Annotated in this window: 55 protein-coding genes (1 of these 55 running past the window's edge); 15 read left to right on the top strand and 40 right to left on the bottom strand. The window is 33.0% G+C overall.

The annotated features are described in order from the left end of the window. Nucleotides 1-383 precede the first annotated feature (383 nt). Both BSF42_RS20020 and BSF42_RS20025 read right to left on the bottom strand, forming a co-directional pair. On the bottom strand, nucleotides 384-1619 hold the full coding sequence (locus tag BSF42_RS20020) for an ABC transporter permease (protein ID WP_095954871.1): 1236 nt from the start codon (nucleotides 1617-1619) through the stop codon (nucleotides 384-386). A gap of 102 nt (nucleotides 1620-1721) precedes the next feature. Further along, nucleotides 1722-2216, bottom strand: coding sequence for a YkgJ family cysteine cluster protein (locus tag BSF42_RS20025; protein WP_095954958.1), 495 nt, complete (start codon nucleotides 2214-2216; stop codon nucleotides 1722-1724). 71 nt (nucleotides 2217-2287) lie between these two features. Between BSF42_RS20025 and BSF42_RS20030 the strand changes: the two genes are divergently transcribed. Together BSF42_RS20030 and BSF42_RS20035 are read left to right on the top strand one after the other, a co-directional pair. Beyond that, nucleotides 2288-2995 (top strand): bifunctional 2-polyprenyl-6-hydroxyphenol methylase/3-demethylubiquinol 3-O-methyltransferase UbiG, encoded by a 708-nt coding sequence (locus BSF42_RS20030; protein WP_095954872.1) that lies wholly within the window; start codon nucleotides 2288-2290, stop codon nucleotides 2993-2995. Between the two features lie 20 nt (nucleotides 2996-3015). Beyond that, the gene (locus tag BSF42_RS20035; RefSeq protein WP_095954873.1) at nucleotides 3016-3561 is read left to right on the top strand and encodes a YfiT family bacillithiol transferase; all 546 of its coding nucleotides are present in this window, start codon (nucleotides 3016-3018) and stop codon (nucleotides 3559-3561) included. Between the two features lie 75 nt (nucleotides 3562-3636). Here BSF42_RS20035 and BSF42_RS20040 read toward each other — a convergent pair whose 3' ends face one another. The 8 genes from BSF42_RS20040 to BSF42_RS20075 all read right to left on the bottom strand — a co-directional run bounded on the left by BSF42_RS20040 (nucleotide 3637) and on the right by BSF42_RS20075 (nucleotide 10109). Further along, on the bottom strand, nucleotides 3637-4269 hold the full coding sequence (locus BSF42_RS20040; protein WP_095954874.1) for a 7-carboxy-7-deazaguanine synthase QueE: 633 nt from the start codon (nucleotides 4267-4269) through the stop codon (nucleotides 3637-3639). Between the two features lie 100 nt (nucleotides 4270-4369). After that, nucleotides 4370-6037, bottom strand: a complete 1668-nt coding sequence (locus BSF42_RS20045; protein WP_095954875.1) for a tetratricopeptide repeat protein — start codon at nucleotides 6035-6037, stop codon at nucleotides 4370-4372. Nucleotides 6038-6069: 32 nt separating this feature from the next. Then, on the bottom strand, nucleotides 6070-6978 hold the full coding sequence (locus tag BSF42_RS20050) for a PstS family phosphate ABC transporter substrate-binding protein (RefSeq protein ID WP_095954876.1): 909 nt from the start codon (nucleotides 6976-6978) through the stop codon (nucleotides 6070-6072). Between the two features lie 5 nt (nucleotides 6979-6983). After that, nucleotides 6984-7211: a hypothetical protein gene (locus tag BSF42_RS22725; RefSeq protein WP_095954877.1), complete on the bottom strand. Its 228-nt coding sequence runs from the start codon at nucleotides 7209-7211 to the stop codon at nucleotides 6984-6986. Further along, entirely contained in the window at nucleotides 7211-8014 is an 804-nt protein-coding gene (locus BSF42_RS20060; RefSeq protein ID WP_095954878.1) for an energy transducer TonB, read from the bottom strand. The genes BSF42_RS22725 and BSF42_RS20060 overlap by 1 nt, the downstream gene beginning before the upstream one ends. A 33-nt stretch (nucleotides 8015-8047) precedes the next feature. Beyond that, the gene (locus tag BSF42_RS20065; protein WP_095954879.1) at nucleotides 8048-8611 is read right to left on the bottom strand and encodes a biopolymer transporter ExbD; all 564 of its coding nucleotides are present in this window, start codon (nucleotides 8609-8611) and stop codon (nucleotides 8048-8050) included. Between the two features lie 19 nt (nucleotides 8612-8630). Next, nucleotides 8631-9242: a biopolymer transporter ExbD gene (locus tag BSF42_RS20070; RefSeq protein ID WP_095954880.1), complete on the bottom strand. Its 612-nt coding sequence runs from the start codon at nucleotides 9240-9242 to the stop codon at nucleotides 8631-8633. Between the two features lie 42 nt (nucleotides 9243-9284). Beyond that, on the bottom strand, nucleotides 9285-10109 hold the full coding sequence (locus BSF42_RS20075; RefSeq protein ID WP_095954881.1) for a MotA/TolQ/ExbB proton channel family protein: 825 nt from the start codon (nucleotides 10107-10109) through the stop codon (nucleotides 9285-9287). 381 nt (nucleotides 10110-10490) lie between these two features. Here BSF42_RS20075 and BSF42_RS20080 point away from each other — a divergent pair, with 381 nt between their 5' ends. Next, a complete protein-coding gene (locus BSF42_RS20080; RefSeq protein WP_095954882.1) occupies nucleotides 10491-12008 on the top strand; it encodes a helicase HerA-like domain-containing protein in 1518 nt (505 codons plus the stop codon). Nucleotides 12009-12083: 75 nt separating this feature from the next. Here BSF42_RS20080 and BSF42_RS20085 read toward each other — a convergent pair whose 3' ends face one another. Further along, nucleotides 12084-13424 (bottom strand): NAD(P)/FAD-dependent oxidoreductase, encoded by a 1341-nt coding sequence (locus tag BSF42_RS20085; RefSeq protein WP_095954883.1) that lies wholly within the window; start codon nucleotides 13422-13424, stop codon nucleotides 12084-12086. 437 nt (nucleotides 13425-13861) lie between these two features. Between BSF42_RS20085 and BSF42_RS20090 the strand changes: the two genes are divergently transcribed. From BSF42_RS20090 to BSF42_RS20110, 5 genes are all read left to right on the top strand, one after another. Next, on the top strand, nucleotides 13862-14467 hold the full coding sequence (locus BSF42_RS20090) for a GNAT family N-acetyltransferase (RefSeq protein ID WP_095954959.1): 606 nt from the start codon (nucleotides 13862-13864) through the stop codon (nucleotides 14465-14467). 85 nt (nucleotides 14468-14552) lie between these two features. Continuing rightward, nucleotides 14553-15386 carry an alpha/beta fold hydrolase gene (locus tag BSF42_RS20095; protein ID WP_095954884.1) on the top strand — a complete coding sequence of 278 codons (834 nt, stop codon included), beginning with the start codon at nucleotides 14553-14555 and terminating at the stop codon, nucleotides 15384-15386. A 10-nt stretch (nucleotides 15387-15396) separates the two neighbouring features. After that, nucleotides 15397-15948 carry a nuclear transport factor 2 family protein gene (locus tag BSF42_RS20100; protein WP_095954885.1) on the top strand — a complete coding sequence of 184 codons (552 nt, stop codon included), beginning with the start codon at nucleotides 15397-15399 and terminating at the stop codon, nucleotides 15946-15948. A gap of 246 nt (nucleotides 15949-16194) precedes the next feature. After that, entirely contained in the window at nucleotides 16195-17655 is a 1461-nt protein-coding gene (locus BSF42_RS20105) for a serine hydrolase (protein ID WP_095954886.1), read from the top strand. A 153-nt stretch (nucleotides 17656-17808) separates the two neighbouring features. Then, on the top strand, nucleotides 17809-18258 hold the full coding sequence (locus BSF42_RS20110) for a hypothetical protein (RefSeq protein ID WP_095954887.1): 450 nt from the start codon (nucleotides 17809-17811) through the stop codon (nucleotides 18256-18258). A 127-nt stretch (nucleotides 18259-18385) separates the two neighbouring features. Here the strand turns inward: BSF42_RS20110 and BSF42_RS20115 are convergent, their stop codons facing one another. Both BSF42_RS20115 and BSF42_RS20120 read right to left on the bottom strand, forming a co-directional pair. Continuing rightward, on the bottom strand, nucleotides 18386-20083 hold the full coding sequence (locus tag BSF42_RS20115) for an RDD family protein (protein WP_095954888.1): 1698 nt from the start codon (nucleotides 20081-20083) through the stop codon (nucleotides 18386-18388). A gap of 66 nt (nucleotides 20084-20149) precedes the next feature. Then, a complete protein-coding gene (locus BSF42_RS20120; RefSeq protein WP_095954889.1) occupies nucleotides 20150-22540 on the bottom strand; it encodes a penicillin acylase family protein in 2391 nt (796 codons plus the stop codon). 116 nt (nucleotides 22541-22656) lie between these two features. Between BSF42_RS20120 and BSF42_RS20125 the strand changes: the two genes are divergently transcribed. Beyond that, nucleotides 22657-24213: a hypothetical protein gene (locus BSF42_RS20125; RefSeq protein WP_095954890.1), complete on the top strand. Its 1557-nt coding sequence runs from the start codon at nucleotides 22657-22659 to the stop codon at nucleotides 24211-24213. A gap of 172 nt (nucleotides 24214-24385) precedes the next feature. Continuing rightward, entirely contained in the window at nucleotides 24386-26197 is a 1812-nt protein-coding gene (locus tag BSF42_RS20130) for a hypothetical protein (protein WP_095954891.1), read from the top strand. Nucleotides 26198-26256: 59 nt separating this feature from the next. Here BSF42_RS20130 and BSF42_RS20135 read toward each other — a convergent pair whose 3' ends face one another. From BSF42_RS20135 to BSF42_RS20225, 21 genes are all read right to left on the bottom strand, one after another. Next, on the bottom strand, nucleotides 26257-26697 hold the full coding sequence (locus BSF42_RS20135) for a YMGG-like glycine zipper-containing protein (RefSeq protein WP_095954892.1): 441 nt from the start codon (nucleotides 26695-26697) through the stop codon (nucleotides 26257-26259). A 319-nt stretch (nucleotides 26698-27016) separates the two neighbouring features. Beyond that, on the bottom strand, nucleotides 27017-28294 hold the full coding sequence (kynU, locus tag BSF42_RS20140) for a kynureninase (protein WP_095954893.1): 1278 nt from the start codon (nucleotides 28292-28294) through the stop codon (nucleotides 27017-27019). Nucleotides 28295-28610: 316 nt separating this feature from the next. Next, on the bottom strand, nucleotides 28611-29660 hold the full coding sequence (gene queA, locus BSF42_RS20145) for a tRNA preQ1(34) S-adenosylmethionine ribosyltransferase-isomerase QueA (RefSeq protein WP_095954894.1): 1050 nt from the start codon (nucleotides 29658-29660) through the stop codon (nucleotides 28611-28613). Between the two features lie 382 nt (nucleotides 29661-30042). Continuing rightward, on the bottom strand, nucleotides 30043-31272 hold the full coding sequence (aroA, locus tag BSF42_RS20150; RefSeq protein WP_095954895.1) for a 3-phosphoshikimate 1-carboxyvinyltransferase: 1230 nt from the start codon (nucleotides 31270-31272) through the stop codon (nucleotides 30043-30045). A 98-nt stretch (nucleotides 31273-31370) separates the two neighbouring features. Continuing rightward, on the bottom strand, nucleotides 31371-31697 hold the full coding sequence (locus BSF42_RS20155) for a nucleotide pyrophosphohydrolase (protein WP_012022600.1): 327 nt from the start codon (nucleotides 31695-31697) through the stop codon (nucleotides 31371-31373). A gap of 44 nt (nucleotides 31698-31741) precedes the next feature. Beyond that, complete coding sequence (locus tag BSF42_RS20160; protein WP_095954896.1) at nucleotides 31742-33712, bottom strand: DUF3857 domain-containing protein; 1971 nt, start codon at nucleotides 33710-33712, stop codon at nucleotides 31742-31744. Nucleotides 33713-33906: 194 nt separating this feature from the next. Further along, nucleotides 33907-35925, bottom strand: a complete 2019-nt coding sequence (locus BSF42_RS20165; RefSeq protein ID WP_095954897.1) for a DUF3857 domain-containing protein — start codon at nucleotides 35923-35925, stop codon at nucleotides 33907-33909. Nucleotides 35926-35948: 23 nt separating this feature from the next. Continuing rightward, nucleotides 35949-37856, bottom strand: a complete 1908-nt coding sequence (locus BSF42_RS20170; RefSeq protein WP_095954898.1) for a DUF3857 domain-containing protein — start codon at nucleotides 37854-37856, stop codon at nucleotides 35949-35951. A gap of 64 nt (nucleotides 37857-37920) precedes the next feature. After that, a complete protein-coding gene (dtd, locus tag BSF42_RS20175; RefSeq protein ID WP_095954899.1) occupies nucleotides 37921-38373 on the bottom strand; it encodes a D-aminoacyl-tRNA deacylase in 453 nt (150 codons plus the stop codon). Between the two features lie 34 nt (nucleotides 38374-38407). Then, nucleotides 38408-38770, bottom strand: coding sequence for a four helix bundle protein (locus BSF42_RS20180; protein ID WP_095954900.1), 363 nt, complete (start codon nucleotides 38768-38770; stop codon nucleotides 38408-38410). A gap of 30 nt (nucleotides 38771-38800) precedes the next feature. Further along, entirely contained in the window at nucleotides 38801-39778 is a 978-nt protein-coding gene (rsgA, locus tag BSF42_RS20185; RefSeq protein ID WP_095954901.1) for a ribosome small subunit-dependent GTPase A, read from the bottom strand. A 315-nt stretch (nucleotides 39779-40093) separates the two neighbouring features. Beyond that, nucleotides 40094-41176: a bifunctional 3-deoxy-7-phosphoheptulonate synthase/chorismate mutase type II gene (locus BSF42_RS20190; RefSeq protein WP_089480157.1), complete on the bottom strand. Its 1083-nt coding sequence runs from the start codon at nucleotides 41174-41176 to the stop codon at nucleotides 40094-40096. A gap of 12 nt (nucleotides 41177-41188) precedes the next feature. Then, nucleotides 41189-42049, bottom strand: coding sequence for a prephenate dehydrogenase (locus BSF42_RS20195; RefSeq protein ID WP_095954902.1), 861 nt, complete (start codon nucleotides 42047-42049; stop codon nucleotides 41189-41191). A 104-nt stretch (nucleotides 42050-42153) separates the two neighbouring features. Next, a complete protein-coding gene (locus BSF42_RS20200; RefSeq protein ID WP_095954903.1) occupies nucleotides 42154-43299 on the bottom strand; it encodes a pyridoxal phosphate-dependent aminotransferase in 1146 nt (381 codons plus the stop codon). 155 nt (nucleotides 43300-43454) lie between these two features. Next, on the bottom strand, nucleotides 43455-44282 hold the full coding sequence (locus BSF42_RS20205) for a prephenate dehydratase (RefSeq protein ID WP_095954904.1): 828 nt from the start codon (nucleotides 44280-44282) through the stop codon (nucleotides 43455-43457). A 508-nt stretch (nucleotides 44283-44790) separates the two neighbouring features. After that, nucleotides 44791-44952 (bottom strand): hypothetical protein, encoded by a 162-nt coding sequence (locus BSF42_RS22555; protein ID WP_172426728.1) that lies wholly within the window; start codon nucleotides 44950-44952, stop codon nucleotides 44791-44793. Beyond that, on the bottom strand, nucleotides 44952-45158 hold the full coding sequence (locus BSF42_RS20210; protein WP_095954905.1) for an addiction module protein: 207 nt from the start codon (nucleotides 45156-45158) through the stop codon (nucleotides 44952-44954). The genes BSF42_RS22555 and BSF42_RS20210 overlap by 1 nt, the downstream gene beginning before the upstream one ends. Before the next feature lie 96 nt (nucleotides 45159-45254). Further along, nucleotides 45255-45398, bottom strand: coding sequence for a hypothetical protein (locus tag BSF42_RS22560; protein ID WP_172426730.1), 144 nt, complete (start codon nucleotides 45396-45398; stop codon nucleotides 45255-45257). A 341-nt stretch (nucleotides 45399-45739) separates the two neighbouring features. Beyond that, complete coding sequence (locus tag BSF42_RS20215) at nucleotides 45740-48133, bottom strand: ribonucleoside-diphosphate reductase subunit alpha (protein ID WP_095954906.1); 2394 nt, start codon at nucleotides 48131-48133, stop codon at nucleotides 45740-45742. A gap of 264 nt (nucleotides 48134-48397) precedes the next feature. Further along, nucleotides 48398-49375, bottom strand: coding sequence for a ribonucleotide-diphosphate reductase subunit beta (locus BSF42_RS20220; RefSeq protein ID WP_095954907.1), 978 nt, complete (start codon nucleotides 49373-49375; stop codon nucleotides 48398-48400). Nucleotides 49376-49709: 334 nt separating this feature from the next. Further along, complete coding sequence (locus BSF42_RS20225; protein ID WP_095954908.1) at nucleotides 49710-50279, bottom strand: DUF3109 family protein; 570 nt, start codon at nucleotides 50277-50279, stop codon at nucleotides 49710-49712. A gap of 307 nt (nucleotides 50280-50586) precedes the next feature. On the opposite strand from BSF42_RS20225, the gene BSF42_RS20230 reads away from it, so the two are divergent. The 3 genes from BSF42_RS20230 (at nucleotide 50587) to BSF42_RS20240 (ending at nucleotide 52084) form a co-directional block, all read left to right on the top strand. Then, nucleotides 50587-51165 (top strand): MarC family protein, encoded by a 579-nt coding sequence (locus BSF42_RS20230; protein ID WP_095954909.1) that lies wholly within the window; start codon nucleotides 50587-50589, stop codon nucleotides 51163-51165. A gap of 108 nt (nucleotides 51166-51273) precedes the next feature. Next, nucleotides 51274-51477, top strand: coding sequence for a hypothetical protein (locus BSF42_RS20235; protein WP_095954910.1), 204 nt, complete (start codon nucleotides 51274-51276; stop codon nucleotides 51475-51477). Between the two features lies 1 nt (nucleotide 51478). Next, on the top strand, nucleotides 51479-52084 hold the full coding sequence (locus BSF42_RS20240; protein WP_095954960.1) for an FAD-dependent oxidoreductase: 606 nt from the start codon (nucleotides 51479-51481) through the stop codon (nucleotides 52082-52084). Between the two features lie 99 nt (nucleotides 52085-52183). Here BSF42_RS20240 and BSF42_RS20245 read toward each other — a convergent pair whose 3' ends face one another. The 5 genes from BSF42_RS20245 to BSF42_RS20265 form a co-directional block, all read right to left on the bottom strand. Continuing rightward, nucleotides 52184-52501: a hypothetical protein gene (locus BSF42_RS20245; RefSeq protein WP_095954911.1), complete on the bottom strand. Its 318-nt coding sequence runs from the start codon at nucleotides 52499-52501 to the stop codon at nucleotides 52184-52186. Between the two features lie 77 nt (nucleotides 52502-52578). After that, complete coding sequence (locus tag BSF42_RS20250; protein ID WP_095954912.1) at nucleotides 52579-52944, bottom strand: nuclear transport factor 2 family protein; 366 nt, start codon at nucleotides 52942-52944, stop codon at nucleotides 52579-52581. Between the two features lie 16 nt (nucleotides 52945-52960). After that, nucleotides 52961-54538, bottom strand: a complete 1578-nt coding sequence (locus BSF42_RS20255; RefSeq protein ID WP_095954913.1) for a S41 family peptidase — start codon at nucleotides 54536-54538, stop codon at nucleotides 52961-52963. Beyond that, nucleotides 54538-54969, bottom strand: coding sequence for a dCMP deaminase family protein (locus tag BSF42_RS20260; protein ID WP_095954914.1), 432 nt, complete (start codon nucleotides 54967-54969; stop codon nucleotides 54538-54540). Before BSF42_RS20260 ends, BSF42_RS20255 begins: the two co-directional genes overlap by 1 nt. A gap of 5 nt (nucleotides 54970-54974) precedes the next feature. Continuing rightward, nucleotides 54975-55568, bottom strand: a complete 594-nt coding sequence (locus BSF42_RS20265; protein ID WP_095954915.1) for a HupE/UreJ family protein — start codon at nucleotides 55566-55568, stop codon at nucleotides 54975-54977. 167 nt (nucleotides 55569-55735) lie between these two features. Between BSF42_RS20265 and BSF42_RS20270 the strand changes: the two genes are divergently transcribed. Continuing rightward, nucleotides 55736-56167: a TerB family tellurite resistance protein gene (locus BSF42_RS20270; protein WP_095954916.1), complete on the top strand. Its 432-nt coding sequence runs from the start codon at nucleotides 55736-55738 to the stop codon at nucleotides 56165-56167. Nucleotides 56168-56296: 129 nt separating this feature from the next. Here BSF42_RS20270 and fbp read toward each other — a convergent pair whose 3' ends face one another. Next, entirely contained in the window at nucleotides 56297-57304 is a 1008-nt protein-coding gene (gene fbp, locus BSF42_RS20275; RefSeq protein WP_095954917.1) for a class 1 fructose-bisphosphatase, read from the bottom strand. Between the two features lie 263 nt (nucleotides 57305-57567). Between fbp and BSF42_RS20280 the strand changes: the two genes are divergently transcribed. Further along, a protein-coding gene (locus BSF42_RS20280) for a GNAT family N-acetyltransferase (protein ID WP_095954918.1) crosses the window boundary here: on the top strand, nucleotides 57568-57671 show its 5' end (the start). It continues 382 nt past the right edge of the window; only the first 104 of its 486 coding nucleotides appear in the window; it begins with the start codon at nucleotides 57568-57570; its stop codon lies off the right edge, out of view.

Here is a 57671-nt window from a genome sequence, read left to right on the forward strand (position 1 = left end):
CCTTCTTTTGAAAACTACTGCCCTAGCCCCGAATTAAAAATAAATTCCAATTTTTTAAAACCCAAATTCCAATTTTCTTGGATTGTGGGATATTGGACGCGGGCTTCGACTTCGCTCAGCCTGACAATCGGTATTTGAATTCTAAAAACTTCCTTTCTGATTAAATGGCCTTCTGCTTCGCTCAGCCTGAAATCACTGTAATATCTTGATTTGATTTACAAATCGGATTTTCAATAGTGTCTTCAGTACGCATAAGACGCACTGCTGGGCGTCTCTAGGGAAAATTGGATTTTAATTTATCCTATACATATATATGTATACAAAAAGAAACCCGACAGGTTTTGAAAACCTGTCGGGTTGTTGATGAGATGTTCCTATTTCTTTTAGTCGAAACGTATAGCTTTTACTGGGGATATCTTTGTGATTATATAGGATGGTATTAATAGGACTAAAAAACAAATCCCTATGGTAAGCAAGTTTAACAAGAGAATATAAATCCAATTTAAATAAACTGGAGCTTGATTTACATAGTAGTTCTCAGGGTTCAATTGAATTATTCCAAATTGCTGCTGGATTAACAAAAGTGAAATCCCTATTAGATTTCCCCAGAACAATCCGCGAAGAATTAAATAGAAGGCATTGTATAAAAATATTTTACGAACTGTCCAGTTATTAGCGCCCATAGATTTTAAAATCCCTATCATTTGTGTTCTTTCCAAGATAAGCACTAATAGGGCTACTACCATATTAATTGTCGCTACTAAAATCATAACTGCTAAAATGATTATGATATTGAAGTCAAATAGCTGAAGCCAATCAAAAATGTAGCTATATTTTTCTATAATAGTTTTGGTATCGAGATTAGAAGATGTTTTCTCGTAAATCTGATTGCCTACCGATTTTATATTATTAAAGTCTTTTACAAAAACTTCAAATGCTCCAATTTGATCTTCACTCCATTTATTGATTTTTTGAATATGACGAATATCACCTATAATATAGGTTGCATCAAAATCTTGAAATCCCGAATTAAATATAGCTGCAATTTTAAACCTGCGGCTATTAGGAAGTTTGCCTTGTTCTTCTTTAACAAAGAATGTATTGAATTGATCGCCTATTTTAAGATTTAATCGGTCTGCAAGAAATCTCGAAATTATAACGTCTTCATTTAATTCTTTGGTAAAATCTGGCAATTTACCCTGAACTATATATTCAGCAATATTATTCCAATCATAATCAGCTCCTACTCCTTTGAACACAATTCCTTCGAATGCATTTTCAGTTCGAATAATTCCTGCCTTACTTGCTACTGCCTGAATATGGCTGACTTCGGGCACTGATTCAAAGTTTGGATAAAAATCTTGTTTCTTAGAAATTGGAACAACAGTAATTTCAGAATTATTATTATCGTAATTCGAAATTATAATCTGACCATTGAATGCAGAGACTTTATCACGGATTTTCTTTTGCAGCCCTATTCCAGTTGCAACCGAAACAATCATCATGATAATCCCAATCGCGATTGCAGAAATAGCAATTTTAATTATGGGTGCCGAAATACTGCTTTTGTAGTTTTTTGCAGTAATAAGTCGTGTGGCTATAAAATATTCTAAATTCAAATTACAGGTGCTTCTTTAGTTATATAATTACTTCTTTCAAAAGTACATCTTAAAAAGAGAAAACAAGATTCTCTAGAAAACAATTACCAATTTTTTAATTTATTACAACGGAAGTTTCTTTTTCATCTCTTCTACTATATTAAATGCAGCTGGACAAATTTCAACGTTTTTTAAAGTTAGATTTGAAATTTGATGGAATTTATTTCTATCAGTATGAGGAAACTCTCTGCAGGCTTTTGGACGAACATCATAAATCATACAATAATTTTCACTATCCAAAAACGTACACGGAACGCTTTGCAAAACATAATCCTTGTCCTCATCTATTCTAAGATACTGGTCAATGAATTGTTGTGGCTTTTGTCTAAAATGTTTTGAAATACGTTCAATATCGGCCAAAGTAAACAGTGGTCCAGTTGTTTTACAGCAATTGGCACATTTTAAACAATCCGTTCTTTTAAATTCTGCATTGTGCAAATCTTGCATAATGTAATCTAAATTCTTCGGTTGTTTCTTTTTAAGCTTATCAAAATACTTTTTATTCTCGATATGCTTATCTTTGGCTAACTTACTTAAGTTATTTAAAATCTGTTTCAAGTTTAACATTTAAAGTTGATCTGCAAAATTAAGCAACTTTGAACTTGAAACCTTAAACTTTGACTAAAACAATGAAAGATCTTTTTGGAAAAGCGATATTTGATTTTTACACGAATAACTCGCCCGAAGATATTATTACCGAAACTTCCATTTCTGAAGAAGACGAAATGAGCGTTGAATATCTTTTTCGTTCTTATAATGACATGCCTTTAATTGAACAAAAAGCCTTGCAGCTGGCAAAAGGAAAAACATTAGATGTTGGATGTGGCGCAGGAAGTCATGCTTTGTCTTTACAAGATGAACGCAATCTAGATGTGACTGCTATTGATATTTCAGAAAAAGCAATTGAAACTTGCCTTCTTAGAGGAATTAAAAATGCTAAAGTTGAAAACATCTTGAATTTTGAAGGAGAAAAATTTGACACCATTTTACTTCTAATGAATGGAACTGGTATTTTTGGCAAGCTCAAAGACTGCAATAAATACCTACCCAAATTAAAATCTCTTTTAAATCCTGGCGGACAAATTTTAATTGACAGCTCTGATATCATTTATATGTTTGATGAAGATGAAGACGGCGGAAAATGGATTCCGTCTGAAAATGATTATTATGGCGAATTAATCTTTAACTTAAGTTATAAAAACGACAAGGAAGAACCTTTTGACTGGTTGTATCTGGATTATAATACTCTTCAAAATGCAGCAATTGCCAACGGATTGAACTGCGAACTTATTCTTGAAGGCGAGCATTATGATTATCTAGCGAAACTTTCTATTTAAAACAATTCAATTACAAAACTATGCAAGAATTAGATTTAGAAAAGTTAAAATATCCTATTGGAAAATTTATAATTCCCGATCATTATTCGCCTGAATATCTTTCAGAAAAAATTGAAGAAATCGAAACTTTCCCAAAAAGATTAGAAAAAGAAGTTCTCCATTTAACGAATGAACAACTTGATACTCCTTATCGTCCAGACGGATGGACCGTAAGACAAGTTATTCATCATTGTGCAGAAAGTCATATGAATTGTTATATCCGAATTAAATGGGCATTGACTGAAGATCGTCCGCTAATTAAAGCTTACGATGAAGTTCTTTGGTCAGAACTGAATGATAATTTAAAGATGCCTATTCAGCCGACACTCGATTTATTAAAAGGACTCCACTTTCGATTGGCGTTTATAATGAAAAAATTATCGGAATCTGATCTAGAAAAAGTTTTCATACATCCTTCGGATAATTCGGACAACAAAATAAAAAAGATAATCGGTACTTATGCCTGGCACGGAAATCATCATTTAGCCCATATTACAACTTTAAAAAAATACAAAAATTGGAAATAAAAAAGTGTTCACTTTTTACACTAGTGTATACCTCAAGTAAACAAAAAAGTCTCTTCGGTTGAAGAGACTTTTTTGTTATGGTATATTTAGATATTTATGCGTTTGCAATGAAACTCTCCATTTAGGATTATTCATAACATAATCTACTATAAGCGGTGTCATTTCCTCTTTTTTACTCCATTCAGGCTGCAAAAATAAAATTGCGTCATTATTGACTAACTCTGCCTGCTCTTCTGCAAAAATAAAATCATGTTTATTGTGAATAATCACTTTTAATTCGTGAGCATTATCATATACGCTCTGAGTTGGCAGTTTATTTTTTTTCGGAGAAAGACAGATCCAGTCCCATGTTCCTGATAAGTTAAAAGCACCAGAAGTTTCTATATGAACTTTTAAGTTTTTTTCTTTTAAGCGTTCTGTCAAAAGTGTCATATCCCAAGATAAAGGCTCACCTCCCGTTACAACAACTGTATCAGCATATTTTGCTGCATTTCCAACAATTAAATCGATACTTGTCGGCGGATGAATTTCTGCATTCCAGCTTTCTTTCACATCACACCAATGACACCCTACATCACATCCTCCAATTCTAATAAAATAAGCAGCTCTTCCTGTATGCGCACCTTCTCCCTGAATGGTATAAAATTCTTCCATCAAAGGAAGCATAGCTCCTTTATTTACTTCTAATTGTATTTCTTTTGATAACATTATACTATTTTAAAGTGCAAAGATAGTCAATAATATACGGAACAAAAAAAACCGATAGTTTATTGAACTATCGGTTTTCTATTTATTTTAAAAATCTAGATTATTTTAAAGATTTTATTGATTGTGCAGCGTAAGTATTTGCTGGGTCTAAAACTAAAGTTTTATTAAAATACTCCAAAGCTTTTACTTTATCAGTATTTGCATACGCAGCTCCGATTGCATTGTAAGACTCAACGATTTTCTTAGCCGTTGCAGGTTTAGCCACTTCCTCTGCACCTTTTGCAGTAATTTTAGCTACATAGTCTTCATAGTTTTTGATAATCAAATCATCTTTGTCTAATGCACTACTGATTCTTCCTTTGTACAAATAAGCCTCATCGTATGTTGGAGACGCTTCAAGAACTTTATCAAAAGTAGCATTTGCTTTTTCTAAAGCAACTTTATCACGGCTTTCAACAGGTTTACCAGCATTACCATAGTAAACAGAAATTCCATAATAAACAGCATCATCTAAATAATTTTTAGATTCTTTATTATTTGCGCCAAGTTCAAAAATTGAAGCAGCTTGAACATATTGTTTTTTACCAAACAATTCTTTTCCGAAATCAGCAAATTCTTCAACTACTAAAGGCTCTAATTCGATTGCTTTTTTAATATCTGCCAAACCTGCATCAAAAGCAGCTTGATCTATTGTACCATCAGCAGCAGTTCCTTTTTTAATTTTAGCTAATCCTAAGTAATAGTAATCTCTACCAATTGCTTTATTTCCTGGAGCTTTGATAAAATCTTCGATAGATTTAATAGCTACGTCAACATTTCCGTTTTCGTAAGCAGCATATCCTAAATATCTGAAGATTCTTGGATTTACTTTATCCTCAGCAATCATTTTATTTGCAACAGTTTCTAATTGCTTGTAATCTTTAACTAAGATTAAGAAATCAGCATGACGCATTTTAGAATCTAAAGAGTAATCTGTTAAACTTAAATATTTCTCGTAGTTTGTAATTGCATTTTGCAAATTAACTTTAGATGTAGAAGGCTTGTTTCTAGCCCATTTGTAATAAGTTTCAGCAAGTTCTCTGTAAACTGGTCCGTAATTAGCATCTAAAGCAATTACTTCGTTAAAAGATTTTATCGCTTCATCATAAGATTTAGCTCCTTTCAACAAAACTCCTAATTGCATTTTTGCTCTTAACAACGTATTGTCAGCTGTAAAAGCATCACGGTAAGATTTGTATGCATCATTTTGATTGTTTGATCCATAATAAGCATCACCAATAGCTAAAAGAGCTTGTGCATTTTGAGGATCAACTACTAAAGCACGTTTTAATACTTCAACAGCATTTTTATAATCTGGATTATCAGAATTCATGTATGCTCTAGCGATGTAAATAAACTCATTTACATCTTTCTTTCTCATATCTTTAGTTGCCAATGCAAAATTTGCCTGAGCAGCAGTTGTATTCTTAGCATCTAAATCTAATTGACCTAAACCAATATAGTTTAAATTTTTCTTGTCTGAAGCTTGTAATCCATTATTGAAATAGATTTTAGCTGAGTCAACAACAGATTGATTTAAATAAACGTTTCCTAAAACAAAATTTGCTTCACCATCAGAAGGTTTAGATTTGATGATTGATTTAAGCATTGTTTTTGCCTTATCAAATTGTTCTGCATCAATCGCTTTTTTTGCCTGGTTGATGTCTTGCGCTGTTGCCGCAGTCGCCGAAGCTACTAATGCAAGACTAAAAATTTTAAATTTATTCATCTTTTTATCGTAATTAATTTATTCTTTATCTTTTATAATTTATTTCTAATTTTAATCTTGCGTCCCGGAGTTTTAAAAGGTAACAATCCTGACTTCAAAATTATACGCTGTCCAATATCTCCAGCTACAAATGAAGCAAATCCCATTCCTAATCCTGAATACCCTTGACAATTTATAATAAACAAATCACGTGCCAAAGGATATTTCCCTAAAGCCAGGTCATCTTGTGTAGGACTGTAGTATTGATTATCATTTAATCCTTTTACACTTAAAACATGTATTTTCTTTATTGTTTCTGTCATATCAGGAGTTGGCTGATACAACCAGTTGACACCGATCACCCCAATCATTCCCTCATTTTCTGAAACAAATTTGATTACTTCATTATTTGTTTTAAATGAAAACACCCCAGACTTTGGAAGTTCGTTAACCTTTGCTAATTCTTTCATGTAACGAACAGTACTTGAATTAGGATTATCGAAAACTAAACCTTTAATTGCTGCATCTTGTTTACCTTGCAGAAAATCAATTACACTTTTCAACGCAATAAGTGTATCATTATTGCTTTTGCTTGAAATAAATGCAATAGCATCATGAGCAATTGGCGTTACACGCGGATTAATTTTGCTTTTTTCGAAGCGAGATCTTTCTTCTTTGGTTAAATCTCTAGTTGTGATTGCCACTTTAGCTTTTTGATTTAATAAATCATTTATCACTTCAGCTTCAGATTTTGACTTAACTGTAATTTTTGCATCATAGTAAGTGCCTTCAAAAACAGCAACCTGATCATCTGCAATCTGCTTTACTGTTTCATCAACAGCAACATCAAGTGATCCTTTTAAAATGGTTTCTTTTTGCGTTTCATTCTTGCTTTTTTGGTTGCACATGGCAAACAAAAAGACAAAAACTACCAAAGCTACAGCCTTACTATATCTCCACATAATTATTATTCTTTTGAATTAATTAATCTTAAAAATCTTATTCCCGAGTATACAATCAGTAATCCACCAAAAGCATATCTGTATTTAGGTTCCATGTCCAGCGGAAGTTTTTCCCAAAACATGATCATTAAACCGAGTACAAGATAAATTAAAAAAAACAGTATTCCTAAAACAAGAAGAAATCGCTCTTTGAGCGATTTCTTCTGAATATTATTAAGCATATCTTTTAACATTATTCTGCAGATTGAATAGTAATAGGAAGAGAGTATAATACCCTAACTTTTTTACCATTTTGCTCGCCAGGAGTCCATTTTGGACATTTTTTAAGAACACGAATTGCTTCTGCTCCTGTACCGTAACCGATATCTCTTAAAACTTTAATATCTGTTAACGACCCGTCTTTTTCAACTACAAACGTAACGTAAACTTTACCTTTTAAACCTTCTTCTTCTGGAGTTTTATAATTGTTTCCTACGAATTTGTAGAATTTCTCAATTCCTCCTGGAAAGTCAGGCTTCACTTCGATACCAGCTGTATTATATACAGTGTTATCTTCTTGAATTACTTCTTGTACTGGTCCTTTTCCAACTGGCTCATCTACAGTTAAAACTGCATCTGGATCTCCTTTGATAGTTTCAGCACCAACTTTTTTGTCCTTTAAATCCACAATTTTTGGTGGATCTTCAGTAACTTCTTCAGCCTTCGCAACCACTGGTTTTACGAATTTCACCTGATCCACTTTTGGTGGCGGCGGTGGCGGTGGTGGTTGATTTGGTTTTATTTCCTCTTTTTTCTTTGGAGGTAATTTAACCGTTGCAATTTTAATATCGTTATTTACCACTTCTTCTTCAGAGTCTGGTAAAAAGCTTGCAATAAGAGGAGCTGCAACAGCAAAGCTAAAAATAAGAGAACCAATAACAAGCGCTTTCACAGTTGTTTTACCGTTTGATTTTCTCAGCTCATATGCACCATATATCTTATTACGCCCTTCGAATACGATATCAAGCCACTGATTTTTTATAATATCTAATTTCATATCTCTTGATTTTTAATTTGATAATAAAGAAGATTACTCTGCTTTTTTATCTATTAATTTCGTTTCCTCTGGTGAAAATTCAGGAACAATAGCATAAGTATCTACTCCTGAAATTGCCATCTCATCCAATATATCAACCAAATTACGGTAATTTGATTTTTTAGTTGGTTTAATGATTACAATGATACCATTTTGAGGCTTACCCAAAGCAGTAGAATAAGCTAAAACATTTTTCTTTTGTTTTAACAATTCTCTACGGATACCATCTTTACCATATGTAATATCTTTAGGCCCTACTTTTGGAGTAGCCAATAATCCCATATAATAAACCATTTTGTTATCATCTCCTAACATTACTGTCATGGTACGATTCTCGTCTACCTTAGTATCCTTTTGCTCTGGATTCTTTTCATCTTTATCTGGCAACGACAAATCCATCGATTGAGGTTTTGACAACGAAGTAGTTAACATAAAGAATGTAATCAATAAGAATGCCAAATCCACCATCGCCGTTAAATCGACTTTCGAATTCTGCTTTTTACTTCTTACTTTACCACCTTTACCACCACCGCCGTCGCCTGTATTTAATTCAGCCATTTTAGTGTATATTTTTTAATTAAAAGTCTCTTCCTCTCGTACCTGTAACTAAGTTAAAGGAATTGATTTTCTGATCTTGTAAAATATCCATAATCTTTTTGATTTTTGGATATTCTTCTTTTGAATCACCTTTTATCGCAATCTGCAATTCTTTATTATCCAAATCAATTGTAGCTCTTCTAGAAATTAGAAGCCATTCTTTCAATTGATTATCTAATGAATCTAAAGGAATCCCAGGTTGGTCTGCTTTGGTTCTGTCCGCCGCTTTCATATCTATGATCTGCTTTAAACCTGCAACTGGCACACCAAAATCGTCCATAAGAGCAAATTTGGTTTTATCTTCTTCCGAAAATTCAATACCATATTTTGCACCTATTCCTTCAAGAGTTCTTTTACGAACTTCTCTTCCTTTGATGTCAAAAAACACTTTCCCTTTTCCTACTGTAATAATAGCCAAATCAGTATCTGGCAATTTAGTTTGAGCAACAGAAGAAGGCATGTCTACAGGAAGTGCCTCTGGCACTTTAGCAGTAGCGGTCAAAATAAAGAACGTTAGCAAAAGGAATGCAACATCACACATCGCAGTCATATCTGTCGATGTCGACTTTTTTTTCATTTTTATTTTAGCCATTATCTCTTATTTTATTTTTTTGATAGTGATATCAAAAATTAATTATTGTCTTAAACTTCCTCTGAATTTTCTGTAAGTATTCACGATAGTAGTACCAGCCTCATCGATAGAGTAAGTTAAATCGTCAATTTTAGCAGTAAAGAAGTTGTAAGAAACAATTGCTAAGATAGAAGTAGAGATACCTGTTGCAGTGTTGATAAGTGCCTCAGAAATACCTGTTGCAAGAGCAGCTTGGTCAGGAGTTCCAGCAGAAGCTAACGCACCAAACGCTTTAATCATACCTGATACAGTTCCTAATAATCCTCCTAATGTACCTAAAGATACTAAAGTAGAGATAATAGTCATGTTTTTCTCTAACATTGGCATTTCTAATGAAGTTGCCTCTTCAATTTCTTTGTGGATTACTTCAGAAGCTTCTTCACTATTGAATCCTTCTTTCTTAACATCTTGGTATTTTACCAAAGCAGATTTAATTGCGTTTGCAACTGAACCTTGTTGTTTGTCACAAGCAGCGATAGCAGCTTCGATGTTTCCTTCTTTAATATTTCCTTGTACATTTTTCATAAATGTATCTAAGTTAGCTTTTCCAGCAGCTTTACCAATAACAATAAATCTTTCAATAGAAAAAACAACAACCATTAAAAACATACCTAATAATACTGGTACAATGAAACCTCCTTTATAAACTTGACCTAATGTATTGATTGGATGTCCAGTTTCTGGATTACCTCCTTCGAAGTTAGCAGAATCTCCCATGATTACTTTCCAAATAAACACCCCTACTAAGATACACGCAACAATAATGATTCCAGTAACCATTCCTCCCCCATTTGAAGTGCTTTCTTTTTTAACTTTAACGTTTGCCATTTTTTTTAATTTTAATAGTTTTAAATAATTTTTATTTTTTAGTTATATTTAACTTGTAGAGGAGCAAATTTATACGTTTAGTTTAAATAAAAAAACTTTTTTTAATTTTATTGATCGAAATTTAACTTCAATTTAAAAAATATCTCATTAAATTGCCGGCGCCATTTTTTAGATAAAACAAAAATACGGACGATATTTAGAAAAATTACAACGTTTTAGTAAATATTCAAAGAATCCATTGATATCTTCTTAAAAAGCTGCGAATTTTTTTTTTATTAATATTTCAATCAAAAAAAGCATTTTCTTACTAAAAAAAACCACGATAAAAATGCCCAAAAACAAAGCAATACTCATATAACCACCTAAATTACAAATAAAAACATGAATAAAAAAGATAATTTTATTGCGGCTATAAATTCTGGCTATTCTTCTAAGGGAGACAGCATCATTCTGGGAGGCGCAATCCTTGACGGTGAGGCACTTGCGGAAGCGCATGTAAAAATTCCATTAAAAACATTAAATCGTCACGGACTAATTGCCGGAGCCACAGGAACAGGAAAAACTAAAACTATTCAGGTTTTTTCAGAGCAGCTTTCGAATGCTGGAATTCCAGTTTTGATGATGGATATTAAAGGGGATTTCAGCGGTATTGCAAAAGAAGGAAAAGAAGAAGGTTTTATTACAGAAAGACACACCAAAATAAACATACCTTATAATGTAGCTGCATTTCCTGTTGAACTAATGTCTTTATCGAAACAGCATGGAGTTCGACTGCGTGCTACGGTTTCTGAATTTGGACCTGTTTTATTTTCTAGAATTTTAGATCTTAATGATACTCAGGCGGGAGTTGTCGCGGTTATCTTTAAATATTGTGATGATAATCAAATGCCTTTATTGGATTTAAAAGACATTAAAAAAGTAATCAATTATATTACCGAAGAAGGTAAGGAAGAAATCGCTGCAAATTATGGCAAAATTTCAACTGCCACTACAGGAACGATTCTTCGAAAAATTATCGAATTAGAGCAACAAGGCGGTGATTTATTTTTTGGTGAATTATCTTTTGAAACCGATGATTTAATGCGAATTGATGAAAACGGTAAAGGGTATGTAAACATCATCCGCTTGACGGATATACAGGATAAACCGAAATTATTCTCGACTTTTATGTTAAGTCTTTTGGCGGAAATCTATCAAAAAATGCCAGAGAAAGGAGATGCAGAACAACCTGAATTGGTTATTTTTATTGATGAAGCACATTTAATTTTCAATGAAGCCAGTAAAGCACTGTTAGAACAAATTGAAACTATTGTAAAATTAATTCGTTCTAAAGGTGTCGGTGTTTATTTTGTGACTCAAAATCCAATGGATGTTCCAAGCGGTGTTTTGGCACAATTAGGGTTGAAAATTCAGCATGCGCTTAGAGCTTTCACAGCAAATGATCGTCAGGCAATTAAAAAGACGGCTGACAATTACCCTACTTCTGAGTATTACAAAACAGATGAATTACTAACAAGTTTAGGAATTGGAGAAGCATTAGTAACAGCTTTAAATGAAAAAGGTGTTCCAACACCACTTGTTGCCACAATGATGCGTGCGCCTCAAAGCCGAATGGATATTTTATCTGCTTCTGAAATTGATGAAATAAACAGTAAATCAAAATTAGTAAAGAAATACAGCGAAGAAATCGACCGAGAAAGTGCCTTTGAAATTCTAAACAAAAAGATAGCCGATGCGAATGAAGCTGCATCTCAAAGAGAAGAACAAGCTCCAACAAGGTCTACAAAAGCAGAACCAAGTACAGCAAGCGTTGTGGGTAAATCTGTTTTGAAAGTGGTAACTAGTGCTACTTTTATTAGAGGCGTTTTTGGTGTTCTAACTAAAATTTTTAAGAAATAAAAAATTGCAATGTCAAAAATCAATATCAATTACAATGTTCAAAATTGTAATTGATATTGACATTGTTTTTGAAAATTATTTAGATAATAACTCCAGAATTTTAGTTTCAACTTCTGGTGAGTTCCAGATATTTTCTATGTTATCTAATTTTAAAACCTCTTCCATAATTCCGTTTTGAAAATCTCCAATTGCCAAAGCTTCGGCATACGGACGGTCGCTGAAAGTAACACGACTGTAAAGCGGAATCCATTTATCTGGATGTTTATCTGAGAATACTTTTTCTATTTTCTTTTGCAGTAAGAATTTTTCATCTGCCGTTTTGGTACTCATTTCCATGAAATTTCGGTACGAAAGTTCAGCAATCGCATCTGTATTTGGTTTTCTTGAAATTTGATATTCAGAGAAGATTTTTTTCCAGTCGTCTCCAAATTTTTCGATCATTTCATTTAGAACAGTAATATCTTCAAAACCGGCGTTCATTCCTTGTCCATAAAACGGAACAATGGCATGACAGGCATCTCCAATCAAAGCAATTTTATCTTCGTATGTCCACGGAAAACATTTCATGGTAACCAAAGTACTTGTCGGATTTTTAAAGAAATCGTTTGCCAGTTCTGGAATTACATCAATAGAATCTGGAAAGTTTTTCTCAAAGAAATCCTCCACCATTTTACGATCTGTAAGTGAGGCAAAAGAATTCCCGCCTTCAAAAGGCATAAATAAAGTACACGTAAAACTGCCGTCGAGATTAGGAAGCGCAATTAACATATATTCGCCTCTCGGCCAAATATGAAAAGAATTTTTATCTAATTTATGAGTCCCATCTGCATTTGCTGGAATATTTAATTCCTTATATCCCATATTTAAAAATTCCTGCGAATAATTAAACATGCTCTGGCGCTGCATTCTGTGGCGGATTCTCGAAAAAGCACCATCTGCACCAAATACCATATCAAATTTTCGTTCTTCCCACTCGCCTCTTTCGCTCTCGCCAATATGTAAAGTTGCATCATTCAAAGTTACATCCCACACTTTTTGCTCAAAATGAAATTCAGCTCCAGCTTCTTCAGCCAAATCAATCATTTTTCTGTTCAGTTTTCCTCTTGAAATAGAAAAAATCGATTCGCCTTCCTGACCGTAATTTTGAAAATTAAGTTTGTCAACCAAATGGATGGCCCGTTTATCCATCGGAATGGCAATTTCACGTACCGAATCGCCAACACCTACTGCATCCAGTGCTTTCCAGCCCCGATTAGACATTGCTAAGTTAATAGAACGACCAGAAAAATTAATTTTTCGAATATCGGGACTGCGATCATAAACATGAACGGTGTGACCAGCTTTTTTAAGATAAATTGCCAGCAGCGATCCTACAAGTCCAGAACCAACAACTGCAATTTTTAATGAAGTTTGCATCGGGGAAAATCTAAATATAAGATCGTAAAAATAAGTAATAATTCTACAAGAGCTTAAAAATAAAGGAAATATTTATGATTTATATGGGCATGTCCCGCTGATCCCGAAGCCTCGGGAACGGGTCGGGCTATTTACTATATTCCCAATTAACAAAAACTATGGATAAAAAACCTTGTTTTTCTAGATCGAGAGATGCCGTTACTATTCCCTCATACAACACTTATTTTCATAACAAATTCGCATTTTAATAGATTTATTAGCAATATTAAAAAGGGTAATTTCGCTCAAACCAAAGTCGAATTAACTGACCAACAAATCTCGCAAAGGCGCAGAGTCGCAAAGTTATTTACGTTTCTTTTTAAATTTTATTTTGCGCCTTTCCGACTTTGCTAGAAAATAATCAGCTATTAAAAAACTTAACTTATTATAGACTAACAATGAACATCGAAATTTTACAATCACAAATTATTCTGGAAAACGAAAAGGTATTATTAATTCCGTTTGAAAACGAAAGAAACATCGAACTCAAGGAAATCATTTTTGATGATGAAATTTGGAAATATATGGGAATGTATGTTCGAAACGATCAAGATTTTGAAAATTACATCCAAAATACATTGAAACAAAAAGCAGATGGAATTTGCTATCCGTTTCTGATTATCGACAAAACCACAAATAAGGTTGCCGGAAGCTCACGTTACGGCTATTTAAATCATGCGAGTCAAAAATGTGAAATTGGCTGGACTTGGTACGGAAAAGATTTTCAGGGAACTGGCTTAAACAAGGCCTGTAAATATGAATTACTAAAATTTGGTTTCGAAAACATTCAATTTAAAAGAATACAATTCAGTGCAGATCTCGAAAATTTAAGATCGCAAAGAGCCATTGAAAATTTAGGCGCTTTAAAAGAAGGTTTGTTCCGGAATAATTATGTCGATTCTGAGGGAAACAGCAAAGACGATGTTTATTACAGTATTATTTTGGAGGAATGGGAAAATACAAAACGAGATTATTTTGGAGAGTTTTTGTCTAAAAGAAAATAAATTTGAAACAAAATAATATTTCTATCGTCTAACAAATAATATACAAATAGTAAATTATCAATTTTCTACTAATCCAACCAAAACCATGAAAAAACCGATCGCCATTTTATTCTTTATTTTGCTAAACATTTATAATGTTGCCGCTCAGACAGAAATTTCTACTCCATACGGAAACAACAAAGAAGCTGGAAATTACAAAGAGGTCAACGGCATCAAAATGTATTATGAAATTTATGGAAGTGGAAAACCTTTAGTCCTTCTGCACGGTAACGGCGGTTCAATAAAAGGACACGGACGCAGAATTGAATATTTTAAAAACCAGTTTCAGGTTATTGCTATTGACAGCAGGGGACATGGAAAATCAGTCGACACTTCGAACAAGCAATTAAATTACAATCAAATGGCAGATGATGTAAGCGTTTTACTTGATTCGTTAAAAATCAAAGATGCTTATGTTTGGGGACAAAGTGACGGCGGGATTCTGGGGTTGTTACTTGCTATTCATCATCCAGAAAAAATCTCTAAACTTGCTGCTTTTGGTGCCAATTTATTTCCTGGCAAAAAAGCCATTTACGATGAAATTGACAAATTGGTAATGGATACTTTAAAAGCGACTAAAGATCCTCACACCAAAAACCTATATACATTATTAGCGTATCAGCCGGATATTAAAGATAAAGATTTACAAAAAATCAAATGCCCCGTTTTAGTTATGTCTGGTGACAGAGATGCTATTAGGTTAGAGCATTCTATTGAAATTTTTAATAACATTGAAAATTCAAACTTATTTGTAATGCCTGGAGCTACTCATTTTGGTTCTTATGAAAAAACAGAACTTTTCAATTTAGTGTTATTAAGTTTCTTCAATGAACCTTTCAAAAAAACTTCAACTGTTGATATTTTTAAAGGAAAGAAATAAATCTCATTAAATGAAAATCAAACCATCTTTTTTCCAGTTAAAAACAATTTTAATTGGGATATTGCTTTTCCAGTTCCAATTTGGATTTTCTCAAGAAGGGAAAAATTCAGAACTGTACAAAACCATTATGTCTAAAGACAGCCTGCTTTTTAATGTTGGCTTTAATACTTGCGACATGTCACAGTTTGAAAACCTGTTTAGTGACGATCTTGAATTTTATCATGACAAAGGCGGCATGTCTGACAAGGCTGTGTTTATAGCAAATTTCAAAAAAGGCTTGTGTGGTTCAACAGGAACTTATAAATCTAGAAGATATTTAGTTCCAAACACTACAGAAATTTATCCTTTATATAATCGAGGTGTTTTGTACGGCGCGATGCAAATGGGTATTCATCAATTTTATGAAAAATCAGTTGGAAAAAATGAATCTCTTGAAAACGCGAAAGAAAATTTTGGGAGCACGGCGAGGTTTACCCACGTTTGGATAGTAACAAACGGCATTTGGAAATTGAGAAGATCTTTTAGTTATGATCATCAAACTGAACAAAAAAATAAGAATTGAGAATTAAAAGGAATGGTCGATAAACCTTCAAAATAAGTTTTAGTTTGAAAAAAATGAAAAAAAAGCGATTAATCTTGAAACCTATTTGAAAGTTGATCGTCTAAACTATAGAGAGCATTAATTTATTTCATATAAAAAACCGTAATTTCGATTTAAAATACTGAATATCTTCTTGTTACCAAGTTTCAATCATCAATCAAAAAAACGTATCATTTCATTAATCTAAAACCATAATTATCAATCATCATGAAAAAATCAATCAAACTAATTGCGCTCTTTGTGCTTTTCCAACTCTCGGCCGTTAGCACTTTTGCGCAGGACAAAGCACAGCAAATTGAACAACTTTTAAATAAGTACAACGAATACGGACAATTTAACGGCTCTGCTTTGGTTGCTGTTAACGGAAAAGTTATTTTAAAAAAAGGTTTTGGTTCTGCCAATATGGAATGGAATATCGCAAATCAACCCGATACCAAATTTAGACTGGGTTCTATTACAAAACAGTTTACAGCACTTTTAATTGTAAAACTGGCTGAAGAAGGAAAACTAAAACTAGATGTTCCTATTACGACTTATCTCCCAGATTATCCAAAAGAAAATGGTGCTAAAATCACAATCCATCATCTGCTTACGCATACTTCTGGAATTCCTAATTATACTTCTGCGCCAAATTTCTTTAAGGATAAAGCTCGAAATCCTTATACTCCAGAAGAATTTGTAAAAACGTTTTCAAGTTTACCGCTTGAATTCACGCCAGGCGAAAAATTCAATTACAGCAATTCTGGTTATTTCTTATTGGGCTACATTATTGAAAAAGTTTCAGGCAAAACATACGAACAATATTTACAAGAAATCGTTCTGACGCCTTTAAAAATGGTCAATTCCGGTTACGATCACAGCGATGTAATTTTAAAAAACAGAGCAGCAGGTTATGAAAAACACGGTAAACAAATCGTAAATGCAGCTTATATCGATATGAGTCTTCCGTATGCTGCTGGATCTTTGTACTCAACTGTCGAGGATTTGTATTTATGGGATCAGGCACTTTACACTAATAAACTGCTTAATGAGAAAAGTATGGAATCTTTATACAAACCTTACATAAGTGCAGGAAAGGCTTCCTACGGTTACGGATGGTTTATTGAAGAAGTTGAAAATGGAGATAAAGGCAAATTAAAAAGTATTGGACACGGCGGTGGAATTAATGGTTTTAATACAATTATTTCAAGATACCCTGCTGATAAAAATCTGATTGTTTTACTAAACAATACTGGCGGAACTATTTTAGGCGAAATGAATGATGGTATCCGTGCCATATTATACAATCAGCCTTTTAATCAGCCGAAAAAATCTCTGGCTCTTGATTTACTAGATGTTTATAATGAGAAAGGTGCCGCTACAGGAACTGAAACTTATAAAAAACTAAAAAATGATCCGTCTTACGCGATCAAAGAAGGAGATATAAATAGAGTTGGATATCAGTTATTACAAGACGGAAAAAAGAAAGAAGCTATCGAGGTTTTCAAAATCAATACTGAAACTTTCCCAAAATCTGGAAATGCTTATGACAGTTTAGGAGAAGCTTATTTAGCAGACGGCGACAAAAAATCGGCGATTGCAAATTATAAAAAATCAGTTGAATTGGATCCTTCAAATGAAGCTGGAAAAAAAGTTTTAGAAGAACTTTCAAAAAGTAAAACGAAATAACATTTAGAAAATTTCTTTAGAAAATTAACTCCGATAAAATAGATTCAACGTCTATTTTATCGGAGTTTTTTGTTACAATTTCTAACAATCAAATTGCCCGATTTATTTTTTTAAAATATTATTTTAGCCCTACCCAAAAAAATAAATTAACCTATGAAAAATTTGAAATCCTACAGTTTTCTGACTGTATTATTATGTCTGTTTATTTCCTCAAAATCTTTATCGCAAAACAATCCGCCGGCACCGGCAATGCCATCGCAGCAACATAGAATTATAATTGATAAAATCGTGGAAGCGGCACATTATAAAAGTTATGTGATTGATTTTTGTCTATCCAAAATAAACGAAACTTCTGCAAAAGAAGGATGGAACGAACAAAAAACAATGGAAATCAGCCAAAGCATTAATTATAAAAATTTCAGAGATGCGATTTACAACAGCTTTGTTGTTTTTGATGAAGTCGAACTGGAAACTTTGCTCAAAGCCTATGAAAAAGATACGGCTTATCAATCTAAAAATGTCATGACTAACAATAAAGTGCTTATTAATAATCTGAACATTTTTGCGACGGATATTGTGAAAGGGAAATATGTGTCTAAGTAAAGGTACTGAGGTTCTGAGGTACTGAGATGCTAAGGTTTTTTTAGTAAGGTTCAAAGGTGTAAAGAAACAAAGGTTCAAAGGTTTTTATCATAGAGCTTTGAACCTTTGTTTCTTTGCAATGACTCGCTTATCTTTTCACTAATCTAATTGTCGCTTTCTGAGGATCATTTTTACTTGAAATTTTATATGTAAACTTTCTGTATAAACTATCTACTACTGTAACGTTTAAGTCATAATTGTATATATCTCCTACACCCTTTAATTCCATAAATCCATAAATCGAAAATGGTTTTGGATAATATTCAAATTTACGCCAATCTATTTTAGCGTCGTTTGAATTAATTGATTCAACTTCTGCTGGAATTCCTTGATTTTGTAATTGTAAAATTAAACTTGAAGAAGATACACTTATACCAAAAACTATTAAGTCAGGTGAATTCAGCTCAATAACTTTGTCAATATATTCTCCTTTCAAAATAGGATTATTAGAAATTCCACCGAATTCTTCTTTATCATCTTCGTAATATTCTGGAGATTGTTCAAAAGAATTTAAAATCATCTTTTGTAAATCATCTTTTTTAATTTTTATTTTCTGTAACGTATCTTTAGCTAGGTTAAGCTCTTTTTGAATAGAAAGATTAGTAAAAGTAATTCCTCTTCTTAGTTTAAAAACTAAAAATTGAATTTCAGAGTCCGAAATCTGTTCTACTTTCAAAAATTTTGTTTCAGGCGTATCGTTATCTACATTTCTCAATTGTAATAGCGAATTTGAATTTAATATTTTTAAAGCTGGCTGTATTTTTTCATTACTTTCTTGAAACGTTAATTCACCTGACTTATACATCATATTTTTTTCATGTATTCTTGCAACAGAATTCATTGTTATATACGAAATTCCAAACAACGGTATTATTAGAAAATAAACAACTCCCGTAATTCCAGTTCTCTTTTCTTTGCAAACCTGAGTTTCTGAATACGAATCATGCCAATTTGCCTTAAATAAGAAAGTAATCGCATTAAAAGGAACACTTCTTAACAATGTTCTTTTAAAAATCGAAGAATTTGATGGTTTATCTCCTAAATAATCTACCACTCTGCTTTCTGTTAAAAATTTCGCAGGTGAAGCACCAAATAAGGATTCAAATGTAAAATAGAAAATTGTTCTAAAAATAACCGACAAAATAATTAAAAGTGTTCTCTCACTAAATTGGCTCGCTATTTCTCTTAAATAACTTTCTAAGTAGGGAGATCTCATTAAAAAGTAGATAAATTGATATGCAATTAGAAAAAATAGCATACTATCTAAAATAAGATGAAATAAACGTAACCAATTGTTTACCTGAAAATATGAAATTTCACTTGATTCTGTGTAGACAAAAGTTTCATAATCTAATTCTTTTAACTTGTTTAAATACAATAGGCTTTTGTACAAAAAGTAAAGAACAAAAATTGTTACTACAGTTGCGGCAACAAAGCCAAAATAAAACTTCCAATCTGGATCTCTTTTCAAAAAAGTAAAAAAATTGTAGAAACGTAAAATAAGAAACAATGAATACTGCACGAATAAAGCAGAAAACATGAAACGCAGTAATCGAACTTCTTTTTCTTTGCTAAAATAATAAGCTAATCCACCAATCAACAAGATCAAACTAAAAAACAATCTCCAAACGTATCCATCTAGGTTGAAAAATTTCAATCCAGTAACAAGATTTACATTAAAAGTTTCTAGAACAATATAAAGAACAGAATCATAATCTCTGTAGAAACCTAGAAAAATTCCAATAATCGAAACAAACAAAGAAAACAGCGTAATTTTTTTGTACATAATTTGAGGTTTAAATCTCAAAAATATACAAATAAATTTAACATTGAATTATTAAGCCAATAACTATTAATTTTTTGGTTTAAAAACCAATTTAGTCGAAGTTTTTACAATCTCATCTTTATTCAATTTCATTTTTCTGAATTTTCCAGCGTTGTACATTTCGGCCTGATCGTCGTAATGTTTGCTGAAAGGATTCCCGGATTGTCCTGTTGGTAAAATGCTCCAGCTGTTTTCAACATCAGAAAAGTCAACAATTCGTCTTGTTGAAGGGCCACCTTTGATATAATATTTCCCCTCATCGTTAAATCCGAAAAATAAATTATTAATTACTTCATTTGAACCTGGAGAATTAAAAGGCCCGACATTAAATAAACCGCGAAGTGCAGCCACTTTTCCTAACGGATGTTCGTGCTCAACGGTGTGAACTTCTCCCCATTTCCAATCTGAAATTGTATTTCCTAATTGCTTTTGCAAAGCTGTAATAGCATCATGAAAAGATTTTGAGACAATTTGTTTTCTGGTTTCTTTTACATTTTTGGTTTTGATATTATCCCACCAAACCGAATTTTCATTTTTAATTTGGTTGGCAATAACTTGTTTTCCGATAGAAATCCCTAAAAAGAGATTGAAGTTTTCTTTTCCCATTTCATCTTCAAAAGTATTTTTTAGATATAAATAAATCCATTTGTTGTAAATGGTTGGCGCAGCATCATCTAAATTGGTTGTGCCTTTCCATGATTGTAAAACTTTCACCGCTTCTTTTTCTTGGGATGAAAGAGAATTAAGATCTATATTCAAAATTAAATTCTTAACGACATCAACCGCAACATCAGAAGTATTGTCGTAAATCATTTTACTGATGGCTTCTTTATCCCAATCTGATTTTGCATCTAAAATTCCTGAAATTCTTTTTGCTCGATCTTCAGGCAGATAATATCCAGGATACAAATAACCATTGTCTATAGCTTCCGGCTGATTATTCGCAGAATAAACATATCCCCATTTCGGATTTTCGGAAGACGGATTTTTATCAAAATCTAAATATTCCGTAATATCATCTTTGCCGTTTGAACCATCTAAGATTAAATGTGTATTTACGCCTTCATTGTGTTTATACAATTTTCCAGTTGCCCACCAAGCTACATTTCCTTTGGCGTCTCCGTACATCACGTTCAATCCAGGCGCTGCAACAAGTTTTACAGCATTTCTAAATTCGTCCTTATTTTTTGCATGAGATAGTCCGTAGACAGCATCTAAAATCTGAATAGGCTGATTCGTATAAGTCCATAACATCGCAATTGGATTTTTCTTTTCCAATCGTTCCATGAAATCATTCATAATTGGGCCATGTCGGCTCGATTTTACGGTCAAAACCACATCCGAAGAATCTTTTATTTTAATTACTTTTTTTCGAATTTCATATTTACTGAAACCCGTAGGCGTTTGATATTGACTGGCATCACCATCTTTATTTTTTTCCTGATAAAAATCGATGTCATCATTTTCAAACATTGTTAATCCATAAGCATAATCGCGATTATGAGCCAAAAGAGGAAACGGAGTTCCTGCCAAATAACAGCCGTATAATTCGTGCTTTGGTGTAACTATGTGAGCTTCGTACCAGGTAGCAGGCTGCGAAAATCCAATATGCGGATCGTTTGCAAAGATTACTTTCCCGTTTTTAGATTTATGCGGTCCAACAACCCAGCTGTTACTGCCGATAAATGGTGGAATTGGCGATTGATCCAGCATCGCAGTAATCGATTTTGAAACTTCAGTATAATCTTCAATATTTTCTTTTGAAATTTTAATTCTGGTAGTATTAAATTCCCCTTCAATCCCTAAATCTTTCAAATAGGCAGCACCGTATTTATTTTTAATATCTGTTAATAATGGATCTGTTTTTTGAGCCATTGCAAAACTAAAAGACATATATCCAAATATATTGTAAACATCGTTTATGGTAAACTTCTGCTTTTTTACGCCGACCAAAGTAAATTCGATTGGAGTTGGTCCATCTTCTAAATATTGATTTATTCCATCCAGATAAGCCTGAGTCAATTTATAATTTTCACTATTTTTATCTAATTGGGCAATCGCTTTCGCGGAAGCTTCTTCGATTCCAATACCAGCAAAAAATTTATCGTTTTGAAGTGCAACAGATCCGAAGATTTCAGATAATCTTCCTGGCGCAATTCTGCGAAGTAATTCCATCTGCCATAATCTTTCCTGCGCATGAACATAACCAAGTGCGGTCATGGCATCTTTTTCAGAATCGGCATAAATATGAGGCACACCAAAATCATCAAAATAAACCGTTGTCTCTGCCTGAAGATTTTTCAATTGCAGTTCGCCTTCGTATTTTGGTTTTAAATGAAAGATGTAGGCGCATAAACCAATTCCAACTACAACTATAAGTACCAATAAAACCAGCAGAAATTTTTTAAATCTTCTCATATCTTGCAAAAAGTATAACAGTGAGGTTTGTAAAATGATATAACCAAAAAAAAGAATAATGTAATAATGCTTCTTTTTAAAAGCCTAAATTTATGTATTTAAAACCAATCCTATAAATGTCACTATATAAAAAAATAGCAATCGGTGTAATTTCTCTTTTACTACTTGTAATTTTAGCCAACATCGGTCTTAATTACTGGATTAAGAAACAACTTCCGATTATTATTCATGAGAAAAATAAAACGGCATATAACATCAATTATGAAAAAATTGAAGTATCTCTTTTTTCTCGAAATATCTACGCACAGACATTATTGGTAAATCCGAAGAACCAGCCAAAGGATAGCAAAAACGGACTTTTTTCTAAAATAGAATCTATCACAATCAAACATTTTAATATTTGGGATCTGGCTTTTCGTGATATTATTCAGGCCGAAAGTATTACAATCAACAAACCCAGAGTTATTTTATATAAAAAAGGAGAAAAACTTATAAATAACAGCAAAAGTATTAAAAGCGAAATTCTGGAGCCTTTTCGTAAAATTGTTGCCGTTTCAAACATTTATTTAAATGACGGAACGGTTGATGTTGTTTCTTTAGATACCGAAAAACCTATTTTCAGCATCAAAAAAATCATTTTGAAATTAGAAGGAATTCTGCTTACTGATGCTACTTTAAAGGAAAAAATTCCGCTGCAATATAAAAGCTATGCATTGGTTATTGACAGTTTATTTTACAGACCAAGTGCTTTTTATCATATTAATATTGGAAAAATAGCAACTGAAAAGAACTTTTTAAAAATCAATAATTTCGCTAACATCCCTCAATATAACCGACCAGATTTTATTAAAAAACTGGACAAAGAAAAAGACATTTATACGCTTAAATTCGATTCGGCTCAAGTATCAAAAATGGATTGGGGATTTAAAAACGATCGCTTTTTCTTTAAGGCAAATTCGGTCGTAATCAATCATTTTGATGCTAATATTTACCGCGGAAAAATGCCTAAAGACGATTTGAGCAAAAAATATCTGTACAATCATTTATTACGAAATATTAAATTCCCGCTTCAAATTGACACACTTCAGGTTTTAAAATCTAAATTGGTGTATGAAGAAGAAATTGATTTCTCTAAAGGTCCCGGAGTCTTAAATTTCGACAAATTCAATTTGCAGGCCACCAATCTGCAAAGTGGTTTTGGTTTGAAAAAAACGAAGGATGTTAAAATTAAAGTGAAATGTATTTTCATGAAAACTTCGCCTCTTAATGTGGATTGGAGTTTTAATGTTTTGGATAAAAATGACGGATTTCACATTCAAGGTGTTATTTCTAACTTTGATGTCCGTGCCATGGGACAGTTCAGCAAACCGTACATGAACGCTTCATTTACAGGAGTTTTTAACAAATACCGTTTTAATTTTTATGGTAATGACAATATTTCCAAAGGAAATGCTTCTTTAGATTATGACGATCTGAAAGTAAAATTATACAAGAAGAAAAAACCGGAAAAAGAAGCGAAGCTAAAATCCGCAATTGTTAATTTACTGGTGAAAAATGACTCCAAAGACAAAGCCAAAACTGCAGAAGTTGAATTGGAAAGAATTCAAGAAAAATCATTTTATAATTTTTTATGGCGAAGCATTGCCGAATCTTTGAAGAAGATTTTGATATAGTTTTTTTTGCCACGAATTACACAAATTTTCACGAATTATTTTTAAAATCTTCGAATAGAAATTAGCAAAAATTCGCGTAATTCGTGGTTAATAAAAATTCCAAACCTGACAATTATCAGGTTTTAAAAAAAGTTTTTTTTCTTCATTTGTTTTTATTTTAATCTGAAAACAAATGACAAAAACGCCTTTACACACTTTTCACATACCAGTAATGGGTCTTGCTTACACCATAGACAGCCCAATTCGAGTGGCGCAATACGGAATTTCGTCTGTTGTTTCAATCGCTGATGATGACTTAATTGAAAAGATGCGCAATTTTTACAGCAACAAATTCAATTTTCCTTACGAAGAAATCACTCAGAAATTTCATGATTATCGCGCAGAAAGAATTACTTCCTACCTAAATTTAGTTGACACAATTGTAAAAGAAAAATTCGAAAATTTTAAAACTGAATTGGCAGAAAGCAAAACTGCCCTTGAAAATTTTATGTCGATGTTACCCAATTCATCTGATATTAAAAAAGGTTTTCAAAATTTATTGGATGATGGAATTGCTTTTAAAGAAAACATTCAAAGTTATATTGAATCACATCTTTTGCCAGGAGAAATCGACGTAAATATTATGACGAAATTGGACAAAGATAATTTTGTCAAAAACGAACAGCTTCCTATTGAGTTTAATGATGCACACGCTGCTTTGAGAGGTTTTGCAAACAGTAATTTAGAATCTTCTGTTGTACTTTCTGCCGGAATGAATCCGAGATTGTACAGTTATTTTGAGAACTTCAAAGATTTTTTTCCAAATGAAAATAACGAACTGAAAAAGAAAATTATTCTAAAAGTAAGTGATTTTAGATCGGCTATGATTCAGGGAAATTTCCTAGCTAAAAAAGGACTTTGGGTTTCTGAATACCGAATTGAATCTGGTTTAAACTGCGGCGGTCACGCCTTTGCCACTGACGGACTCTTATTAGGCACCATTTTAGAAGAATTTAAGCAAAAAAAAGAGCAACTGGTACAATCGGCACATGCTTTAATGATTAAAGCGTTACAGCTAAAAAATCAAGCTTTCCCAGAAAATCCTTTAGAATTAAAAATTACTGTGCAAGGCGGTGTTGGAACTGCAGAAGAGCACGAATTTTTATTAGATGAATATAAAGTCGATTCAGTTGGCTGGGGTTCTCCATTTTTATTAGTTCCAGAAGCAACTTCTGTAGATCAAGAAACGAGAAATTTATTAATGGAGGCCAAAGAAGATGATTTGTATTTAAGTCATATTTCGCCACTGGGAGTTCCGTTTAATACTTTGCACGGAACTTCAAACGAGATCTTAAAACAAAAACGCATTCACGAAAACAAAGCGGGAAGTTCGTGCCCAAAGAAATTTTTAGCTTTAAGCAAAGAATACGATCTACACGGAATTTGTACGGCATCAAAAAAATATCAGGATCTTAAACTGGCAGAACTAGAAAACTTAAAAGACACTTTATCTGCTGATGCATTCGAAAAAAGCAAAATCAAGATTACCGAAAAATCATGCTTGTGTGTTGGTTTAGCAAATGCTTGTTACCTAGAAAATGATATTAAAATAAAAGGTCAGGCTCAAGGTGTTGTAATTTGTCCCGGACCAAATATGGCTTATTTTGATCAGGAAGTTTCTTTGAAAGAAATGATACAGCATATTTATCAAGGAAAATCGGTTTTAAGAACTAACGATCGTCCAAATTTATTTGTGAAAGAATTGAAAATGTATGTTGATTATTTTAGAAATGAAATTGAAAATATTTCTGGTGAGGTAACTGCAAATCAACTTAAAAAATGGACTAGTTTTAAAGTTAATATTTTAGAAGGAATTGAATATTATAAAAATTTATTTTCATCGACTTCTTATTTTAAAACAGAAGAAGAGACAATTAAAAGTCAGTTCGATTTTTACAAATCAGAATTGAATAGGATTCACATTCCGACACTTCAATTAACCTAAAAAGCAAACGCCGATTTAAAAATTTAAATCGGCGTTTTATTATTATAGAAGTTTAAAATCTATTCTTTTTTCTTTTTACTATCAATAACAGCTCCAGTTCCAGTTCCTAATGCAGCACCTGCTAAACCACCAATAATTGCACCTTCCCCCTTTTTCTTACTGACAATTGCGCCAGTCGCTGCACCAACTCCAGCACCAATTACTGCACCTTTAGCAGTTGCACTCCAACCTTTCTTTTTGGTAGTAGTTGTGGTTGTTGCATTTCCGTTTGCTGCCTGCTGGTGTACAACTACAACTTCTTTTTGAGATTCAACTTTCTGCTCTTGCTGTTCTTTGATCTTAGCCATTTCAGTTTTCATTGAATCGATAACACGTTGTTTGTTAATTTCAACTTTCATTGAATCAATGCTGGCTTGTTTGGCTTTATTTAAATCTTGTTTACTTTGATTTTGACAAGAAGTTAAAATAATCGCCGCTAAAATTATATATAAGCCTTTCATGATCGTAGTTTTTATAATTATACATTACAAAATACGGAATATCTGCTATATTAATTATTACAGAATTTTTTTTAAAGTTTATAAGATTAGAAGATTTTGTTTATTGAACCATGCCTATTTTGGATTTGACTTTATGTTATAATTTCGCAAAGGCGCCGAGTCGCAAAGTTTATTTCTTCAATTTTGTCATTTCGAGTAACGAGAAATCTCACTAGAAACTCCGCAAAGTATGTCGCCAATCTTTGTAGAATCCCGAGTGAGATTTCTCGTTACTCGAAATGAAAAACAGTATTGCTTAATAATTTCCTTGAATAAACTCTTACTTCCCTAAAATCCCTTTTTTCAAAATTTGCCCGAAATCGTACATATCTTCATAAGAGCAATACAATGGAACTGGCGCTAAACGGATTACGTTGGGCTCACGCCAGTCTGTAATTACACCATTTTTCATTAAATAATCAAATAAGCTTCTTCCTTCTCCATGCAGGAAGACGGATAATTGCGAAGCTCTTTCTTCTGGATTTGAAGGGGTAATAATTTCAAAATTCCCTTTAACTTCTTTATCTATTTCATGCAGAATAAATTCTAAGTAAGAAGTAATATGATCTCGTTTTGTAATTAGAGCGTCCATTCCAACCTCGGCGAACATTTCTACAGAGGCCAAATATGGCGCTAGAGATAAAACTGGAAGATTACTAATCTGCCATCCTCCCGCTCCGTGAACTGGATCAAAGTTGGGTTCCATTTTAAAACGACGCTCTTTATTATGTCCCCACCAGCCGGCGAATCGTGGTAAATCTGGATCGTTGTGATGTCTTTCGTGAACAAAAGCTCCAGAGGCATTTCCTGGTCCAGAATTCATATATTTATAACTGCACCAAGCAGCGAAATCTACATTCCAATCGTGAAGTTCTAATTTGATATTTCCAGCGGCGTGTGCCAAATCCCAGCCTACTTTTCCACCAGCTTTATGCCCTGCCGCCGTGATAGTTTTAATATCAAAAACTTGTCCCGTATAATAATTTACACCTCCAATTAAAACCAAAGCCAGCTCATCTCCAACTTCTTCAATTTTTGCTAAAACATCTTCCAAACGAATATTGTGTTCGCCTTCTCTTCTTTTAATTTCTACGATTGCATCTTCTGGTTTATATCCGTGAAAATGAACCTGACTCTGAAACATATATTGATCTGATGGAAATGCTTTTTCTTCGCAGATAATTTTATAACGCTTGCCTTTTGGCTGATAAAATGAAACCATCAATAAGTGAAGATTTACTGTCAAAGTATTCATTACGGTAACTTCAGAAGGAAGCGCTCCAACAATTTTACTCAACGGTTCTGCAAATCTTTCTTGATAATCCCACCATGGTTTTTGTGCATAAAAATGACCTTCAACAGCTAATTCTGCCCAGTCATTCATAACTTCATCAATGTAAGCTTTGGTACGTTTTGGCTGTAATCCTAGAGAATTTCCTGTGAAATAAATGACACGTTTATCATTAACTTTTGGAAAAATAAATTGGTCTTGATAATGATTTAATGCATCTTGTGCATCAAGTTGTTTCGCAAATTCGCGTGTATTTTGAAAAGTCATTGTGTTTATTTTGAATCGTAAAAATAACAAAAAATTCGATTATTGTTTCTTTTGTTTCAGGTTTCAGGTTTCGCGTTGATGTGCTTTGGGCGATTTACCGCAAAGTGCGCGAAGTCTTTTTTTTCGTGAGTGTTTACACATAAAGTCCGAAAAGCTTTGCATTCTTTAGCACTTGGCAAACACAAACTGAGCAAAAATCTTTGCGCACTTTGCGGTTAAACTGCAGAACGAACTTGAAACTTGAAACAAAACTATAAAAACAAAAAACCCGACAGGTCTTAAAACGTGTCGGGTCTTTTTATGAAATAAATTCTAATTATAGAATTAACATCGCGTCTCCGTAAGAATAGAATTTGTATCCTTCTTTGATCGCTTCGTCGTATGCTTTTTTCATTAAATCATGTCCACAGAAAGCAGAAATCATCATTAATAACGTTGATTTTGGCGTGTGGAAATTAGTAATCATACAGTTTGCAATACTAAAATCGTGAGGAGGGAAAATAAATTTATTTGTCCATCCTTCGTAAGGATTTAAAGTATTTTGAGAAGAAACAGAACTTTCAATTGCACGCATAGAAGTTGTTCCTACTGCACAAATACGTTTTTTCTTTGCTTTAGCGTCGTTTACAACATCACAAGCCTCTTGATTGATAATCAATTCTTCTGAGTCCATTTTATGTTTAGACAAATCTTCAACCTCAACTGGGTTAAAAGTTCCTAAACCAACGTGAAGTGTTACTTCAGCAAAATTTACTCCTTTGATTTCTAATTTTTTCAAAAGGTGTTTTGAGAAGTGTAAACCAGCAGTTGGCGCCGCTACAGCTCCTTCTTCTTTTGCATAGATAGTTTGGTATCTTTCAGCATCTTCTGCAGTTACTTCTCTGTTAATATATTTAGGAATTGGAGTTTCTCCAAGTTCTGTCAATTTGTTTCTGAATTCTTCATAAGAACCATCGTATAAGAAACGTAAAGTTCTACCACGAGAAGTTGTATTGTCGATTACCTCAGCAACTAATGAATCGTCATCACCAAAATAAAGTTTGTTACCAATACGGATTTTTCTAGCCGGATCAACTAAAACATCCCAAAGACGCTGCTCTGAATTCAATTCTCTTAATAAGAAAACCTCAATTCTAGCTCCAGTTTTTTCTTTGTTTCCGTACAAACGTGCAGGGAAAACTTTTGTATTGTTAAGGATTAAAACGTCTCCGTCATCAAAATAATTGATAACATCTTTAAACATTTTATGCTCTATAGTTTGTTTTTTACGGTCAATTACCATCAAACGAGACTCATCTCTGTTTTCTGCTGGAAATTCAGCCAAAAGTTCTTTCGGTAAATTGAAATTGAAGTGTGATAATTTCATATTTGAAGTTAGATTTTAAAATATCAATCTTAGACTTTTTTATCTAAAATTTTAAATCGCCTGCAAATATACGATTGTGAGATAGGCGTTGTCAAGTGTTTTGACGTTTATTTTCAAAAGTCGTTGATTTAGTGCGGTTTTGCAATGACTTAAAAACACATTATTTAAATTAATTTTAACTTTTTTGAACCATATTACTTCTATAAGTTCATACTAGCTGGGATTTTTACATACTATTTAAACCTGACAGGTTTAAAAACCTGTCAGGTTTGCTATTAAATGTACATAAAAAAACCTCTGGTTAAAACCAGAGGCTATGTGTATTTAGCTTTGCAGTGCGCTTTTATTTAAATGAACTTATATTTCTTATATGGTTCAAAAACTACAGTTCTGAGATCTGGAAGTTTAAAGCTTTTAAATCATTCCAGAAATCTGGGTATGATTTTGAAACTACTTCGGCATCATCAATAATAATTGGAACTTTTATTGCTAAAGGCGCAAATGCCATTGCCATACGATGATCGTTGTATGTCGCGATATGCACATCATGATTTATATTTTGTGAAGGCACTAAAGTCAAACTGTCATTGGTTACCGAAATATTGGCTCCTAATTTTGTAAGCTCAATTCGAAGCGCTTCCAATCTATCTGTTTCTTTAATTTTTAAAGTATGCAGACCCGTTAAATGGCATCCAATTCCTAAACCTAAACAAGTAACAACAATTGTCTGTGCAATATCTGGAGTATTATTCAATTCAAAATTCACATCTTGATAATTATATCCAGCCACTTTTTCCAAAGTCATTTTATTGTTTTGAAAAGTAGTTTTTACTCCCATTTTTTCATAAAGAGAAACTAGTTCAGAATCTCCCTGAAGACTGTTTTCTTTATAACTGCTTAAAGTTATTTTTGCAGCATCGGCCAAAGCAACAAGACTAAAGAAATAAGAAGCGGAACTCCAATCTGATTCTACCACCATTTCTTTTGATTCAACAGATTCTTTAGGATAAACTTTGATCACGTTTCCTTCAAAACTAGTTTGAATATCTAAATCATTCAGCAAAGCCAAAGTCATTTTGATATACGGAATCGAAGTAATTTCTCCTTCTAAAGTCAATTCTAAGCCATTATCTAGTTTTGAAGCTACTAATAAAAGTGCCGAAATATATTGACTGCTTACATTTGCCGCCAATTTTACTTTTGAGTCCGTAACTTTTTTTCCTTTGATTCGAATTGGCGGATAACCTTCTTCTTTTTCATATGAAATTTCAACCCCTAATTGTGCCAAAGCTTCAACCAAAATTTTTATTGGTCGCTCCTGCATTCTGCTGGATCCTGTTAAAACAACTTCTCTGCCTTCATTAACAGCAAAATAAGCGGTTAAAAAACGCATTGCTGTTCCTGCGTGATGTATGTCTACAATTTCTTCATTACCTGCCAGAGCTTTCTGCATTACTTCGCTGTCATCAGAGTTTGAAGTATTTGATAATGTAATATTTGGAAATAAAGCTTTCAGTAATAATAAGCGGTTTGTTTCGCTTTTAGAACCTGTGATATTTAGTTGCGAATCATCAATTGTTAATTGCGAATTCGTGCTTAATTTTAAATTCATGATATTAGTTATGTGTTGCGAATTACGAGTAACATAATTCAGGCACGCAATTTACCACTCCTCGCGCGTAAATCAAAATTCACGTCGAAATTTCACAATTATTTCAATTTATCGTTGTTTTTGTGACGATCTTTATCTCTAACCGATTTTAAGTCCATTTTTTTATCAAAAGCAGCTTGCAAATCGATTCCGGTTTGATTGGCCAGACATAAAACCACGAAAACAACATCGGCTAATTCTTCGCCTAAATCTTTATTCTTATCGCTTTCTTTTTCAGATTGCTCCCCGTATCTGCGTGCGATGATTCTAGCCACTTCTCCAACCTCTTCTGTTAACTGTGCCATGTTGGTTAATTCATTGAAATAACGAACACCATGTTCTTTTATCCAGGTATCAACATCTAATTGGGCATTTTTTAAATCCATAATTTTAATTTTTAAGCAAAATTAATTTTAATCTTCCAATCTTGCTATATTCTTTTTAAGACAATTTTTTCATTTTGGCTGGCAATTATTTTTTGAAAAAACTCTTTCAGCATATCATATTCGTCAGCCGTGAAAATGGGACTGTTTATTTGTATTCCCACCTTTATCTGTATTTTGTTTTCCTCAGTATTCATATTCATGATGTAAGAGGTTCCGTTATTTTCTGTACTTATTTTTACCGGTTTAGGCAAAGACTCAACGCCATAACCATCTGGAACATCATAAAACACGTTATAAACTTGGTGAACCGGATAACCGAAATAAATTGGCAGCTGTCGTTCTTCTTGTTTGAAAGGGTTATTAGTATCTGTATAAAAAAGTATCGGTTTAATATATATTTTATCCCCAATTATATCATACAAATTATTGGATGTAAAATCAAAACTTTCTAAAGTTGACTTAGAAAAATTATCATTTTTATTCTCTACTTGATAATTGCCAATTTCAATTTTATTTAAATCATTTTCCAGTTTCTCAACATAAGATTCTTCACTATTACCAGCATTTTTTTCTCTAAAAACAAGCGCTGCATAATCTGTTTTTCTTACTTTGACATTTCCTTCCATTTTCATTTTCTCAGGGTGAATTTCAGCCATTACACTGAAAATTTCTTTAGAAGGAGTAGTTGGAATCATGTCTATTTCTTCAGAAGAACCATCTTGTTTTATAAGTCTTCCTTTCCAGTTTAGAAGATTTAAAGGCACAATACCTAGCGTCGTATATTTATTAGATGCATCTAATAAAATTTTCTTTCCATCAATTTCAGCACTTGCTATTACGTAATTAAAATCTGTTCTATTTGGAAATACTGGAACGCCATTTTCAATAGTGCTGACTAAAACTGGATATGTAGCTATTCCCGCCGATCTAAGCATTGAAATCAGAATGAAATTTATTTCAGCAGTATTTCCAGTTTGCGCTATGTATGCCTTTTTAACTCCTGTATCTGTCAAATATCCTTTCCTTTTGTTCCAATTCATTTTCTTTTGGACAAACTTAAAAATCGCATCCAATTTTTCTTGCTGTGTATTTACAGTTTGCAGAATGATTTTTAAGTCTTGGGCAAAATAATTTATTTCTTTAAGTTCTTCACCAAAACTTTCGTTTTTATAAATTGTCTTGGCAACCTCTTCCCATGTAGTGGTATAATTTACGACAGGTTCATCAGGAAATCTTTTTCGTTCTAGCTCATTTCGGATTGCTCCAAGATAGTTTTCAATATTATCTACAAATTTTTCCTCTTTTAAAGCTGGAATGTCAGATGAGGTAAACACAGCATTAATTTGTTTGTAGCCTGTAATATTAGCTTGGCTTGTTTGTACGACGTCAGCTTTGGAATCAATTTTTAATTTACCAACGAATAATGTTTTGTAAATAAAAAACTCTGGGATTTCAGTTTTGTACTCGAAATAATTAACAGGAACATCGTATTGAATTTCAAAATCAGGAAGTCTAATTAAGTTTTCAGATTTTAAAACATATTTAAATTCGATAACCGAGCCTACTTTTACATTTGGCAAAGTAATGGATGCGCGATTCCAATATTTGTTTATTTTATTTTTAAAACTGCCTTCGCTGTTCAATTTTGTTTTTACTACTGCTCCATTTTCAAGATTATAGGTTACAGCATTAGAAAATTTAACAGAATCGTCATTTAAGTTTTCATATCCAACGTAGTAAGATACTTCTTGATTGGCCCACTTTAAACCTTCTGGTTTATAAATTTTAATTTTAAATTCATATACATTATTGGCCACAAACCCTTTTCCTGATATATAAGTAAAAAAAGTTATTCCTTTTTTAAATAAAATTGCGGCGGGAGCTGCGGTATCTTTTGGATTGGTTTTTTCCTCCAATTCTGCTAGAGTAACTTTCCCTAACTCATAATTTTGAGCACTTAATTTTGAAATATTACCCATTAAGAAAAGAAAGAATACAATAGAACGAAACTCCATTTTTAGATTTTTTTTAGAACATTTTTTTCATTTTGACTAACAATCATTTTTTGAAAAAGGGTTTTCAATGCAATGTAGTCCTCTGCAGCAAAAATACTATTGTTAATGTCTTTTGAAAAGCTAAATTGAATTTTGTTTCCTTCACTTAAAACATTTAACATTAGCCGGTGCCGAAGAAGGACCGCATTTTCATATTAAATACGTTTTAATACAATTTTCTCTGTTTCTTTTGCAATCATTCCTTTGTAATACTCCTTTAGCATATCATAACTTTCTGCAGATACAATTGCTTGATTAATTTGATGCATTACAGAAATTTGAAGTGTATTTTCGTTTGCTGCAATATTATACTTAAAAGATCCTAAATTATTTTCCATAGTAACCAATGCCGGAGCAGGCAATGTTTCTACAGCAAAACCATCTGGAATTTTAATGGTAATGTTATACTTGTCTGCAAAAGGGTAACTAAAATCGACTGGATATTCTCGAACCTCTTGTTTGAAAGGATTTTTCTCATTTGTAAAAAACAACATCGGATTTACATAAATTTTCCCTCCTATTAATTCGCACAAATTATTCCCTGTAAAAGAATATGTTTCTATAATAGGCAGTAGAATATCTTTTTCATTTGTTTTGGAGTATTCGCTTATTTCAATTTTATTGTTTCTATTTTCTAATTTTTCTAAATACTCTTCCTCTTTTACATTGAAAATATTATCTCTAGTAATCATAGCATTATAATCTTGAGATTGTCTTCTTGTTTTTCCGGTAACTTTTCCATCGGCTTCAATATTAAAAGTTAGAAACACATTATTGTTTGATGTTTTTTCTGGCATCAAATTAATCTCTTCTGATGTTCCATTTTTTCTTATTAATCTTCCTGACCAATTTAGCACTCTGAGAGGTAATATATTTGGCGTTGAAAACTTCTCAGATGCATCTAATAAAATATAGCCATTTGGAGTTTCTACGGCTGCAATTACATAATTAAAAGCAGTTCTGTTAGGAAACAAAGCAATACCATTAGATCGTGTACTTACTAATACTGGATTTGCCGTTAAGCCAGAATAACGAAGCATGGCTGTAAGCATTAGATTAATATCTGCAATATTTCCTGTTTTTTCTTTATACGCTTTTTTAACACCACTATCGCAGCCATATCCTGGATAACCATTCCATTTAACAGTTGTTTTAACATGATTTAAAATTGCCCATATTTTTTCTTCTGGTGTATTAAGACCTGCAAGCAGTTTTTTAATATCATCTTCAAAATAACCTGTTTTATTCAATTCAGGCCCAAAATCTTCATATTCATAAATTGTTTTTACAACCGAATTCCAATCTGTTGAAAATTCTTTAATTGGTTTATTTGGAAATTTTGTAACCGCCAATTCATGCGCTATTGAAGAGGTATAATTTTCAATATTATTTACAAATGCTTCCTCTTTCATTGCAGGAAAATCTACAGCAGTATAAGTAGTTTTAAGCTCCACATAATCGACCTTTTCACTCGAATATTCTGTTTTAACGGCACCTAACCCTGTTGGAACACTTCTTTCTTTACTATTAAAAACTATAGACTTATTATTTTTTGTGGTAACTGCTTTAGGAAAAATATACCCTTTTTGTCTTGGACTAAAAATATAATATTCTGGAATATAGGTTGAAAATTCAGAATAATTTACAGGGATGCTGGTTTGAAAATCCCACTCTCTTATCATTTCAAATGGGGTGCGAATAAAGTATTTAAATTCAATTACCGAACCCTCTTTTACATTAGGCATTGTTAGCTTTTTCTGAGATCTATATTTATTTAGAACTTCATCAAAAACGCCATCGCTTTTGAGCTTTGTTTTTTCAATTTTACCGTTTACTAAATTATACGTAACTGCATCAGAAATGGACACTTTTTCTTTGGTATTGCTTGAGGAATAATACCAAACTTCTTGATTTGCCCAGTCATATCCTTCTTTTTTATAAATTTTAATTCTGGTTTCTACTTCTGTTATTGTTACAAATCCTTCATTCATATCATATTCAAGACGCGACAATCCTTTTTTGTACAAAATAGCGGCAGACGCTGAAGAATCTTTTGGATGCACTTTCTCTTCAAGTTCTGCTACTGAAACTTTTCCTAATTTAAACTCCTGCGAAATTGCTTTGTGAGTGAATAAGGAAATTACAAACAAGATAAATAGATTAATAATTTTCATTGGTGTTTTTGGTTTATGATTGGTTAATTCTTGGTCAATATTATTTTGGCATTATCATTTCTAGAAATCTGCTCCATAAACAAACGGTATTCATCATATTCTTTATTCGAATATTTCCCTTTGTTTAAAAACATAGATCTTTTATAGGTTAATTTGTTATTTTCTTTTTTTATAATCTCGGTTCTGTATTCTCCAAATTTTCCTTTTAATTCATAATTCTGAGGAAGAAATTCGACACTAAAACCTTCTGGAAGATTGATCTCAATTTCGTCTGTATCTAAATAGCCGCGCTGAATTTGAAATGGATTTTTACGGTTTCTAATTCGTTTTACATTTCCCGTATATTGATTAAAAGCATCTAAAACAAAAATCATTTTATTGCCAGAAACAGCTCCATAATTGGATGCGCTTAACTGTACATCTTCGGTAAAACAAATATTCTCTTTATCATTGGTAAAAGTTATTTTACCCAATTTTAAATTATTGATATTGTTCCAATATTCCTTATAATGTTCTTCTTTTTCGTTTGGCTGTAAAGTTTCGATTCTGGCTTTCGCTGCATACTGACTGCCTTGTGAAGCAATTTTTAAAACGCCTGAGAAATCACCATTTTGATTTATGGTATAAATTCCTTGTCCTATTTGAGTATTTCCCTGATCGTCATAAATCTTAGTTCGAACAATTTCTCCTCCTTCTGGTTTAACCACCAATACATTTCTGTCATCTGTAAATGTACCCTGATAACCAAATGGATCGTCCTGACTTGTACATTCGAGCCAGATGTAATTATCGCCGTTTGGAACTGCAAGAATCATATGGTTACCTTGCATAGAAACAAAATCGGATTGAATATCAGATTTATAGCGATCTCCATATAAAATAGTGTTGTATGACGGAACATCAACAACTTGTAAAAGTGCTTTGGTATAATTAGATAATGCCTTACAATCTCCATATCCCAAGCGATCAACATCTGCAGCCATCATTGGTTTCCAGCCACCGATACCAACAGCAATATTGACATATCTGGATTTCTTTTGAACATAATCGTAAATAATCTTTGCCTTTTTTACAGGATCTTTTTCATCTCCTACAAGTGCTTTTATTTTCGTCTTAGTTTCATCAGGTAAAATTGTAGTTCCATTAAGAACCTTTTCTCCATACCATTTACCAAAAGCTTCCCAAGTTGTTGCAGTACCATCGACTCCTTCTAAATGAAAACGTTCCAGACCCATCATTACCTTAGGAAAAAGATCTGTATTAGAAGGGCTGAGATCTTCCTGCCGCTGTGCTAAAATATTAACCGCTTTATAACTTAACCTTGTATCAGAATCTTCGATTTTTTTTATCTCAAAATCAGAAAAACGAAACTCTTTCTTTTTAAATCCAAGTTCTTTAGGATAAGTTACGTTTAGCATACATTTTTCTACACTTAAATTATAACTGCTTAAAAAATACCATTGTGGTATAAAAGCCGTGTTAGAAGTTTCGACTTCACTAGTATAAACAATTGTAAAAGGATAGGAAATAGGTGTATAATCTAAAAACACTACACGATTATCAGAAAAAAGAGTACTACCGCTTACAGCGCTCTGGTCTTTAAAATCTTTTCGTTTTATTTTTTTTATTTCATTACCAAAAACATCATAAACAACAGCTTCAATACTTTTTATTGAAGTTGATTTATCATAATGCTGGTAGGCATCAATATCATTTAAACCTCTATCATTTAAAACGGTTACAACACGTTGCGCTTTGATATTCATACTTCTTTGTGACGCAATAGTAATATCCATTTGATCTAAACGAAGAACAGCATTCGCATTTTCTTTAAGACTGTCAGAAATTTTTAAAATGGAGTAATCGCTTTTTTGAGCAAAGAAAGTAATAGTAAAAAAGAAAAATAGTAACGCGCAAAAGAGCTTTTTCATTAGTAGGTATTTTCGTCAAATATATATTATTTTCAGAAATCCTTAACAAATGTTTAATAAAATTTTACTCTCTATTTTTGCTGTCCATAATTATCGTCACTGGACCGTCGTTTAAGAGATTAACTTTCATATCGGCACCAAAAATTCCTGTTAGTATTTTTTTACCAAACTCTTTTTCCAATGATTTCACAAAGTTCTCATACATCGGAATTGCAAAGTCTGGTTTTGCTGCTTTTATATAAGAAGGACGGTTTCCCTTTTTTGTAGAAGCATGAAGTGTAAATTGGCTCACAACAATAATGTCCCCGTCTATATCTTGAACCGAGCAGTTCATAACATCATTTTCATCTCCAAAAATTCTCATTTTTATAATCTTCCCAGCAAGCCAGTCAATATCTTCCTGATTATCGGCATCTTCAATACCAACTAAAACCAATAATCCTTTTTGAATGTCGGCAGTTTTTTGATTATCAACTGTTACTGACGCGTGAGAAACTCTTTGAAGAATTATTCTCATGGTAATTGTGAATTGTAAATTGTAAATTGTAAATTCATATTGCAGTCATTTTTTGTTTCGTTGTAATTATAATTGAAGCTAAAATTTTATTAATTTCTACAATATCCAATTTTATCGATTTGAATTGGGTTTCATTTAAATAATTAGATTGAAACAGTAACTCTAACCAATAATCTGTTTCGTTAGCTTCTTTTTGTGCAATTGCTAGTTTATGAATAAAATCTTTTTTACTTTCTGCCTGCTCAGATTCACGAACTAACGCTCCAATTGATGTTCCGCTGCGAAGCAGTTGTTTACTTAAAATAAATTCTTTTTTCTCTTGATTTAAAAATTGAAATAATTTCACAATTCTCAAAGCAAAATTAAACGACTTTGTTTTTATAACGTTGTCAGCCATAAGTCACAATTAACCATTCATAATTCACAATTACTTTCTCAATTCATCACTCGCTTTACGATCTTCATCATAAGTATCGGTACGATAATGTTCGTCATCTCCTTCAAGGATTTTAAGATAACTATTGTAGCGTGACCAAGCGATCTCGTCTTTTTCCAAAGCAGCTTTAATAGCACAGTGCGGTTCTTCTTTATGCAGGCAGTTGTTAAACTTACATTGATCTTTCAGCTTGAAAAATTCAGGAAAATAGCCGCTGATTTCTTCTTTTTCCATATCAACAATTCCAAAACCTTTAATTCCCGGCGTATCGATAATTTTTGCATTAAAAGACAAATCATACATTTCGGCAAAAGTTGTGGTATGCTGGCCCTGTTTACTGGCTTCAGAAATGTTCTTTGTTTTAAGATGTAAAGAAGGTTCCATAGCATTTACCAAAGTAGATTTTCCAACACCTGAATGTCCGGAAAACATGCTCACTTTACCAATCATCATTTCTTTCAATTCGTCAACACCTTTCATTTCGGTCGAAGAAACACGAAGACATTTGTACCCAATCTGCTGATACACATGCTGCATATACAATTGATCATCAAGTGTTGTTTCATCAAAAGTATCTATCTTATTAAAAACCAAAATAGTTTCAATATTATAAGCTTCAGCAGTTACCAAAAACCGATCTATAAAATTAAAAGTTGTAGGTGGATTATTTATGGTTATCAACAAAAAAACACGATCAATGTTTGATGCGATAATATGCATTTGATGTGATAAATTAACCGATTTACGAACGATGTAATTCTTTCTCTCGTGAATATTAAAAATCGTTCCGGTTACAGCATCCGAAGTTTCTTCGAGTTCATAATCTACAATATCGCCTACAGCAATTGGATTGGTGCTCTTAATCCCTTTCATTCTGAATTTCCCCTTCATACGGCATTCTATAAAATCGCCTTTTTTGGATTTTACGGTGTACCAGCTTCCTGTAGATTTATATACGAGTCCTGTCATTCTTGAATTTTAGATTGTTGATTTTAGTCCCGAAGCCTCGGGACAGATTGAAAACATAAATCTTTGCAAAGATAAATGAATAATTTTAAACATAGCGCACGGTTTCAACCGTAGGGACGTATTTGCAATGATATTCATCCTCCCCATGGTTAAAACCTTAGACTATGTAATTTAAAACAAAAATCCCCAAATCTTCTTTCGAAGAAATAGGGATTTTAAAAAACAATCTATTTTCAATTAATGATATAAGAAAACTTTAAAATAGTTTTACAAAAACTTAAATTAACTTATATCACTTATATGTTTTAGAAAAAATTATGCATTGAAAATTTTCTCTTGGTGACCAATACTTTCTTGGTGAATTGCTTTGAACATTCTTAAAACAAACTCTTCTGTAAGGCCTTTTTTCTCACCTTCAAGAATCATTTTACCTAGGATTTCGTTCCAACGATTGTTTTGAAGAATCGCAACGTTCGCATCTTTTTTCACCTGACCAATTTCGTCAGCTACTTTCATACGTTTTCCTAATAACTCTAATAAGTTAGCATCAAGTACGTCGATGTTTGCTCTTAATTTTGTCATTTTTTGAGTGTATTGATCTGTAGTATCATCCGTTTTTCTGATAGTCAAATCTTTAATGATTTGTTTCAAAACGTCTGGAGTAACTTGCTGTGCCGCATCAGACCAAGCATTATCTGGATCGTAGTGCGTTTCGATGATCATACCATCGTAGTTCAAATCTAAAGCCTCTTGCGTTACTTCGAAAATCATTTTACGATCTCCTGTAATGTGAGATGGATCGATGATTAGTGGTAAATCAGGAAATTTATTTTGCAATTCGATAGCAATCTGCCATTCTGGAATATTTCTGTATTTTGTTTTTTCGTAAGTAGAAAAACCTCTGTGAATAACCCCTAATTTCTCGATTCCAGCCATGTGTAAACGCTCAACTCCACCTAACCATAAAGCTAAATCTGGGTTTACAGGGTTTTTAACCAAAACGATTTTATCTGTTCCTTTCAAAGTGTCAGCAATTTCCTGAACAGCAAAAGGGTTTGCAGTTGTACGAGCACCAACCCATAAAACGTCGATATCATGTTCTAAAGCTAGTTTACAGTGAGCTGCAGTTGCAACTTCAGTACCCATTAATAAACCAGTTTCTTTTTTAGCTTTTTGTAACCATTTCAAACCAATTTCTCCAACACCTTCAAATCCTCCTGGACGCGTTCTTGGTTTCCAGATTCCCGCTCTGAATACACTAACTTTTGAATCTTTTAATTCGTGAGCAATTTTCAATACTTGATCTTCTGTTTCTGCACTACATGGTCCTGCTATCACAAGTGGGTGATTTAAATTGAAATCTTCTAACCACTTTCTCATTTCTTTCTTATTTTCCATCTTAATTCTAATTTACTTTTTAGTTGTTGTTAATCCGTTTAGTATTTCTTTTATTTTATTTGTGCTTTCCATTTCTTCAAAAATGGCATTGTAATTTTCATCTTTCAACAAATCCCTAAACCGACTGAGATTTGAAATGTATTCTTCTAATGTTTCGAGGACGTGCTCTTTGTTTTGCTTAAAAATCGGCGTCCACATTGCCGGTGAACTTTTTGCGAGACGAACAGTACTTTCAAATCCACTTCCCGCCATGTCAAAAATATCCTGTTCGTCTTTTTCTTTGTTCATTACCGTTTTACCGAGCATAAACGAACTTATGTGCGACAAATGCGAAACGTAAGCAATGTGTTTGTCGTGCGAAGTTGGATCCATATATCGAATCCTCATTCCTATTTCGCTAAAAAGCTTTAACGCCTTTTCCTGCAATTTAAAAGTGGTTTTTTCCACTTCGCAGATAATGTTTGTTTTTCCTTGAAACAAACCTCTAATCGCCGCCGAAGGTCCTGAAAACTCTGTTCCTGCAATTGGATGTGTTGCTATAAAGTTTCTTCTTTTTGGATGACTTGCCACTGCTTCGCAAATTGGCTTTTTAGTCGATCCTACTTCAAAAACAATGGTTTTATCTCCAACCGAATCCAGAACTTTAGGCAAAACTGTCAGCGCCACATCCACAGGAACCGAAACAATTACAAAATCAGCCTCAGCTAATTCTTCAAAGCTTCCCACCTGATCGATAACGCCCAAATCAATTGCTTCCTGCAAATGTTTTTCGTTATTATCTATTCCAAAAATAGTGGCATCAGGATGTTGGTCTTTGATGTCCAGCACCATCGAACCGCCTATTAACCCTATTCCTATTACGTATACTTTCATAATTCTTTTTATTTGAAGCAAACTTTAAATTCCAAATTCCAACCTATTTAACCGCAAAGTTCGCAAAGTTTGAAATCTAAAATCTACACTCTAAAGTCTAAAATCTAAAATCGATCTATCGCTTCTTGTACTTTTTCCTCTTTTACACACAACGAGAATCTGATATATCCTTCACCATTACTTCCAAAAATGGTTCCCGGTGTGATGAAAATATGTTTCTCGTATAATATTTCGTCAATGAACTTTTCTGCTGATTCGATGCCTTCTGGCAATTTTGCCCAGACGAAAAGTCCAACGCCTTCTTTATAAACTTTACAGCCTAATTTTTCTGCTAATTTTTCTGTTAATTTTCTACGGCGTCTGTAAATTTTGTTTTGCTCTTCGAACCAAGATTTATCACAATTCAACGCTGCAACTGCACCTTTTTGAATTCCGTAGAACATACCGCTGTCCATGTTGCTTTTTACTTTTAAGATGGCATCGATAATTTCAGGATTTCCTAAAACCATTCCAACTCTCCAGCCTGCCATGTTGAACGTTTTACTTAATGAATTTAATTCCAGAGCTACATCTTTTGCACCTTCAACCTGCAATAAACTCATCGGATTATCATTCAAAACAAAACTATACGGATTATCATTAACCAATAATATGTTGTGTTTTTTAGCAAAAGCAACCAATTTTTCAAATAATGCTAAACTTCCTCGCGCTCCTGTTGGCATGTGCGGATAACCTAACCACATAATTTTCACTTTCGAAAGATCTAATTTTTCTAAAGCTTCAAAATCCGGTTCCCATTTGTTTTCTTCTTTCAAATCATAATAAACTGGAACAGCTCCAACCAAATTAGTTACCGAAGTATAAGTTGGATAACCTGGATTCGGAATCAAAACGTGATCGCCTTCATTTAAAAACGCTAACGAAATGTGCATAATTCCTTCTTTTGAACCCATCAAAGGCAAGATCTCATTATTAGGATTTAATTCAACGCCAAACTGATCTTGATAGAAATCTGCCATCCCTTTTCTCAACTCCGGTAATCCCTGATAGCTCTGATAACCATGCCCGTTTTCATCTAAAATTGCAGAAGCAACTGCTTCAATAACTTCTTTCGACGGACTCAAATCAGGGCTTCCAATTGCCATACTGATGATAGGTTTTCCTTCAGACATTAGTTGTCTCACCTCTCTTAATTTTGATGAGAAGTAGTACTCTTTAACTAAGTCTAATCGTTTTGCTGTTGTAATCATTTTTTATTTGCTTTAGGCTTTAAGCTGTAAGCTTTAGGCTTTTTTTAAACTTCTACTTCGTGGGCTTCGACTTCGCTCAGCCTGACAATTTATTATTTCATCCCGAAGCTTCGGGATTGGAATTTGGAATTTCAAAAAATTGGAATTTCTTTTTCCTAAGGTTTAGTATTTTTATATTCTCCCAAAACCTTTAAATATTCTGCCATTATATTTAGTAACGCTTTGGCTTTTACAAAATCTTTGTATTTCTCAAATGTTACATCTACGAAAAAGGAGTATTTCCAAGGTGTTTCAATTTTTGGAAGCGATTGAATTTTCGTTAAATTCAGTTTGCAGTCGCTCATTACATTCAAAACTGCTGCCAGACTTCCTCTTTTGTGATCTAATTCAAATTTGATGGATGCTCTGTTGATTTCGTTTTCAGGCAAAAATGAATTTTGCTTTTTGACAATTACAAAACGAGTCATATTGTTTTTGATCGTTTGAATTTCCGGCGCGATGATTTCTAAATCATACATTTCCGAAGCTACTTTACTCCCTATAGCAGCAATTCCGGTTAATTGTTTTTCCTGAATTCTTCTTGCTGTTTCGGCTGTATCTTTATCCTCAACCAATTTTATATTTGGATATTGTTTCAAGAAATCCATGCATTGCAAAAGTGCCATTGGGTGCGAATGAACTTCTTTTATATCTTCAATTTTCTGACCTTTTAAAGTCATTAAATTTTGGTGAATGCTTAAATAATGCTCTCCAATAATGTGTAAATTGTTCTTGTCAATCAAAGCATAATTCGGAATAATTGGCCCTGCAATCGAATTTTCAATCGCCATTACTGCCTGATCTGATTTTCCAGAAAGAAGGCTGTCAACCAATTCTTCAAAAGACAAACACTCATCAATAGCCACATTTTCAGAGAAATACTCTTTCACAACCTGATGATGAAAAGAACCTTTTATACCTTGTATTGCAATTTTCGTTGTCATATATTCAAAAAAAAATCCTGATTTTCATCAGGATTGTATATTAGTTTTATTTGTCTTTTATATTTCTCAAATAACCATAGCACAATCCTTACTTCTACTAAAGAAGAAATAAAAAGAGTTGCTAAAATAAAAACGGTTAGATGCCATTTTGTTTGTGTAATTATTTAAATTCTCTGCGAATGTATAAATTATTTTTACTGCACCAAAAAAAATATTGCATTTTATGAAACAAAAAAGGATTTCTTAACAAATTTAGCAGGTTTTGTATGATAATATAAAAATATCGACTTAAAATGAGATATTTACAAAGGTTTTTTTAAGATGCTATCCCGAAACCTCGGGACTGAGTTGCTAAGATGCTAAGATTTAATTATAAATTTAATCTCTTTGACCAATTTTTAGGAGAGCGAGAGGTATGGAATACTCCTATAACAATAATTTCTTCTTTCTCAAATCGATAGTGAATTCCATAAGGAAATCTTGAAATAAATCTAATTTTTACATTTTTTTATTTCTTTTGATAGGCATCTGGGTTTCTTGATATTTGATCAAGTCCCGCTTCCAGACAAAGTTCAAAATCATAAGAAAGCCTCGTTCTTTGCTCTTCGTACCAGAGAACCACATCTTCAATATCAAATAATGCTTCCTTTACAAAACGAATTTCATACATTATCTAATCGATCTTAAATGAGCCTTAATCTCATCCCAAGTATACAATTCTGTTTTTCCTTCTTCTAAATTTTGAATACGAATATCTAATTCTCTCTTAACATCATCCGAAACCACCAAATTCTCTTTAGAAACACTATCCCACAGTTGCTCAGCCAAAACAATTTTTTCAGCATTACTGTACTTCGATAAATTTTTAATTTCCATATTTCCCTATTATCAATATTACAAATTTAGTCAAATTAAATCAACTAGTTTATTATTCTAGTTTGAATTGCATTTTGATTTAAATCAATAACCATACTATTTAAGAATTAGCAATTCATCGACAAATTCTTTTTCTTGATTTACATATAAAAAGTAATTTCCAATTCTATTTTGCTCCTCCATCGAACGAAGCTCTAATTTTATTTCAATACATGGAGTTGGAATAAAATCATGATCCATTAAAATTGAAATCGATTTTGGAGAAATTAAACATTCTTCTCGATGGTCTTCATCAATATTGTTGCAGTATTCAACAGCAAGGTTGTAAAAACATGTCTTTGTTTTGAATAATGTTATTATGTAAATCCATTTGTTATTCTAAAATTACGTGACCTAAATTCCTAGCCCCGATTGAAGTGGAAATCCTTTTTTATTTTTTCTTTAAAAATAAAAAAGATTGCAACGAAAAGCGGGAAATAGCTCCAAAAAAAAAGCAGCTATCATTACAATAACTGCTTTTCTATAAACACAAGAATAAAAATCTTTCCTCTTTATTCTATTATCTTTCTTCTAAAAGAAAATTAAGAACCACACATCTCACAATCCTCAGGACCTGCAGCTTGCGCTTTTAACAACATTGCTTTATATTCGTCAATATTGATTTCTTCTGTTTCTGCAGCTAAAGCTGGTGCTGTTTCTTCTTTTTTATCGTTGTTTAATGTGAATTTAATCGCATCAACTGCAGATTTCGTTCTTAAGTAATACATTCCAGTTTTTAAACCTGACTGCCAAGCGTAGAAGTGCATTGACGTAAGTTTAGAATAGTTTGCATCTTGCATAAACAAGTTCAACGATTGCGATTGGTCAATGAAATATCCTCTTTGGCGAGACATATCAATAATATCTTTCATCGACATTTCCCAAACGGTTTTGTATAATTCTTTTAAGTCTGCTGGAATCACATCAATATTTTGAACAGATCCGTTATGACGCATGATTTCTTGTTTCAAATCTTCGTTCCATAAACCTCTGTCTACTAAATCATGAAGTAAGTGTTTGTTTACTACGATGAATTCTCCAGACAATACACGACGTGTGTAAATGTTTGATGTATATGGTTCGAAAGCTTCGTTGTTTCCTAAGATTTGTGAAGTCGAAGCAGTTGGCATTGGTGCAACTAATAATGAGTTACGAACTCCGTGTTCTACAACTTCTTTTCTTAATGAAGCCCAGTCCCAACGACCAGATAATTCTTCATCTTTCATTCCCCACATGTTGTATTGGAATTCTCCTTGAGACATTGGCGAACCTGCGAAAGTTGAATATGGTCCTTCTTCTTTTGCCATTTCCATAGAAGCGGTTACAGCAGCGAAGTATAATGTTTCGAAAATTTCTTGGTTTAATTTTTTAGCTTCATCACTTGTAAATGGCATACGCAGCATAATGAAAGCATCGGCTAAACCTTGAACACCCAATCCAACTGGACGGTGGCGTAAGTTAGAGTTTTCAGCTTCTTTGACTGGATAATAGTTTCTGTCGATTACTTTGTTCAAATTACGGGTTACACGTTTTGTAACATTGTAAAGTGCTTCGTGATCGAATTTTCCGTTTTCAATGAACATTGGCAACGAAATAGAAGCTAAGTTACAAACTGCAATTTCATCTTTAGATGTAAACTCCATAATCTCTGTACACAAGTTTGAAGAACGAATTGTTCCTAAATTCTTGTGGTTCGATTTACGGTTTGCCGCATCTTTGTACAACATGTACGGCGTTCCAGTCTCGATTTGAGATTCTAGGATTTTCTCCCATAATTCACGAGCGCGTATTGTTTTTCTTCCTTTTCCTCTAAATTCGTAATCTGTGTATAATGCTTCGAATTCATCCCCGTAAACATCATATAGTCCAGGACATTCGTTAGGACACATTAAAGTCCAAGTTGTATCTTCCTGAACACGTTTCATGAATAAATCTGAAGTCCACATTGCGAAGAATAAATCTCTCGCACGCATTTCTTCTTTTCCTGTGTTTTTCTTTAAATCTAAGAAATCGAAGATATCAGCATGCCAAGTTTCGATGTAAATCGCAAAACTTCCTTTACGTTTTCCACCACCTTGATCTACATAACGCGCTGTATCGTTGAATACTCTCAACATTGGCACGATTCCGTTTGAAGTTCCGTTTGTACCACGAATGTAAGATCCTGTTGCACGAACGTTATGAATAGAAAGACCGATTCCTCCCGCTGACTGCGAAATTTTTGCCGTTTGTTTTAAAGTATCGTAAATACCATCAATACTATCATCCTGCATTGCCAAAAGGAAACAAGAAGACATTTGAGGTTTTGGAGTTCCAGCATTAAACAACGTTGGCGTTGCATGTGTAAAGAACTTTTTAGACATTAAATCGTAAGTTTCAATTACCGATTTTAAATCGTCTAAGTGAATACCAACAGAAACACGCATCAACATATGTTGTGGTCTTTCTACGATTTTGCCGTTGATTTTAAGAAGGTAAGAACGCTCTAAGGTTTTAAAACCAAAGTAATCGTAATTAAAATCTCTTGTGTAAATGATATGAGAATCTAAAAAAGCAGCATTTTCCTGAATCACTTTGTATACGTCATCAGCAACTAGCGGTGCGTCTTGACCGTTTCTTGGATTAACGTAGTGATACATATCTTTCATCGTTTCTGAGAAAGATTTTTTTGTATTCGAATGTAGATTTGAAATTGCGACACGAGCTGCCAATTGTGCATAATCCGGGTGAGCAATAGTCATAGAAGCTGCAGTTTCTGCCGCAAGATTATCCAATTCAGAAGTAGAAACTCCGTCATACAATCCTTCGATAACTCTCATCGCTACCTTTACCGGATCTACAAGCTCATTCAAGCCGTAGCACAATTTTTTGATTCTTTCTGTAATCTTATCAAACATTACGGGCTCTCTGTGGCCATCTCTTTTTACTACATACATAAGCTTACTAAATTTAGTTATTGAAAAAATGAAAGACACTAGAAAACGGGTTCCAGCACTTAAACATTGCGTGTTTTTAAATTATTTTTTTGAGAATTACCGAATTCTCAATAGTTACTCGTTTCAAATTCGAAAATCGAATTTAAATACATCAAAAATTGTTATTGAATCTGCGATTTGGGAAAGAGATTCAACCTAAAAAATATTCTGTTAATCTTTTTCAGCACCCCTAAGAAGAGTAGATGCTAAAATTATTTTTGTTGTCTAAAAATCTGCATCAAATGAAATTTTCTGAGCATCGCTGTCTGTGTTCATCACACCAGATTTTTGATACTCGGCAACACGTTTTTCAAAGAAATTGGTTTTTCCTTGAAGAGAAATCATGTCCATGAAATCGAATGGATTCGCTGATCCGTAAACACGCTCGCATCCTAATTCAACCAAAAGTCTATCGGCAACAAACTCTAAATACTGCGTCATTAAAACAGCATTCATACCTATTAAACTTACCGGAAGAGATTCTGTTACAAACTGTCTTTCGATATCTAATGCATCAACAATAATTTCTTTAATTCTGTCTTTTGGTACTTTGTTAATCAAGTGGTGATTGTGAAGGTGAACTGCAAAATCACAATGTACGCCTTCGTCACGAGAAATCAATTCATTAGAAAAAGTCAAACCTGGCATTAAACCACGTTTTTTCAACCAATAAATAGAACAAAAAGCACCTGAGAAAAAGATTCCTTCAACAGCAGCAAAAGCGATAAGTCTTTCAGCAAACGAATCAGATTCGATCCATTTTAAAGCCCAGTCTGCTTTTTTCTTAATTGCAGGAAAAACTTCCAAAGCGTTAAACAACTCTGCTTTTTCAGCTTCATCTTTAACATAAGTATCAATCAATAAAGAATAAGTCTCACTATGAATATTCTCCATCATGATTTGAAATCCGTAGAAAAATTTCGCTTCAGCATATTGCACTTCATTTACGAAGTTTTCAGCAAGGTTTTCATTTACGATTCCGTCAGAAGCTGCAAAGAATGCTAAAATATGTTTAATGAAATATCTTTCGTCGTCATTCAATTTATTATTCCAGTCTGTCAAATCTTGGTGTAGATCGATTTCTTCAGCAGTCCAAAAACTTGCTTCCATCTTCTTGTACCATTCCCAAATATCATGATGTTTAATCGGAAAAATAACGAAGCGGTTTTTATTTTCTTGTAATATTGGTTCGATTTGTGACATGACAGATTCTGTTAATTTTTTTATTGATTTTTTACTGTTTCAGTAGACTACAAAGATTGTCAATTAACGTCAAAAATGAAAGCCAAACTTATTCACAATTTGACGTAGTTTTTAACAACGTTAAATTTTTAAGACATTTTTCATACAATAATTAATTTATTGTAAATGAAGTACTTAAAATCAACTATTGTACCTTGAAGCCCTGTAAAATATAGACTTTTAAATATTAAAAGCAAGAAATTTTAGAGAACTTTAAAAAGATTTTTTTGAGTTAAAATTTTATTTTTTTGAGTTAAAATATATAGTCAAAATGACTATTAAAATAGAAGGGTTTTTAAGAATTTTTATGCTCTTCAGCAACTTTTTCAAGTTCCAAATACCAGTCTTCGCCAAAACGTCTGATCAGCGCTTCTTTGACAAATTTATAAACTGGAACTTCCAATTCTTTTCCCAAAGAACAGGCATCATCGCAAATATCCCATTTGTCATAATTTACAGCTGCAAATTCCGTGAAGTCTTTTACGCGAATTGGATATAAATGACAAGAAACTGGTTTTTTCCACTGCACTATTCCTTGATTATAAGCTTGTTCAATACCGCAAAGAGCGGTTTTTCCATCAAAAATTACGTAAGCACAATCTTTGTTATCGATAAGCGGCGTTTCAAGATCACCATCGGTTCCGGTTACCCAAGTTCCCTGCGCTTCGATTGCTGCAATTCCTTCCTTTCGTAAAAAGGGTTTTACTTTTGGATAAATTTCTTCTAAGATTTTCGTTTCAGCCTCATTCAAAGGCGCACCCGCATCTCCATCAACACAACAAGCCCCTTTACAAGCTGACAAGTTGCACACAAATTCTTTTTCCAGAATATCTTCTGAAATAATAGTTTTCCCTAACTGAAACATGATATTAAAATACTCTAATTTATAAAGTGCAAAGATAGACAAAGAAAGCAGATAAAACACTCTAAAATATTAACCGCAAAGCACGCAGGGATTTATGCAAAGGTTCGCAAAGTTTTATCTAATTTTTCTTCGCGAACCTTTGCGTAAATCTTTGCGAATCTTTGCAACAAAATCCTTATTTGTTACAAATATCACTTTTTTAACCAGTAAACCATATTTTTATAACAAAAATACATCGTGTCGAAAAAACACCTAACTTTATTATCTACTTTTGCAGCAGTTTTTAAACCCTTAAAATCAAAGTGATATGTTAGAAATCGACTTTAAAGAAATCGTCACAGTAAGCATGGTGCTTTTTGCCGTAATTGATATTGTAGGTTCAATTCCGATTATTGTCAATTTGAGAGCAAAAGTTGGACATATCGAATCTGAAAAAGCTTCTATAGTTGCCGGAGCCATTATGATCGTTTTTCTTTTTGTTGGAGAAGGTTTATTGAACTTAATTGGAATCGACGTACACTCCTTTGCTGTTGCAGGTTCTTTTGTCTTATTCTTTCTGGCATTGGAAATGATTTTAGGAATTAGAATTTACCGAGATGAGGAACCGGGTTCTGCTTCTATCGTTCCTCTTGCTTTTCCGCTTATCGCTGGAGCTGGAACTATGACAACTTTACTTTCGTTAAGATCTCAATTTCATACTATTAATATAATAATAGCAATTTTATTAAATATCATTTTAGTATATGTCGTTTTGAAATCATCTAAAAAGATTGAAACTTTGTTAGGAGAAAACGGACTTGGAGTAGTTCGTAAGACGTTTGGTGTAATACTTTTAGCGATTGCTGTTAAATTATTCGCCGCTAATGTTAAAGGTTTGTTCGTCTAAATTTTATTTTTATAAATTTACCGCGTAAAATATTCTAAACACGACTTAAGGGCACTTTTACCTTATTAAGTTCTACTTTATTATTTTAGACAAAACAAAAACAATCATATGAAAATTTTCACTTCAATCTTAGTGCTTTTAGCATTAGCTCTAATTGTTTTTAATATTACGCTATTAGACTTTAAAAATCCTTTTCAAGGAGACAGTATTGTAGCTTTTATTGGAATCGCCGCTTCATTTTGCGCTGTTCTGATTCTTTTGATTTTTAGAATTTCAAAAAGAATTGAGGAAAAAATGAATGACAACAGATAATATGTTTGACGTTTTAATTATTGGCGGAGGAGTATCAGGAATGTCTTGTGCTCTAGTCTTAGGATCCGCAAAAAACAAAACTTTTGTTACTGACAAAAAAATCGGGATTTTTACTCATCAGAAAAATTCTTCTTTACAAGAGGCAGTCTTCTATAATGCTTATGGTGTAACTCCAGGCAAATTAGGCTCTGAACTGCTGACTGAAAGCACACAGGATTTGGCGATAACTTATCCGCATATAACTCAAATTCCGAATGAAAAAGTAATTCGTATTGAAGGCAGTTATCCTGAATTTACTGTAGTTACCAACAAAAATTCTTATAAAACACAAAATATCGTTGTTGGAATTGGTTCTGCGAACACTTTTGATATTGAAGGTCTAATGCAATATGTTGAACCTCATAAAAAAGCACTCCCAGAAAAGCAGCGTATTCAGCTTAAAAATGACGATCATAAAGTTGCTGAAGGCATTTATGTAATTGGAACTTTAGCCGGCTGGAGAAGCCAATTAGCAATTGCTGCGGGAAGCGGTGCTGCTGTAGCTACAGATATTCTAACTTTATGGAATAACGGCGTACAGACTCATTCGCACGACAGTATTCGATAAAAATATTCCTAAATTAATTAAACCATATAAGTTATATAAGTGAATTAATGCTTTGCGCATAAATTAAATGAACTTATATAACTTACATGGTTTATCGTTTTATTTAACCGAAACGATTTGTGTTACTTTAATATGATTTTCTTCTTCGGTTTTCCATTTTTCTCCTTTTACAGAAACGACATCGCCAATCTTTAATTGTTTGTAGTTTTGAGGTCCGCCTACGTTTACAATGCTGATTATTGCAAAATACACTTCTTTAGTATCTGTAGTTATTTTTGCAGTGTAACCGTCTTTGCCAGATTCTATCGATTCTACTTTTCCTGAAACCGCACCGTTAGTATCGTTTTTCATAGTTTTACAAGAGATTACAAAAGCCATTAAGACTACCAGAAAACTTATTCTTTTTAAATTTTTCATATTTTGAGTTTTAACTGTAAAGGACGTGATGTTTACCGAATTTTGCTTTACGATATTATTAAATTTCTTTTCAAAATTTATGCCAGCTGTACACAGCTTCCTGCAATTACTTTTAAGTTATTTTCAAACTGTTTCCAAACTCTGATATATTTAAAAACGCCGTTTACTGGATTGTCATCATAACTTCCTTTTAATGAAACTGTAACAGCGACAACAGCCGTTTCATCAATTATATTTACAATTTGATCTGAAGCTTCAATGGAATCTATTTTAAGCTTTCCTGATCGATAGGTATTCAAATCAAATTCTTTAGTTATAGTTTGTCCATCTTGGAGATTGAACAATAAATCATCGTGCAGAATTGTTTCTAAAGTCGAAACATCCGAATTTTTAATAGCAGTTAAAAGTTCAATTTCTGCATTAATAACGGTTTCTATTTTCATGATATAAAATTTGAAGTTATTTCTTCGGGTTCAAAATTGTTTTAATCATGGCGTCATCTTTCAAGATCACATCATAATAATACAATTCTCCATATAATTGTCTTGCAAATTCGGCAGTAATGTAACGATTTACAAGTGGTTTGGTTTTGTCTAATTTTAAATCCAAGCCCGTCATCAAAATATAGTTTTTGAATTTTTTAAAATAGACATCCGAGGTTTTCATTTTATTTAAAAAATCAGCAAAACTAAGACCTGCAAAAGCATTTCTATTTTTATCTAATTCTTCAAAAACAAAATGTCCTACAATTCCGGTTTGCAATAGATAAGCCACATTTTCATTTCCATGCTCTGCTTCCATCGGAACAAAAACATCAGGAACTATTCCGCCGCCACCGTAAACAATTTTACCTTTTGGGGTTTTGAATTTTAAAGAATCGGCTACTTTTATACTGTCTCTTGCGTACAATTCTCCTGTAGCAATTCTAGATTCTGATTCTTTGAAATATTCATCGTTTCCTTTTTTATAAGGTTTCTGAATAGATCTTCCCGTTGGTGTGTAATAACGTGCAACTGTTAACCTTACCGCAGATCCGTCATTAAAATCCATTTCACGCTGCACCAAACCTTTTCCAAAAGAGCGTCGTCCTACAATTGTGCCTCGATCACTATCTTGGATAGCTCCAGCCAAAATTTCACTTGCAGAAGCGCTGTTTTCATTAATTAAAACATAAACTTTTCCAGTTTCAAAACTGCCTGCTTTTGTCGCATATGTTTTTTCGGTTGAACCATTTTTACTTTTGGTAAAAACAATTAACTGTTTGTCTTTTAAAAATTCATCGGCAATTGCAATAGCTTCTTCCATGTACCCGCCTCCATTATCACGAAGATCGATCACAAGCGATTGAATTCCTTTTTGTTTTAATCTTGTTAAGCCTGTTTTAAATTCATTAAAAGTAGTTTCAGCAAAACGGTTTATTTTAATATAACCAATATTATTTCCAATCATTAAAGAAGCATCAACACTCTTAATTGGAATTATATCTCGTTTTACTTTAAACTTTAATTTCTTTTGTTCCGATTTTCTAAAAACCGTCAATTCGATTTCTGAACCCTGCAAACCTTTTAGTTTCGAAAATAAACTATCCGAAGGTAATTTTCTTCCATATAGTTTAGTTTTTCCAGCAAACAAAATTCGATCTCCAGATTTTAATCCAGCTTTCGCTGAAGGTCCGTTTTCAATTGGTTTTATAATCGCAACCGAATCTTTATACATATAAAAATTGATTCCAATTCCAACAAAATCACCTTTCATACTTTCAGCAACTTCTGCCTGTTCGCTTGGCGGAATATAAACAGAATGTGGATCTAATTTGGAAAGAATATTATCGACTGTAAGATTTACAATCGAATCTGTATTGATGCTGTCAACATATTCGTTATTGATGAAATCAATTAGTTTATTAAGTTTGGTTTTAGAGTAATTTTTAGCCAAGAGCTGATCATCCGCAGGAGCATTCATAAAGCTTCCTGCGACCGTTCCCAGAGCAAAAGCCGCTCCGATTACTATTGGCAAATATTTTGGATTAAATTTCATTACTCTTCTAAAACAGGAATATGTTCGACTTCGATACCTGCTTTTATTAAAAATTGAATTCCAGAATCATCACGATATCCATCTTTGTACACCACTCTCCTAATTCCCGATTGGTGTATTAATTTACTGCATTCTTTGCAAGGTGAAAGCGTTATATATAAGGTTGCACCTTCACATGACTGTGTTGATCTTGCTACTTTTAAAATCGCATTTGCTTCGGCATGTAATACATCCCAGCGCGTTAATCCGTCTTCGTCTTCACAGCAATTTTCAAATCCAGATGGTGTTCCGTTGTAACCATCAGAAATAATCATTCTGTCTTTTACAATGATAGCTCCAACTTGTTTTCGTTTGCAATATGATAAAAGGCTCCATTCTTTAGCGATTCGCAAATAGGCTTTATCGTATTTATTTAATTTTTTTACTTCCATTTATTTTATCTGTTCCAAATTGGACTTTCAATGATCATCGGAATTACAACTCCGATAATGAAAGCCGACATTACAAGTGCCCAATCGCGTTTTGAAAAACGAAAAACCGTCTGCACTATGTATGAAATTACCAATACAACAAAAACTACTACAAGCTGTGCAGCTTCAATTCCTAAGGCAAACTCTCCCAAAGGTAATAATTTTGAGGTTGCAGACCCGCCTAATATTGTTTTGAAATAATTAGAGAAGCCTAAACCATGAATAATACCAAAGAATAAAGTTATAAAAAACACCAAATTTGCTCCATCATTTTTTGAATTCTTTCCCGCTGTAAACAGATGATAAAGAGCCGTAATCAAAATTGTAATCGGGATAAGAAATTCTACAAGATTTACATTCATTTTAATTACTCCGAAAACCGATAAAATTAAAGCCAATGTATGACCGATTGTAAATATGGAAACTAAAACAAAAATTCTTTTCCAGTCTTTAAATAAATACGGAACAGTTAGGGCGATTAAAAAAAGAACGTGATCGTAAGCGTTAATATCTAAAACGTGTTTTAATCCTATTTGAAAATAAATCCAAAATTGTGACATAGGTGTTGTATAATTAAATAATTAGGGGTTGTAAACTTACGATTAATTTTCAAAATTAAAGATTTAAGCCTCTAAATCCTGCAATAAAAAAAGTTAAATTTTATGAGAAATTTAAAATCAATAATTTAAAAATAGGCTATATTTGTTTAATAAAAACCGATTTAATTATGCCATTTTCAGAATTATTTGATAACGAATTCAAACAAAGAAACAGAGGTCATTTCTCTGCAATTGTGCGTGTTGCTTTTGCAGACGGAAAAATAAGCAAAGAAGAACAAGAGTTTTTGGACAAACTTGCTTCTACATTACAAATTTCAGAAGACGAATACAAAGAGATTCTTGCTGACCCTTGGAAACACCCAATAAACCCACCTTATTTATATACACAACGTTTAGAGCGTTTATATGATTTAGCAAGAATGGTTCACGTAGACCATCATTTAGGAGACCAGCAGGAAATTATGTTAACTCGTATGGGATTAGCATTAGGATTTACTCCAGGAAACGTAAATTATATCGTGAGAAAAGCATTGTCTTTAGTGGATAAAAAAGTAGACTTAGATACTTTCCTTTTCGAAATGGAGAATATGAATAAATAGTATTCAGTTTACAGTCGCAGTTTGCAGTGACAGTGGAACTTCAAAAAATAACCCGACCGTTTTATAAACGTATCGGGTTTTATTTTTTAATCTCAGTATAAAACTGAAAACTGAGACTGAGACTGAATACTATAAAACAGCCCCCATAAACTCCTCTGCTTTTTCTACCATATTATAGCTTCCGCAGAAAAAAGGAACTCTTTGGTGTAATTCAGTTGGCTGGATTTCCATAATTCTTCCAAAGCCGTCTGTTGCTTTTCCTCCTGCTTGTTCTGCAAGAAACGCCATTGGATTACATTCGTACAACAAACGTAATTTTCCTTTTGGTGCTTTTGAACTTGTTGGATAAATATAGACACCGCCTTTAATCATATTTCGATGAAAATCGGCAACTAAGCTTCCTATATATCTAGAGGTATAAGGTCTGTCGCCTTCTTCTCTCTGACAATATTTAATATAATTTTTTACTCCCTGCGGAAAATGAACATAATTTCCCTCGTTCACCGAATAAATATGTCCGTCTTTTGGAAACTGCATATTTGGATGTGAAAGGTAAAATGTACCAATCGCCGGATTTAGTGTAAAACCATTTACACCATAACCAGTTGTGTAAACCAACATAGTCGAAGTTCCATAAATTACATAGCCTGCTGCAACTTGATTGATTCCCGGTTGTAAAAAATCCTCGCTTGTTACCGGAGTTCCAATTGGAGTTACTCTTCTGAAAACAGAAAAAATAGTTCCTACCGAAACATTTACATCAATGTTTGAAGATCCGTCAAGCGGATCCATTAAGATCACGTACTTATTATTATGACAGTTGTCGCTCCCCTTAACTGTAATAAATTCGTCGTTTTCTTCAGAAGCAATACCACAGACAATCTCACGGTTTATTAACGTCTGGATAAATACTTCGTTTGCATAGACATCTAATTTTTGCTGGTCTTCTCCTTGAATATTCTGCTCGCCTGCGGCGCCGATAATATCCACTAAACCTGCTTGATTTACTTTGTGATTGACAACCTTTGCAGCCAATCTAATAGAGTTGATAATTCGGGAAAGCTCCCCCGACGAATACTGAAATGCTTTTTGGTTCTCAATAATAAACTCTCCCAGTGTTTTATTGCGTTCTTCCATTGCTAAATCGTTATAGTTTTAATTTTAAGTCACAAATATCGCTTATTTTGTGAGAATGATTTAAAAATTATTTTGTTAGTTTGCTACTATTGTATATTTGCTAAAATTTTACATAAAGCAACAATCAAAGCTTTGTTTTCTTTGATAATATGCAGATAAAAATACGAATACAAGAAATTGCCTCATGTATGCCTTTGTGAAAACAAATGCTGCATTAGGAAAAAGCAATACTATAAAGGACAAAAAAATAACGTTTACCAATTATGAATATTAGAAAAGGAAATCCTGAGGACATGAAATCGGTGTTGGGATTAATTCAGGAGCTGGCAATATTCGAAAAAGAGCCTGAAGCGGTTGTAATTACAGA

It is taken from the genome of Flavobacterium sp. ACN6 (assembly GCF_002304005.1).
Lineage (GTDB): Bacteria > Bacteroidota > Bacteroidia > Flavobacteriales > Flavobacteriaceae > Flavobacterium.

Excerpts from the sequence above, each read along its gene's own strand:
- BSF42_RS20090 (WP_095954959.1), top strand. The coding sequence starts at position 13,862 with ATGAACATCGAAATTTTACAATCACAAATTATTCTGGAAAACGAAAAG.
- BSF42_RS20155 (WP_012022600.1), bottom strand. The coding sequence starts at position 31,697 with ATGGATTTAAAAAATGCCCAATTAGATGTTGATACCTGGATAAAAGAA.
- BSF42_RS20240 (WP_095954960.1), top strand. The coding sequence starts at position 51,479 with ATGTTTGACGTTTTAATTATTGGCGGAGGAGTATCAGGAATGTCTTGT.
- BSF42_RS20205 (WP_095954904.1), bottom strand. The coding sequence starts at position 44,282 with ATGACAACGAAAATTGCAATACAAGGTATAAAAGGTTCTTTTCATCAT.
- BSF42_RS20235 (WP_095954910.1), top strand. The coding sequence starts at position 51,274 with ATGAAAATTTTCACTTCAATCTTAGTGCTTTTAGCATTAGCTCTAATT.
- BSF42_RS20215 (WP_095954906.1), bottom strand. The coding sequence starts at position 48,133 with ATGTATGTAGTAAAAAGAGATGGCCACAGAGAGCCCGTAATGTTTGAT.
- kynU (WP_095954893.1), bottom strand. The coding sequence starts at position 28,294 with ATGACTTTTCAAAATACACGCGAATTTGCGAAACAACTTGATGCACAA.
- BSF42_RS20130 (WP_095954891.1), top strand. The coding sequence starts at position 24,386 with ATGACAAAAACGCCTTTACACACTTTTCACATACCAGTAATGGGTCTT.
- dtd (WP_095954899.1), bottom strand. The coding sequence starts at position 38,373 with ATGAGAATAATTCTTCAAAGAGTTTCTCACGCGTCAGTAACAGTTGAT.
- BSF42_RS20190 (WP_089480157.1), bottom strand. The coding sequence starts at position 41,176 with ATGGAAAATAAGAAAGAAATGAGAAAGTGGTTAGAAGATTTCAATTTA.
- BSF42_RS20035 (WP_095954873.1), top strand. The coding sequence starts at position 3,016 with ATGCAAGAATTAGATTTAGAAAAGTTAAAATATCCTATTGGAAAATTT.
- BSF42_RS22560 (WP_172426730.1), bottom strand. The coding sequence starts at position 45,398 with ATGGATCATGATTTTATTCCAACTCCATGTATTGAAATAAAATTAGAG.
- BSF42_RS20225 (WP_095954908.1), bottom strand. The coding sequence starts at position 50,279 with ATGTTTCAGTTAGGGAAAACTATTATTTCAGAAGATATTCTGGAAAAA.
- BSF42_RS20210 (WP_095954905.1), bottom strand. The coding sequence starts at position 45,158 with ATGGAAATTAAAAATTTATCGAAGTACAGTAATGCTGAAAAAATTGTT.
- BSF42_RS22725 (WP_095954877.1), bottom strand. The coding sequence starts at position 7,211 with ATGTTAAAAGATATGCTTAATAATATTCAGAAGAAATCGCTCAAAGAG.
- queA (WP_095954894.1), bottom strand. The coding sequence starts at position 29,660 with ATGAAATTATCACACTTCAATTTCAATTTACCGAAAGAACTTTTGGCT.
- BSF42_RS20080 (WP_095954882.1), top strand. The coding sequence starts at position 10,491 with ATGAATAAAAAAGATAATTTTATTGCGGCTATAAATTCTGGCTATTCT.
- aroA (WP_095954895.1), bottom strand. The coding sequence starts at position 31,272 with ATGAATTTAAAATTAAGCACGAATTCGCAATTAACAATTGATGATTCG.
- BSF42_RS20030 (WP_095954872.1), top strand. The coding sequence starts at position 2,288 with ATGAAAGATCTTTTTGGAAAAGCGATATTTGATTTTTACACGAATAAC.
- BSF42_RS20265 (WP_095954915.1), bottom strand. The coding sequence starts at position 55,568 with ATGTCACAATTTTGGATTTATTTTCAAATAGGATTAAAACACGTTTTA.
- BSF42_RS20050 (WP_095954876.1), bottom strand. The coding sequence starts at position 6,978 with ATGTGGAGATATAGTAAGGCTGTAGCTTTGGTAGTTTTTGTCTTTTTG.
- BSF42_RS20065 (WP_095954879.1), bottom strand. The coding sequence starts at position 8,611 with ATGGCTGAATTAAATACAGGCGACGGCGGTGGTGGTAAAGGTGGTAAA.
- BSF42_RS20045 (WP_095954875.1), bottom strand. The coding sequence starts at position 6,037 with ATGAATAAATTTAAAATTTTTAGTCTTGCATTAGTAGCTTCGGCGACT.
- BSF42_RS20220 (WP_095954907.1), bottom strand. The coding sequence starts at position 49,375 with ATGTCACAAATCGAACCAATATTACAAGAAAATAAAAACCGCTTCGTT.
- BSF42_RS20250 (WP_095954912.1), bottom strand. The coding sequence starts at position 52,944 with ATGAAAATAGAAACCGTTATTAATGCAGAAATTGAACTTTTAACTGCT.
- BSF42_RS20230 (WP_095954909.1), top strand. The coding sequence starts at position 50,587 with ATGTTAGAAATCGACTTTAAAGAAATCGTCACAGTAAGCATGGTGCTT.
- BSF42_RS20255 (WP_095954913.1), bottom strand. The coding sequence starts at position 54,538 with ATGAAATTTAATCCAAAATATTTGCCAATAGTAATCGGAGCGGCTTTT.
- BSF42_RS20100 (WP_095954885.1), top strand. The coding sequence starts at position 15,397 with ATGAAAATCAAACCATCTTTTTTCCAGTTAAAAACAATTTTAATTGGG.
- rsgA (WP_095954901.1), bottom strand. The coding sequence starts at position 39,778 with ATGACAGGACTCGTATATAAATCTACAGGAAGCTGGTACACCGTAAAA.
- BSF42_RS22555 (WP_172426728.1), bottom strand. The coding sequence starts at position 44,952 with ATGTATGAAATTCGTTTTGTAAAGGAAGCATTATTTGATATTGAAGAT.
- BSF42_RS20200 (WP_095954903.1), bottom strand. The coding sequence starts at position 43,299 with ATGATTACAACAGCAAAACGATTAGACTTAGTTAAAGAGTACTACTTC.
- BSF42_RS20195 (WP_095954902.1), bottom strand. The coding sequence starts at position 42,049 with ATGAAAGTATACGTAATAGGAATAGGGTTAATAGGCGGTTCGATGGTG.
- BSF42_RS20070 (WP_095954880.1), bottom strand. The coding sequence starts at position 9,242 with ATGGCTAAAATAAAAATGAAAAAAAAGTCGACATCGACAGATATGACT.
- BSF42_RS20040 (WP_095954874.1), bottom strand. The coding sequence starts at position 4,269 with ATGTTATCAAAAGAAATACAATTAGAAGTAAATAAAGGAGCTATGCTT.
- BSF42_RS20125 (WP_095954890.1), top strand. The coding sequence starts at position 22,657 with ATGTCACTATATAAAAAAATAGCAATCGGTGTAATTTCTCTTTTACTA.
- BSF42_RS20260 (WP_095954914.1), bottom strand. The coding sequence starts at position 54,969 with ATGGAAGTAAAAAAATTAAATAAATACGATAAAGCCTATTTGCGAATC.
- BSF42_RS20160 (WP_095954896.1), bottom strand. The coding sequence starts at position 33,712 with ATGGAGTTTCGTTCTATTGTATTCTTTCTTTTCTTAATGGGTAATATT.
- BSF42_RS20115 (WP_095954888.1), bottom strand. The coding sequence starts at position 20,083 with ATGTACAAAAAAATTACGCTGTTTTCTTTGTTTGTTTCGATTATTGGA.
- BSF42_RS20245 (WP_095954911.1), bottom strand. The coding sequence starts at position 52,501 with ATGAAAAATTTAAAAAGAATAAGTTTTCTGGTAGTCTTAATGGCTTTT.
- fbp (WP_095954917.1), bottom strand. The coding sequence starts at position 57,304 with ATGGAAGAACGCAATAAAACACTGGGAGAGTTTATTATTGAGAACCAA.
- BSF42_RS20095 (WP_095954884.1), top strand. The coding sequence starts at position 14,553 with ATGAAAAAACCGATCGCCATTTTATTCTTTATTTTGCTAAACATTTAT.
- BSF42_RS20110 (WP_095954887.1), top strand. The coding sequence starts at position 17,809 with ATGAAAAATTTGAAATCCTACAGTTTTCTGACTGTATTATTATGTCTG.
- BSF42_RS20105 (WP_095954886.1), top strand. The coding sequence starts at position 16,195 with ATGAAAAAATCAATCAAACTAATTGCGCTCTTTGTGCTTTTCCAACTC.
- BSF42_RS20180 (WP_095954900.1), bottom strand. The coding sequence starts at position 38,770 with ATGGCTGACAACGTTATAAAAACAAAGTCGTTTAATTTTGCTTTGAGA.
- BSF42_RS20165 (WP_095954897.1), bottom strand. The coding sequence starts at position 35,925 with ATGAAAATTATTAATCTATTTATCTTGTTTGTAATTTCCTTATTCACT.
- BSF42_RS20060 (WP_095954878.1), bottom strand. The coding sequence starts at position 8,014 with ATGAAATTAGATATTATAAAAAATCAGTGGCTTGATATCGTATTCGAA.
- BSF42_RS20075 (WP_095954881.1), bottom strand. The coding sequence starts at position 10,109 with ATGGCAAACGTTAAAGTTAAAAAAGAAAGCACTTCAAATGGGGGAGGA.
- BSF42_RS20085 (WP_095954883.1), bottom strand. The coding sequence starts at position 13,424 with ATGCAAACTTCATTAAAAATTGCAGTTGTTGGTTCTGGACTTGTAGGA.
- BSF42_RS20120 (WP_095954889.1), bottom strand. The coding sequence starts at position 22,540 with ATGAGAAGATTTAAAAAATTTCTGCTGGTTTTATTGGTACTTATAGTT.
- BSF42_RS20170 (WP_095954898.1), bottom strand. The coding sequence starts at position 37,856 with ATGAAAAAGCTCTTTTGCGCGTTACTATTTTTCTTTTTTACTATTACT.
- BSF42_RS20135 (WP_095954892.1), bottom strand. The coding sequence starts at position 26,697 with ATGAAAGGCTTATATATAATTTTAGCGGCGATTATTTTAACTTCTTGT.
- BSF42_RS20270 (WP_095954916.1), top strand. The coding sequence starts at position 55,736 with ATGCCATTTTCAGAATTATTTGATAACGAATTCAAACAAAGAAACAGA.